A 57,671-nucleotide genomic window follows, 5' to 3' on the forward strand; every position below is an offset into this window, starting at 1 on the left:
AGTGACTATTGGTTTACTGTAGAATACAGAGAGCCAAGTACGGACGAAAAGAAATCGATACGTGCGCACTTTACTCTAAAGAGATAGATAAAGAGTAATACTTATTAAATAGAAAAAGCCTGAACGAAAGTTCAGGCTTTTTTATGTTTATGATATACTAGTTGACTTCACTAGTAAAGAATAACTTATACATAGAAGTATTATTAAAGCAAAAACGCCTGAACATAAGTTCAGGCGTTTTTTTGTAAGTATATTTTGAATGTAATTAGTTTACTTCAAACGTAATCTTTAAGTTAACTCTAAAGTCCGATACTTCTCCATCCTTAACGCTTGCGCTTTGATCTTGAACATATACTGAACGAATGTTTTTTACACTTTTAGAAGCATGCTTTACTGCTTTTTTAGTTGCATCTTCCCAACTTTTTTCAGAATTTGATAATACTTCAATAACTTTTAATACAGCCATAATTTTGAGTTTTAAATTAATATTGACTCTAAATTACAGGATTTTATAAAAATCGACAAATGGAGTTATTTAAAAAAGAGCTAAACCGATGAAAGGTTTATTTATAAGATTAACCGTTTATAGCTTCAACCGTATTTACTTTGCCTTTTAGCATTTCTTTTAACATGTTTTCTATACCATTTTTTAGTGTAAATGTAGAAGAAGGACACCCACTGCAAGCACCTTGTAATATTACTTTTACAGTTTTAGTAGCTTCATCATAAGAATCAAACTGAATATTTCCACCGTCACTAGCAACTGCAGGTTTAACATATTCTTCAAGAATATTAATGATTTCTTTAGAGATATCATCTAAGCTTTCAAAATGTGCTTCAACTTTTTCTGTAGATTTTTCTATTACCTCAGGTGCATTCGCTGAAATTATTTCTTTTCCATTCTCAATATATCCTCTAATAAATTCACGTAATTCATTTGTAATGTCATTCCATTCGGCAACATCATATTTTGTTACAGAAACATAGTTTTCATCTATAAAAACACCTTTAACAAAAGGAAAATGAAACAACTCTGTAGCTAAAGGAGAAGACTTTGCAGTATCTATAGAAGTAAACTCGAAAGCGGCATTTGCTATTTTTTTATTAGCAACAAACTTAATAACACCAGGATTTGGCGTGCTTTCAGCATAAACTGTAACTGGTGTCTTTTTAGGAGCAATGTCTTGATTAATAACTGCGTTTCCTTCATTTAAATAGTTTTCTATTTGTTCTGAAACTTCATTTTGTACATCCTGCCATTCAACAATATTAAATCGTTCGATAGCAACAAAATTACTAGTTATATAGACCTTTTTTACAAAAGGAAGATAGAATAATTGTTGTGCTAGAGGAGAAGCTTTAGCTTCATCTATGTTGTTAAATTCGAAGCTTTGGTGTTGTGTAATAAACTGATTTACTTCAAATTTTAATATAGTAGGATTCGATGTTTCTTGTGTAGTAACTTTAAAAGTATTCATTATGCAATATTTTTCTACAAAAATACTAAAAGAAAGAACAGATATCGATATATTTGATACTTAAAGATGGCTCTTATAACTGTAAAAATTTAGTTTTTTTGTTAAAACCTTTTTATATTGGTAGCTTTAACTTTTGAGAGCCTAAATATTACAAAGTAAATTTATATATTTGACAACAGTATAGTTTATTATACGAAAGAGTTATAATAGCGTAAGCTATACATTATTTAACCAACACCTACCTTGAAAAAAGAGATTATGAGATTACAAAGGTTATTAATACTGGCAGTTATAGTGTTTTTTAGTACCCAAATTGCTAAAGCACAAGAAGGGCTTCCTGTGTATTCAGATTACTTAACAGATAACTACTATTTAATTCACCCATCTATGGCTGGAGTTGCTAACTGTTCTAAGGTTAGAATTACTGGTCGTCAACAATGGTTTGGAGACGATGATGCTCCTGCATTATTAACAGCAAGTATAAACGGTAGAATTGGAGATTCACAATCTGGAATTGGTGGAATAGTATATTCTGATAAAAATGGATTTCACTCGCAAACAGGAGCCTATTTTACATATGCGCACCATATCATGTTTTCTAGAAATGAAATAGATTTAAATATGTTGTCTTTTGGTTTAAGTATGGGAGCAATTCAATACAAATTAGATGAGACATCGTTTTTGTTTGATGGTCCAGATCCAATTATTGCAGGAATCGAACAGTCAGCAACAAATTTTAATGTAGACTTTGGTTTTTCTTACCATTTATACGATTTTTATGCACATGCAACGGTAAAGAATCTTTTAAATAACGATGGAGTTAATTTTAACGAACAAGGTTTAAGTTATAATAACTTAAGAACTTATTTGGTATCTGTAGGTAATACATTTAGTAGCTATAATAACGATTGGAGTTTTGAACCTTCAGTAATGTTTATGTATAGAGATGCTACAGAAGAAGCTTCTTTTGATGTAAACCTTAAAGCTTATAAAACAATGGACTTTGGTAAAGTTTGGGGAGGAATCTCTTACAGAAGAAGTTTAGATGGAGCAGATTTTGTTGACGGTTCTGGAGTTAGTAGTCAAAAATTACAATATATAACACCTCTTTTAGGTGTTAATGTAAACGATTTCATGTTTGCTTATACATATAGTTACCAAGCTAATTCTGTAGTATTTAATAATGGTGGTTTTCACCAGTTAACATTAGGATATAACTTTGGTTGTTCTAAAGAACGTTATAGCTGTAATTGTCCTGCAATTAACTAAGCACATAATAAATACATATAAAAAAAGCCTCGATATATCGAGGCTTTTTTTATGCTTTTAGAGCAAAGAGATAGCTTACTTCCAAGAATATTTTTTAGCTTTAGCTTGAGACTTTATAGCTTTTATCATGGCATTTTCTAGTCCGTTATTATTGCCTTTATTTGCTTTCAAGATATAGTCTTTTCTTTTGCTGTTTAATTCTTGAATTTTTTCTTGTATAACTTCTCGCTCTTTCTTTTTGCTAGTAACATAGGCTTCAATTTCTGAAACACTTTTGCCTTTAAGTTCCTGAGGCAATTCATTTTTATCTAACCGATCATATTTAAAAGCTTTGTCTTTTGACGCGTCTACCAAATCCCAAGAGGAGTTCTTATATAAGTGAGAACTTTTACTAATTGTTCTACTTACTGCATTTGCGCTACTGTAACCTTCTGCATTATCATCTTGTTCTGCTTGTAACTGCATTTTTTGGATGCCTTGAAAACCATAAGCTATATATGTTTTGTTTAGCTTGTTGTTTTGTTTTAAAATAGCATCGTCGTATGGTGTAGCGACATGAATAGTTTCCTGGTTATGGTTAATTGCCATATAATCTCCATGCGCTAAATCTGCTCCATCTTTCCAATATCCAGAAATACCCTGATTATAATCTCCACAAAAAATAGTGTTAACTGTTACATCTTTATTATGTGCACGTTTCGATGCGTCTTTGTAGTTTACTTTGCCTTGTGTAAAAGGTTCGTTTCCAGCAATAAAAATAAACTTTAAATCATCTGGATTGTCTTTCCATTCTAATTGATCTAAAGCTGTATTTATTACGTAACCACAATATTCGTTACCACCTTTTGTGGTTAAAGAAAAGAGTTGTTTCGAGATTTCGTCTAAATCATTACTAAAAGCCAATACTTGCCTAATGTAACCTTCTTCAGCATTTAAATTATCGTTACCATACTCGTAGATAGCAATTTCTAGATTGGGTTTATTGTCTTTAGATTTTGCATAAGAGAGTTCGTTTACAATTTCCCAAAGTTGTGCTTTTGCTTGGTCTATTAAACCGTCCATACTATTACTTGTGTCAAGTAACAACGCAACCTTTATGTATTGTTTATCAGGTTTTAGATTGGTTAGTACTGTTGGTTCATTTGTTTCTATTTGTTCGTTTAAAACATAATTTTTTGTTTTCTTTTTGTTGTTAGCATTACAAGCTAAAAAGAAAAGGGCTGTTAAAGCTACTAAGCTAAATTTAACTGTTGTTTTCATAAGTTTATTTTTTTGTTTAAACATGGGCGATAGCATATAATATGTTAATTGTATTAATTTTCTAACTTTAATTCTTTTGCTATAAGTTCTCCGTCTTTAGATAAGACGAAATATTTATTCCTTATTACTTCTTTTACCTTTTCTATTGGTTTAGGTGTTTCGGGCTTTTCTCTATACTGTAGTTTTATTTCCATTCCTATTTGAATAACAGGTTCTACAATAGATGAGTTTATAACAATATCATACGCCTTAAAAGACAATGGGTCATAATAATACGAAGTCTGTTTTTTAGCTTTAATCACACCTTTGTTTTGTTTTAGTGCTTCTAAAGAAATGCTATTAAAAGCTTGATAGTTTTTGTAGAATTCTTTTGGAAAATGACAATATTTTATATCTGCCATTGTTGGCTTGTAATTTGTTAAATCGAAACCTAAATCGTTATAGAATTGTTTTTTTTCTTTTAATGTTTTTAAGATTTCAACTCTCAATTTAGTGTAAACAGCTTCTATGTTATTTATAAAATAATCGACTTTTACTAAATTGTAAATTTCATTTTTGGCGCACGTAGCTAAGATCTTTTCAAACTGATTAACCTTTGTGAATTTAATATGCAGGTTTTGTTGTAGTTCGAAACCTTTAGGAACTTCAGTATAAGTTTTGCTAAACAATTTCTTTTCAACAACAGTTTCGTAAACAGGAACAAAAGAAATCATATCTATAATAATATCATTGCTAACTATGCCTTGCATCGCTAAACTGTTCTTTACACTATTAACACGTTCGTTCATTAACTTGTTGGTAGCTTCTGCTGTTTCTCCAATTTGTACCAAATTAAAGACCGCTGTGTAAGAATCTGCCACAATATTATTAAGGGCTTTTATATCTATAGTAATTACCGGATTTGGCATTAAGTTTCGTTGCCTAAAAGTATTTAGGTTATTGCCATAGGTATTAGCATTGCCTAGAGATTCTGCATGTATAACATTTTGTCTAGAAATAGTAGTTGCATTGCCTTTTATTTGTGCAGATGAAAAAGAAAAACATAATAGCAGAACTAAGTAAATTGAGTGTTTCATTTGTTTTGTATTAATTAGAGTGTAAACTTATGTTCAACTTTTTTTTAATAAAAACAAGAATGAGTAAATACTACTTTATAATGAGTGAGCTACGTTTTTAGTTGAGTAAACAAGACCGTTTTTTCTTTGTATTGGTTCAATTTGGAGAACACTCATTTTATTATGCCAATTAAAGTGTGTAAGTTTATCTTTTGGTAATAATAATATGAAACATATTAAATTATATATAAGTAGCATTCTACTCTTTATTTGTTCGTATACAATGTATGCGCAACAATACGATAGTGTAAATAAAGAAGCAAATAATGTTGACGAAGTTTATTTTTACATTCGTGGTCTTGTTAAAGAAGAAGATACAAACGAAGCGATAAAAGATGTTAATATAGAAATAAATGGAGGCGCCTATACTGCATCTAATAGAGCGGGAGAGTTTAGAGTTCGTGCAAAAATTGGAGACGAACTTGTTATTAGCCATAAAGATTTTGAAACCGTTTATTATGTAGTAAAAAGTGACGAGCGCATTACATTAAATGTAAAGCCATTGGAGTCTGAATCTTACAATAAAAGATTGAAGAAAACGCAAAACAATTCCTTTAATAATCTAATAGATTCTGCATTAGTATATAAAAAGAAATCTGCCGATAAAAGTATTCAGTTTGTAACAGAAAGTTTAAAGAATAGTACATCTGCTAAGCAAAATGCAGAGGCTTTTGAGGTGCTTTCGGATATATATATGTATTGGAAACAATACGATTTAGCAGTTTCTAATTATAGAATAAGTCTTAATAGTTTTCAATCTAACGAAGTTAAGATTAGGCTAGCAATAGCCTATATGATGAATAATAATTATCAAGAAAGTGTTTCTGTTTATAAAGATATAAATAAGAAAGAATTATCCAATTACCAATTGGTTGAGTTGCACGAAGGGCTTGGTGATGTCTATTATAGAATGAAAGATTATAAAAAGTCTATTAGTTCTTATAACGAAGGATTAAGTGTTGCTCAAAAATATTTAATTACACCAAAAGTAACCGATTTAAATTCTAAAATAGCACAATCTTTTGATGCTAGCGGAAGTAAAGATAAAGCAAAAGAATATTACAATAACTCACTTAGTCTTGCCTCAAAAGAAAACAAGAAAAGAGCTGTCGAGGAGAAAATTAAATTTGCAGATTTTAATAATTCTAATCGCAATTTTGCTGATGAAATTCGGATGAGAGAAGAGGCTATTTTAGACATAAAAGATATTGAAACAGATTCTGTAATAGACATTGAAAGCGATTACACTATCCAAAAACAAAACTATAAAATTGGTAATGCATTGTATATGCAAAGAAACTACGCAGAAGCAATACCATACTTAGAAAAAAGTATTGTTGAAGCTGGAGAGCGTGAAGATTTTGTGGTAGAAAAAGATGCAAACCGTAAGCTGTCTGAAGTTTTTGAAGAATCTGGTGATTATGAAAATGCTAGAAAAACATACGATGAATACATTAAATCTGTAGAAGCTCTTTTAATTAAAAAAGAACAGCAAATTACTCAAGCAGCACGTTTTAATAAAAGTATTGCCGATAAACAGAATCGTATTACATCGTTAGAAAGCGATCGCGAACTGTCCGAAAGTAGATACCAATTAAACCAGGAACAAAATAAGAATCAGAAAATAATTATTTATTCACTTATTGGTGGATTATTACTATTGCTTTTTGCAGCTTATTTAATGTATAAATATATTAAGCAACAACGTTTAGCAAATAATCTATTAGCTTTAAAATCTTTAAGAAGCCAAATGAATCCTCACTTTATTTTTAATGCTTTAAACTCTGTTAATAGCTTTATTGCTACTAACGATGAGCGAACGGCAAATAAGTATTTAAGTGATTTTTCTAAGCTAATGCGAGCCGTTTTAGAAAATAGTGAGCAGGATTTTATTCCGTTAGAAAAAGAAGTTGAGCTATTGCAATTATATACTAAGCTTGAGCATTTTAGATTTCAAGACAAGTTTGAGTATAATATAACTGTAGATAAAGCTATAAATGTATCCGATTTTCAAATTCCACCAATGCTATTGCAGCCGTACATAGAAAATGCAGTTTGGCATGGGTTACGCTATAAAGAAGAAAAAGGGCAACTTGATATTTTAATAGTTAAAAAGAGTAAAGATGAAATTACAATTACCATTGCAGATAATGGAATAGGCCGCGAAAAATCTAAAGCACTTAAAACCAAAAACCAGCAGAAACAGAATTCTAAAGGCATGGGTAATATTAAAAAACGTGTCGCTATTTTAAACGAAATGTATAAAGATAAGGTGGATGTTTTTATAGATGAATTATATCAAGGTCAAGCCGAAGAAGATAAAGGGACTAAAGTTGTTGTGACTTTAAAACGAGATTAATTATTTTAAGAATTATGAAAAATATACTATTAGTATTTACTATTTGTTTTTTATTTTCATGTGAAAATGAAGCTGAAGATAATCGCTTAGATTGGATTCAGGAAATTGATAAAACTATTCTAGATTATAATAAAAACGCAAAAATTGAACAAGAAGGTTTTGTTGGTGTAGATAAGGATTATTCTATTTTGAAAATTTTTAAAAAGAATAATGATGGCTATCAAAAAAACATAATCAAAAGTAACGACTCAATAAACAATGTAGCCATCATTATGGAAATATATACACTCAACGGTGAAATAGTACTACAGAATTTTAATGGCCTATTTCCTTTACTTTACAAAGGAGCAAAGGAAGAAAGTGACCCTTGTTGTCAGTTATTTGAAAGATCTATCTATTATAAGAATAATCAACAAGGGAAAGCATATTTTAAGCAATTAAAAATAAAGAACAGTGAGAACGAAAATAAATTTAAAGATGATTTAGAAATTTTGCCAATGTTAGAAATAGATGATTTTAATGTATCAGACGAATATTTTCGAACCAAATCACAATTACACAAATTAAAAGCTCAATTGTAATGAAACTAAACTCAATAATAGTAGAAGACGAGCAAGTAAGCAGAGAGATACTTAAAAATTATCTAAAAAAATACTGCCCAAATGTAAATGTTGTTAGTGAAGCTTCAAATATAAATGAAGGCTTAGAACTTATTAGAAACAAAGATTTAGATTTAGTATTTTTAGATGTAGAAATGCCTTATGGTAATGCTTTCGATTTGTTAGATAAAGTAGGAGACAGAGATTTTGAAACTGTTTTTGTAACTGCATACAACAATTACGCATTAGATGCTTTAAACGCACATGCAAGTTACTATTTAATGAAACCTATTGATATAGACGAATTAATAAAAGCAGTAGATTACGTTGTAGAAATTAAAACAAAAGAAAACGCGCTACAAGATCAGGTTTTAGTTCCAAAAACTACTAATAATATAAATGGCAAAATTACCATTCCACAGCAAAATGGCTTTGAAGTAATAAGTACAGCAGATATTTTATTTTGTAAAGCAGATGATAATTATACAGAGATTTACCTAAATAACAACAAAAAGAAAGTAGTAAGTAAAACACTTAAATATTTTGAGGAAGCTTTACAGGATTCTAGTTTTGCAAGAGTACATAAAAGCTATTTGGTTAATGTAAACGAAGTGGTTAAATATGTAAAAGGTAAGGGAGGCAGCGTAATTTTAAGTAATGGAAAAGAAGTGATGGTATCTCCATCTAGAAAATCTGAATTACTTTCTTACTTTAAATAACAAATCCTTTTAAAAAAAAGGGATCTCATTAAAAGGATTAAAAAATATTAATTCGCTAGTAAATTAAACTGCTTCAAGTGAAGCAAGAAGTAATTAAAACAATAACACAATAGAGAGTCTCATAAATTATGAGATTCCTTTTTTCAAAGGAATAAAACTATGCCAATAATAAAACCAGTAAACGGAAAAAGTCCACAATTACCTGAAGATTGTTTCATAGCAGAAAACGCTACAATAGTAGGAGATGTACAAGTAGGAAAACAATGTAGTATCTGGTTTAATGCCGTTTTAAGAGGCGATGTTAATTATATAAAACTAGGTAACAAGGTTAATGTTCAAGATGGAGCAGTAGTACATTGTACTTATCAAAAATATCCAACAATTATTGGTGATAATGTGTCTATTGGGCATAATGCTATAGTGCATGGTTGTACTATAAAAGATAATGTGCTAATAGGCATGGGAAGTATTGTTATGGATAATTGTGTAGTGGAAAGTAATAGTATAGTTGCTGCTGGAGCAGTAGTTACTCAAAATACAATTATAGAATCTGGTAGTATCTATGCAGGAATTCCTGCAAAAAAAGTAAAGGATATAAGTAAAGAATTAGTTAGTGGAGAAATAAACCGTATTGCAGAGAATTACGTTAAGTATTCTTCATGGTATAAAGAATAATCCTATATAAATAAACAGTATAATTTAAGTTGTTAGTTTCTTAATTTCATTAATTAAAGCGTCAGTTGAGACAATGTTTTTAATTTGTTTAGCCGAAATTAAAACTGATAATTCATCTCTTGTCTTATATAAAATTATAGGATATTCATATTTAGTATCGGGATACGCTTTTGTAAATTCTTTAATATGAAAGAATTCCATTATTATATTAGAGTTTGTTCTAAATGCTTTCCAAGCTTTGTTTTCAGAAAAGGTATTAAAAGTAATAGCACATAAATCACAGTTGTATGTTTTGGGGCTAAATACTTTGTGAGCAATATCTAAAGCAGTATTTGTTATACCAGAATTTGCATTGTAAATAAAAAGAAGTGTCTTCATTTTAAAAATCTAAATAGTCAACATCAAAAGTAGGACCTAAAAGTGATTGCATTACTTTAGTGTTCTCTAAATTAGTATAAAACTCGTTTTTAGGTTTTAACAATTCAGTATTTAATAAATTGTGTTGTTCTAAAATGGATTGAGTTTGTTTAGCAACAGCTAGTCCCGAGTCTATAATTTTTACATCCTTAGGAAGTAATTTAATAAGCATAGGAACAAGATATGGGTAATGTGTGCAACCTAATACTAGGTAATCTATGTTGGCGTCTAACATAGGCTTTAAATAGCTTTTAAGCAATGCTTCCATTTCTATAGAAGTTAATTCGCCACTTTCAATTAATTGTACAATACCTTCTCCTATTTGTTCTACAATTGTAACACCGTTAGCATATAGATTTGAAGTATGATGAAACAGCGAACTAGATAATGTGCCTTTAGTAGCTAAAATACCAATGGCTTTCGTTTTTGTATTTAAAGCAGCAGGTTTAATGGCTGGTTCAATGCCAATAATTGGAATACTATATTTTTCTCTTAAAACACTAATAGCATTTGTTGTTGCTGTATTACAAGCGATAACAATAAGTTTACAGTTCTTTTTTATAAGAAACTCTGTATTTTTTATACTTAGCTCTAGAATTTTATCTTTCCCTTTTGGTCCATAGGGAGCATTAATACTATCGGCTAAATAAATAGAGTTCTCGTACGGTAGTAATGCGTGAATCTCCTTCCAAATAGAAGTGCCACCAACACCAGAATCGAATATGCCAATAGGTTGTTTAATCATAAGTTTTATTCACTGTATAAAAATACAAAAGCCGACTTAATAAGCCGGCTTTTTGCACTATTTGTTTTATTTAGGGTTTCTTAGAATCCTAATTCTTTCTTTACATCTGCAAATAAATCTTTACCTTCAGCCATGATTACTCCTGTTTGAGGAGAAGAATCTAATACATAGTCAAAACCTTGAGCTTTAGCTACTTTTAAAATAGCTGCTTTAGCTTTATCTGTAATAGGCTTTAAAAGCTCTAATTCCTTTTTTTGTAATTGCTGTTGTGCATTGGCAGCATATTGTTGAATAGACTGGTTATCTGTTTGTACCTCTAGGTAACGCTTCTCATTTTCTTCTTGAGTTTTTGTGTTAGCTTGAGCTTCAAAAAGATCTGTTTTAGTTTTTAAATCTTTTTTCATTGCTTCAATATCTGCTTGGTAAGTTTTACCAACACGTTCCATGTCCGCTTGAGCAGTTTTCATTGCAGGCATTGCCTTAATTAACTCAGTTGTATTAATGTGTGCAACTTTAGATTGAGCGTTTGTAAAACTTGTTGCTCCAATAAATAATGATGCTGCAATTAGTAATGTTTTAATTTTTTTCATTTTTAAAATAGTATTTGTGTGTGTTATAATTATTAAATTTAATCGTCTTGATTCTCGTCTTCTGGAGCACTGTCTTTATCTTCTTTTGCTTTCTTACGATCCTCTAAGGTTTTCTTCTTTTTTTCATCGAGCATTTTTTTTCTAGCTGCTCTATCTGCTAGTTTCTTTTGTCTTCGTGCTTCTAAAATTTCCTCTTTAGTTTTAGGAGCTTCTTCTGTATCTGTACTATTATCTTCTATGCTCTTTTCTTCGCTAGTCTTTTCTTCTGTATCTTCTTTATTGTTATTTCTAGCGTCTAATTTATCTTGTTTAGCTTTTTCTCTTGCTGCAACTGCTGCGGCTCTTTTATCGGCTATTTCTTTTTTTCTAGCTTCTACTAGAGCAGCTCTCTCTTCTTTTTTCTTATCTAAAGCTAATTGTCTAGCGTCTTTACTTTCGTCTATTTCTACAGTAACATCTTCGTCTTTAGCTTCTCTTTTTTCTTTGTTAGATTTTAATTGCTTTCTTTTCGAAGATCGAGTAATAGTTCTTAAAACTTGTTCGCTTATATCAAAACGATCTGCCGAATATAACATTACAACATCTGCCGACTTATCGAAAACAAAATCGTATTTTCTTGATTTTGCAATATCTTGAACAGCTTGAAAAATTTGATCTTGAACAGGCTGCATTAATTGTCTCTTCTGGATCATTAAATCACCATCTGGTCCAAATCTTTTTTGCTGATAATCTAATACTTCCTTTTCTTCAAAATTAATATCTTCTTCGCGTTCTTCAATTAATTCTTTAGTTAAAAGCGCTTTCTCGTTGTTTAAATCGTTACGCTTTTGTTCTATAGTTTTTAATTTTTTGTCAATTTCAACTTTCCACTTCTGAACCTTAGATTCTAACTGTGACGTTGCTGCAGAATATTCAGGTACGTTTTGTAAAATATATTCGGTGTCAATATATCCAATTCTTGCACCTTTTTGAGCGTTTGCTTGAAAAGATAGTATTGATACTATGGTCAATAAAAAAAGAACTTTAATTTTCATCTGGTTATATTTTAATATTTAATAACATAAATTCAAGCAAAACAGACAATTTTAATTTCGATACTGTCTTATTCTGAAGCATTCAGTTTTCAAAATAACGAATTTTAATTGTAAAAATTTTAATTCTTGTATCAAATCCTCAAAGTTATCATTGAAAATATCGTGCCAAAAATAAGAAAGTGTTAAAGTTTAAACATGAATAAAGGTCTTTTTTTATGCAAAAAAGACCTTTATGTTATTAAAATTGTTGTCCGATAATAAAATGTGTTTCCCAACCATTCTTTACTGTATTTCCTGGTAGTGGATCGAAACCATGACCAAAATCAATACCTAATAAACCAAAGGCAGGCATAAATATTCTAACTCCTAAACCAGCAGAACGTTGAACGTTAAAAGGGTTGTAGTCTTTAAAGTTATTATATGATGCTCCCGCATCTAAGAAACCTAATGCGTATATTTTTGCTGATTGTTTTAATGTAATTGGGTAGCGTAACTCTAAAGAGAATTTGTTAAAAATAGTTCCACCATCAGTATCTGATAATGCTTGGTTAGGGTATCCTCTTAAAGCAACTGCTTCTCTACCATCTAAACTATAACTTCCTAAACCATCACCTCCCAGAAAGAAACGTTCAAAAGGAATAATACCTCTATCTTGATTATAAGCACCTAAGAAACCAAATTCTAAACTAGATTTAAATACAAACTTATCTACTAATTTAGTATACCAATCTCCTTTAAATTTCACTTTGTAAAATTCTAACCATTTAAAACGTTCTTGATCTATTTCCGAAATTCTTTCCGATGCTGTTGTTCTATCTGTAATATCTAAAGTAGTATCATTTACCACATCTTCGTTAACTTCTCTTTCTTCTTTTAGAGCTTCGTAATCTGTACCGTTAAGTAATGAGTATGGTAAAGAGAATTTTGCTGTAGCAGAAAAACTTGATCCTCCTGTAGGGAATACAGGGTCGTTAAAGGTGTTGTTTCTACTTAACCCAATGGTGTAAGAAAGGTTGTTAGAAAAACCATCTCCAAAAGTGAATAAACCTGTATTGTAGTTTTTTAAGTTATAGTGTTGGAAACTTAAAGCTTGAGATAAAGTAAAGTAATCATCAGGAACAGATAATCTCTTAGCTAAACCAAATGTAAGACCTGTAATATTAAATCTACTGTCTTTATCTGCTTCTCCAGTAGATGCATCATATAAAAATTGTTGTGTGTGAGATACAGATGTTGAAAACTGTACTGGCTTTTTTCCTCCCATCCAAGGTTCAGAAAATTGAAAACTGTAAGTTCTGTAAAAACGACTTGCTTGTAAACGTAAAGCTAATTTTTGTCCATCTCCAGAAGGAATTGGTCTATAAGCATCTTTTTTAAATATATCTCTTAGAGAGAAGTTGTTAAAAGATAAACCTAAAGTACCAATAAAACCACCACCACCATAACCACCTTGTAGTTCAATTTGGCTAGATCCTGATTCTACAACTCCATATTCTATATCTACTGTTCCATCATCTGGATTTGCATTTTTAAATTGAGGATCAATTTGTTCTGCGTCAAAAAATCCTAACTGACTTAATTCACGAACTGTACGTACAACTTTTGCTTTACTGTATAATTCACCTGGACGAGTTCTTATTTCTCTGTAAATAACATGATCGTTTGTTTTTTCGTTACCAACAACAGAAATTTTATTAAAGTAAGTTGGTTTTCCTTCAGAAATTCTAATCTCCATGTCTATTACATTACCATCTGCACTTACTTCTACTGGATTTATAGTAGAAAATAAATAACCATGATCTTGGTAAAGGTTTGTAATGTCATCTGCATCTGGACTAGTATTATCTGCAATACGTTTTTCTAATAAAACACCATTATAAGTATCTCCTTTTTCAATTCTTAATTGGCGTCTTAAAAAATCGTCTGTATAAACAGTGTTACCAATAAATGTAATATCTCCAAAGGTATATTTTTCTCCCTCTTCAACTTTAATGTTTAAGGTTACTGTTTTTGGATCGTTTACCAATAAAGTATCTGATATTATACGAGCATCTCTGTACCCACTTTCTTTATATTTATCTACAACACTATTTAAATCGTCTTTAAAGTCTGCTTCAATATATTTAGAACGCTTTAATAAGCGCAACATTTTTTTCTGTTTAGTGTTTTTCATGGCTTTTCTAAGCTTCTTATCGCTTAAAACAGTATTGCCATCAAAATTAATTTTGTCTATTTTAACTTTTTCACCTCTGTCTACAGTTAATACCATATTTACTCTAGCATTGTCTAAAGAGTCTACAACTGGAATGGTATTAATGTTTACTTTGGTATTTAAAAAACCTGCTTTTTTGTTTTTATTCTGAATATAGTTTTTTGTAGTAGTTATAAGGTTTTCGGTTACTTTAACACCTTGTTGAAGCTTTGCTTCTTTAATTAAAGTTTCCTTTTTACTCTTTTTTACACCATTAATTTTCAACTCGTTTAGAGCAGGTAAATCTGATAATCTAATCTCTAGGTATGCAGCATTTCCTTCAACTTTAGATAGGTATACTTCAATATCGCTAAATAAATTAGATGTCCATAATTTTTTTATAGCATTACTTATTTCTTCACCAGGAACTTGTATCTCATCTCCTTTTTTTAATTTAGAATAAGTAATAATGGTTTGTTCACTAAAGGTTGTGTTACCAACAACTTTAATGTCTGCTATTGTATACTTTTCACTATTCTCGTAAGAAAGCTGTTGCGCTTGAGTAAAAAAACTAGATAGTGCAAATAGTATTGCTAATGTGTATTGTAAAAATGTTTTCAATTGTATGATTTTAACTAATTTGTTCACTTGTTTTTCCAAAGCGTCTTTCTCTATTTTGATATTCTATAACAGCATCACAAAGGTGTTGCTGTGTGAAATCTGGCCATAATACTTTTGTAAAATATAGCTCTGCATAAGCTATCTGCCAAAGTAAAAAATTACTAATGCGTTGTTCTCCACTTGTTCTAATAAGTAGGTCTACATCTGGTAAATTTTGCGTGTAAAGATGCTCATTAATAATCGATTCGTCAATATTTTCTGAAGAAATTATATTATTTTTAACTTTATTGCTTATTTCCTTAACCGCATTTAACAATTCATCACGAGAGCCATAGCTTAAAGCTAAGGTTAATGTCATGTGGTTATTGTTCTTTGTGTTTTCTATTACTTCGCTAAGTTCTTTGAATACTTTTTTGGGTAAACTATTAAGATTACCAATAGCATTAAGTTTTATGTTGTTTTCTTGAAGTGTTTTAATTTCTTTCTTTAAAGCAGAGACTAAAAGCTTCATTAAAGTATCAACTTCTAGTTTAGGTCTATTCCAGTTTTCTGTAGAGAAAGCATATAAGGTTAGGTTTTTTATACCTAATTGAGCACTAGCCTCAACAGTTTCTCGAACTGATTTAGTGCCATTTTCGTGACCAATGGCGCGAAGAAATCCTTTTTGTTTAGCCCAACGACCATTGCCATCCATAATTATGGCAACATGTTTAGGTAGTTTACTTGTATTTATTTTGCTTGTATCCAAATTATCCTCCTGGGCAAAAACATGGGTTTCTACCAAATGTGTAAGTTAGTGTAATACCTGTAAAGGTGTACCAGTCATTATTATTTAAATTTCCAAAGCTTCTACTTTCTATAGCTTCTTTTGCGTCTGGAACGCTTCCGTCTAATTCATCAGAAAAGGTGTAACGCGCTCCAATTTCGAAAGCTAAAATAAAATCTGAAGAAACCGCTACTTTATATCCTAAAACCATAGGAATACCAAAAGCATAGCTTGTAGTGTCTTCGTCTACGGTTGTTCCGTCTGAGTTGAAAAAGAAATTATCGTGCTTAGCGATACTGATTCCTGAATATAAGTAGGGCGTTGAAGCAGATCCTCCATTATGTAAATCGAAATCAAAAAAGGTAAATTCCATTCCTGCTGAAAGCTCTAAAATACTAGCATTAAACTCGAAGTCTCTTATTTGTCTGCTTGGATCGTCAGATTTGCTGTCAATACCTTCTAAGTCTGTGAATATTAAAGAAAACCTGTAAGAATGCCTTTTGCTTCTATTCCACTTATATAATGCTCCGAAAGCTAATTGCTTAGGTGCTATATAGTTTGTTGCACCAACATCTCCAATAAAGTTACTGCCACCAACGAATATACCAAATTCGTTAATTTGAGCGCTACTTATTTGTATGCTAAAGAATGCTATTGTTAAAAGCGTTAAATACCTCATAAATCTTCAAAGTTTGCAAATATAATAAATAAGATTAGCCTATTGTAATTTCAGCTAAATAGTTACTGTTTAAAACAGTATTTACTTAAATTTATTGTAAAAAGGAATGATTTGTATGCTATAATAGTAAAAAAGAGAAGATTAATTTCTCTTATCTTCTCCCCAAAGTAGTTTTTTTCGCAAAGTTGCTAGAAAACTTTCAGAGTTTAACTCAATCATATTAATAGTAAAAGGTGCTTTTTTTATGGTAATTATAGTGTCGTTAGATAAGGTTGCAATTCTAGAATCTAAGGAAACAAGATAATTATCTTCTCTACCACTTACTTTTAGCTCTATTGTAAAGGAGTCTTCAATAACTAGAGGTCTTGCACTTAAATTATGAGGCGCTATTGGTGTTAGTACAAAACTGGTGGTGTCTGGAGTAATTACTGGTCCTGCACAACTTAAAGAGTAACCTGTAGATCCTGTAGGTGTAGCAATTATTAATCCATCGCTCCAGTACGAAGTTAAAAACTCTCCGTTTAATTTAGTTTCAACTGTAATCATAGAAGTTGTGTTTTTTCTACTTACAGCAATTTCATTTAAAGCAAAGTTTAAGTCTTTTATGTCACTATTTTCAGGAGAAGTTTCAATAGATAGTAAGGTGCGTTTGCTTAAAGAGTATTTTTTATTATAAATATCTTGAATAGCTTCTTTTATGTCTTCTGGTTGAATGGTTGCTAAAAAACCAAGTCTTCCTGTGTTTATACCAATTATTGGAATATTTAAATTTTTTACAAAAGTAATAGCTCTTAAAATAGTACCATCTCCACCAATACTTACAAGTAAATCGAAGCTTTTGTCTAAAGCTTTAAAAGTTTTAAAAACGGAAGGTTTAGAAAGTTCGTCTTTAATATCGTTGTAGAACTCGTGTTCTAAAAATAGAGAGGCATTTAAATTTAAAAGTTCTTTTGTTAGTGTTTTTAAAGAGTCTTTAGACTGCTTTTTGGGATACTGGCTATATATGGCAACCTTCATAATTATATATTTAGGTATCTGTTTAAGTAGTCTGAACGTTCTTTAAGTCCTATTAAATAGCTGTCGTCTTCATGTCCAGAAACTATATTATAACTGTAGCGTCTAAACGTTTGCATGATTTCATTTAAATTAGCGTTGCCAATTTTTAAAGTAATCTGTGCGATATCATTTTCGAATTTAGATATAAAAGAGCCTAATAGCTTACCGTTGTTAGATTCTACAATCTGGCTAACTTCACTAAAAGAATAATCTGCAACTCCTTTTTCTATAATTAATACTGCTCCAGCTTCAGAAAAGAAAGGTGTTTGGTTAAAAAGAGTAATAATGTCATTTAGTTCATAATAACCTAAATACACATTGTTATTACTTAAAACAGGCATAATATTAGACGAGTTTTGTGCAAATGCCTCAAGTACATCCAGCCAGTTAGTGTCTTCTCTTACAAAAAAACCTTCGCCCGAATAACGATAGTCTTCAATAGGTTTTTCGCTATCAAAACAATGAGCATCGTTTTCAGAAATACAACCTAAGTAAACACCATCGGCATTTACAATAGGAATATGTGAATACGTTAACTGGTTAAAAAGCAGCTGAATCTCTTTAACTTTATCCGTGTTTGCTAATGGTTTAATATCGTTTATTATGTAATCTAGAAGATTCATAGTGTGTCTTTCAATTTTATGCAAATTAATTAAAAATAAGAACAATCTCGTGTATCTACTTTGTATTTTTGTACTAATTAATTCATATTTAAAATGACAAAATTAAGCGTAAACATAAATAAAATAGCAACATTAAGAAACTCTAGAGGTGGAGATACGCCCAATGTTGTGCAGTTTGCAAAAGATGTTCAGCGTTTTGGAGCAGAAGGTGTAACCATACATCCAAGACCAGACGAGAGACATATTCGTTACCAAGATGCTTACGATTTAAAACCAATTGTACACACAGAGTATAATATAGAAGGAAATCCTATCACTAAGTTTGTAGATATGGTTCTTGAAATTAAGCCAACGCAGGTAACATTAGTTCCAGATAGTATTGATGCATTAACAAGTAATGCGGGTTGGGATACTATTAAGCATAAAGATTTTTTAGTTGAAGTTATTGCTGAATTTAAAAGGAATAACATTCGTACATCTATTTTTGTAGATCCAGATACAAAGCAAATTGAAGGCGCTAAAGAAACAGGAGCCGATAGAATAGAGTTATATACAGAAGGTTTTGCAGATCAATACCATTTAGGAAATAAAGAAGCAATAAAACCTTATGCAGAATGCGCAGAGATTGCAAATAAAATAGGATTAGGAGTAAATGCTGGTCATGATTTGTCTTTGGATAATATTCAGTTTTTTAAACAAAACATTCCAGAATTATTAGAGGTTTCTATTGGTCATGCTTTAATTTCTGAAAGCTTATACTTAGGTATAGAAAATGTAGTTAATATGTATTTGAATAAATTAAAATAATGCAATTACACTCAAACATAATAGGAGAAGGCAAACCATTTATTATCCTTCATGGCTTTTTAGGCATGAGCGATAACTGGAAAACATTAGGAAAGGAATTTGCAAAAGCAGGGTTTCAGGTTCATCTAATAGATCAACGTAATCATGGAAGGAGTTTTCATAGCGATAACTTTAATTACGATCTTTTATCTCAAGATTTAAAAGAGTATTGCGACACGCATAATTTAAAAGATATTGTTTTGCTTGGTCATTCTATGGGTGGAAAAACGGCAATGTTATTTGCATCGCAATTTCCCGATTATGTTACCAAATTGTTAATCGCAGATATTTCGCCACGTTTTTATCCTATTCATCACGATGCTATCCTAGAAGGTTTAGCAAGTTTAGACTTTAATACTTTAAAAACTAGAGGAGCGGCAGAAGAGCAATTGTCTAATTATGTTAGCGATCATGGAACAAGACTATTTCTTTTAAAAAATCTATATTGGGTAGAGAAAGGAATTCTAGGTTTAAGAATAAATTTAGATGTTTTAACCGAAAACGTTAGTGAAGTAGGCGAAGCATTACCAATGCATTCTAAATTTGAAGGTGATACCTTGTTTTTAAAAGGAGATAAAAGTGAATACATAGCAGCGCAAGACGAAGCGATAATAAAAGCACATTTTCCAAATGCTAAAATAGAAACCATTGCAAATGCTGGGCATTGGTTGCATGCAGAAAATCCTAAAGATTTTTATAATGCAGTAATTAATTTTGTAAATTAAGAAACATTTAAAAACAAAAATTATGAACTTAATAATAAGACTTCTTTTAAATGCTATCGCTGTATTTGTGTTAGCTAACGTATTAAGTGGTGTGCAAGTAGATGGTTATGTTTCTGCAATAATTGTTGCAGTTGTGTTATCTATTTTAAATCTATTAGTTAAACCATTGTTGGTAATATTAACTTTACCAATAACTATAATTACATTAGGATTGTTTCTAATTGTAATAAATGCGCTAATTATTCTCTTGGCCGATAAATTAATTGATGGTTTTGCCGTAGTTAATTTCTGGTGGGCAATTTTATTTAGTGTGTTATTATCAATATTGCAATCGTTGCTTCAATCGTTTATGAAAACCGATAAGAAAAAAAAATAGACAGCAATCAGTTATAGTGTATTCTTGGGCAATGAGTTTCGGGTCTTAATGTAAGTTATATAGCATTCTTTACGATTATATTTCGTCTGAAATTCAACATATTAAAAACTTTGATGGAGTGTAAAAAATCAGTACTTTTGCACTCCATTTTTGGTTACATTAAACTTGTTTAAGCTTTTAGTAAAGGTGAAAACGAGTAATTTTAAAATCAATTAAACTTTCTTTTTAAGTTGTATAGCATCGCTGTGTAAGTGTAAAAGGTGTAGAGTTGTTTTTAAAAGATGATGTTTAACCAATTTCAGAAGTTTAAACTAGTTTATAAAATAGATTATTCAAAATGAATATTACAAGAGAAAATAAAGATGCATTAAATGCTGTAGTAACAGTGGTAATCGAGAAAGAGGATTACACAGCTAAAGTTGAAAAAATCTTAGTAGATTACAGAAAAACAGCAAACATTCCTGGATTTAGAAAAGGTCAAGTACCAATGGGAATGGTGAAAAAACAATACGGTAAAGCTGTATTAGTTGATGAGGTTAATAAATTAATTCAAGAAGGATTAAATAAATATTTAGCTGAAGAAAAGTTAGATGTTTTAGGTCAGCCATTACCAAAAGCTCAAGATGAGATTAATTGGGATTCTGATAGTTTTTCTTTTGATTTTGAATTAGGTCTTGCGCCAGAATTTGAAGTTGATTTAGAAGGGAAAAAAGATATTACACATTATAATATTGTTGCAGACGATAAATTAATCGATGGTCAAGTAGAAAACATCCAAAAACAATATGGAACATTAGCTCCTTTAGAAGAAGTTGCTAAAGACAGTGAAATTACTGGAGTTTATAAAAACGAAGCTGAAGAAATAGAAAACACTGTAACTTTAACTTTAGATAAATTTAAAGGTAAATCAACAGAAAAGAAGTTTGTAGGAGCTAAAGTAGGAGATGTTATTACATTAAAAACAAAAGGACTTTACGAAGATGATCACGAATTAATGCATGCTTTAAAATTAGAGCATGATAAAGCGCATGATTTAGATATTGAAGTTGCTTTTGAAATCACTGAAGTAAATAAACGTGAGCCAGCAGATTTAGACCAAGAGTTATTTGATAAATTATTTGGTAAAGATGGTGTAAAATCTGTTTCAGAATTAAAAGAGAAGATTAAAGAAGATGCTGAAAAGCAATTCATACAACAATCAGATCAGAAATTCTTAAACGACGTTACTGAAGATTTAGTAGCAAATACTAAATTCGATTTACCAGCAGAGTTTTTAACTAAATGGATGCAATCTGCAGGTGAAAAGCCTATGGATGCAGCTACTGCTAAAGAAGAATACCAGAAGTCTGAAAAAAGCTTACGTTACCAACTTATCGAAGCTAAGTTAATGCAAGCTAACGACATTAAAGTAGATTTCGAAGATGTAAAGGAAAGTGCTAAGTCAATGATTAAAGTGCAAATGGCACAGTTTGGTCAAATGAATCCTAGTGATAAAGAACTTGACGATATTGCTGCAAGAGTATTATCTAACCAAGAAGAAGTTAAGCGTTTAAGCGAGCAAGTTGTAAGCCAAAAACTATTAAATCTTTACAAAGAAAAAGCTAACGTAAAAACAAAAGAATTAACTTACGATAAGTTTGTTAAGGAAGTTTATGGCGATAAATAAGTCAAGCTTATTTTTTAAAGAATAATCATTATATTTAGGCGTTGAATTATTATAGATTCAACGCCTATTTTCTTAGCGTTAAATTCGACTTAAAAAGTTTGTTAACTGCTGATTTAACTATACATTTATAACTTCTTGAAGAAATTTGAGAACTTAATTAAAATATCAAATTCAAAAAACAAATATGGATTACGGAAAAGAATTCGAGAAATTTGCCATAAAAGATCAAGGAATTAGCAGCACATATTACGATAAAATTGTGAGTAGTATGATGCCTCAAAACATGACGCCTTATATTATAGAAGAGCGCCAATTAAATATATCTCAATTAGATGTATTTTCAAGATTAATGATGGATCGTATCCTTTTCTTAGGAACAGGGATTAACGATAATATTGCAAATATTATTCAAGCACAACTTTTATTTTTAGAAAGTGTAGACGCAAATAAAGACATTCAAATGTATATTAACTCTCCTGGAGGAAGTGTATATGCTGGATTAGGTATTTACGATACTATGCAGTTTATTAAGCCAGATGTGGCAACTATTTGTACAGGAATGGCAGCTTCTATGGGAGCCGTTTTATTGTGTGCAGGAGCAAAAGGGAAGCGTAGTGGTTTAACACATTCTCGTGTAATGATTCACCAACCTTTAGGTGGAGCGCAAGGTCAAGCTAGTGATATAGAAATTACAGCTCGCGAAATTTTAATTTTAAAAGAAGAACTTTATAAAATTATAAGTAAACATTCTGGTCAAGATTACGACAAAGTGTACGAAGATAGTGATCGTGATTATTGGATGAAATCTGATAAAGCTAAAGAGTACGGAATGATTGACGAGATTTTAGCTCGTAATTAAATAGTGGATAAGAATTAAGTTAAGTTAGAACGATAAAAGTGAAAACTTTTAACTTTTAGCTTTCAACTTTCAACTTAAAAAAAATGGCAAAGGAAGAATTAGAATGTTCGTTTTGTGGTAGGAAAAAGCCAGAAACAAGTTTATTAATCGCAGGTTTAGATGCACATATTTGTGATCGCTGTATAGAGCAAGCGCACGGTATTGTTATTGAAGAATCTAAAGAGAGTGATAGCTCAGACTTGTCTGCAGAACTTATGTTGCGTAAGCCGCAGCAAATAAAAACGTTCTTAGACGAGTATATTATAGGTCAAGAGACTACTAAAAAAGTGATGTCTGTAGCTGTTTATAACCATTATAAACGTTTGTTACAACCACCAACAAATGATGATATCGAAATTCAAAAATCGAATATCATTATGGTTGGAGAAACTGGAACAGGTAAAACATTAATGGCAAAAACAATTGCTAAAATGCTTAACGTGCCTTTAGCTATTGTAGATGCAACAGTATTAACAGAGGCTGGTTATGTAGGTGAAGATGTAGAAAGTATACTAACACGTTTGTTACAAGCGGCAGATTATAGTTTAGAGAAAGCAGAAAAAGGTATTGTTTTTATAGATGAAATCGATAAAATTGCTCGTAAAAGTGATAATCCTTCAATAACTAGAGATGTTTCTGGAGAAGGTGTACAACAAGCGTTGCTTAAGTTATTAGAAGGTACAGTTGTAAATGTACCGCCTAAAGGAGGACGTAAGCATCCAGATCAAAAATTTATTGAAGTAAACACAGAAAACATCTTATTCATTGCTGGTGGAGCTTTCGATGGTATAAATCGTGTAATCTCTAAAAGATTAAACATGCAAGCTGTTGGTTACAGTGCTTCAATTAGTGACGATGTTGTAGATAATGATAATTTACTGCAATACATTATTCCTAAAGATTTAAAAGACTTTGGGTTAATACCAGAAATTATAGGACGATTACCTGTATTAACATACATGGATCCTTTAGATGCTGCAACACTAAGAGCTATTTTAACAGAGCCTAAAAATGCTATTATTAAGCAATACAAAAAACTATTCTCTATGGATGAGATTGAGTTTAGTATTACAGATGGTGCTTTAGATTTTATAGTTGGTAAAGCTATAGAATACAAATTAGGAGCCAGAGGATTACGTTCTTTATGCGAAGAGATCTTAACAGATGCAATGTTCGAATTACCTGGAAGTGACACTAAGAAAATTAATGTTACTAAGGTTTATGCCGAACAAAAAATATCTAAGAATACTATTAAGAAGCTAAAGGCGGTTTCTTAAATTAAATAGCATACTATAAATTGAAGCCTACCTTATTATAAGGTAGGCTTTTTTATTACCCATAAAATGAAATTAATAAACTTAAAGAATCCCGATACAGAGAGGCTTGTGTTTGTTACTACAAGCATGGATGATGTTGCACTTGTTTTTCAATCAAGGTCTAACCCAATTGTTAGAAAATATATTATGCAACCTTTGTACACAAAGGAAGAGGAAGCGATAAATCATATCAAAAAACTAATAAGTTATTTAAAGGAGGATAAATCGATTAGTTGGACTTTAATAGATAAGACTTTAAATAAAAAAATAGGAGGTATCTGTTTGTGGAATTTCTCTAAAGATAGAAAAACAGCTGAGGTTGGTTACGATCTATTGCCAGAGTATTTTAGAAAAGGTTACATGTCTGAAGCTTTAAAAGCGGTTATTGATCTTGGTTTTAAAGATCTTAATTTAGATAGAATTGAAGCTTATACCCATATAGAAAATGAAAGCTCTAAGAAATTGTTAGTAGCCTGTGGATTTGTACATCAGTCGGAAAGAAAAGATCCAGGATTTCCAAAGAACAGTATATATGCTTTAGATAAATAAAAAACCACTCGTAAAAAAGTTAGGAGTGGTTTTCTTGAATCTGAATTAACTAATTAACATAGATTCAACTAGGATAGAATTGATTAATAGCATTGTGAATTTAATGATAATTATTTGAATATCATAATATTAAATAATTTATTTTAACAGTTTTGCTTTAGTAGTTCGTCTATATAGTCTCTAGTGTTAGATAATCGAGGTACTTTATGTTGTCCACCAAGTTTATTGTTGTCTTTTAGCCAATCGTAAAATAATTTTGTTCTTGCTACAGTAATGTTTGGTTTGTTTAAGGTCATGTTATTGTAACGTTTAGCTTCATAATCTGAATTTAGAGATTTTAGAGCATTGTCAAACAATTCATTAAAATAGTCAATGTCTTTAGGTGGTGTTTTAAACTCTATAAGCCACTGGTGAGCACCTTTTTCTTTGCCTTTCATAAATATTGGTGCAGCAGTATAATCTACAATTTCACTTTTTGTTTTCTTGCAGGCTTTTTTTAAGGCATCTTCTGCATTTTCAATAATAAGCTCTTCTCCAAAAACATTAATGTGATGTTTTGTTCTTCCAGAAACCTTTATTCTATAGGGTGTAATAGATGTAAAACGAATAGTGTCACCTATTTTATAACGCCATAATCCGGCATTTGTAGTAATTATTACTGCGTAATTTTTGCCTTTCTCTACTTCGCTTAACGGAATAACATGCTCTTCTGGTGTGCCATGAGTATCCATAGGAATAAACTCATAAAAAATACCGTAATCTAGCATTAGTAGTAATTCGCTAGAATGGTTTAAATCTTGAATAGCAAAAAAGCCTTCAGAAGCATTATAAATTTCATAATACTTAAAATCCTTCTTTGGTAAAATGTTTTTATATTGTTGTACGTATGGATTAAAACTAACACCTCCATGAAAGTAAACTTCCAAGTTTGGCCAAATGTCAAACAAAGAATCTTTTTCAGTTTTATCTAATACATTATTAAGTAAAACAAGCATCCAGGATGGTACGCCGGCTAAACTAGTAACGTTTTCATTTATAGTTTCATTTACTATGGCAGCCATTTTAGTTTCCCAATCACTCATTAAAGAAACTTTGTTGCTAGGTGTGCTACTAAACTCTGCCCAAAAAGGCATGTTGTCTATTAAAATAGCACTTAAATCGCCAAAGGCTGTGCCGTTTTCTTTATATAATTCTTTACTACCACCTAGTCTTAAGCTTTTTCCTGTAAAGAGTTGGGAGTCTTCGTTATTATTTAAATACATGCACAGTAAATCTTTACTTGCAGCATAATGGCAGTTTTCTAAAGAATCCTGACTTACAGGTATAAACTTACTTTTTGCGCTAGTAGTGCCGCTAGATTTAGCGAACCATTTTATAGGTGAAGGCCAAAAAATATTGTGTTCTCCTAATCGAGAGCGTTCAAATAGATCTTGATAGCCTTCGTAGTTTTTTACTGGAACTCTACTAGCAAACTCGGCATAGGTTTTAATAGAAGCATAGTCGTACTGCTTACCAATCTCTGTGTCTTTAGCTGTTTCAATTAAGTTAAATAGCAGTTCTTCTTGTACTTCATTTGGATATTTTAAGAACAAATCAATTTGGTGAAACCGTTTCTTTAAAAACCATGAAGCGATAGAATTTACTAAAGGAATTGGCATATATTTATAGTATATTTAGAGACTAAAAATAACACTTTTTTTTATGACTTACCAAGGCGTGCTAACAAAAATGGCAACAGAGTTTTCTAGCCCAATTCAATATTATTTAGTTTTCGAAAACGATTTCATTAATATGAATCAATTACTAAATAAAACCTTGAAATTTCAATTTGTTAAACACCAATGTTTAAACTGTAGTTTAGATAAGCCTATTTTTAGACAAGGCTTTTGTAAAAGTTGCTTTTTCGATATGCCTCAAGCTGGAGATTGGATTATGCGACCAGAGTTAAGTACTGCACATTTAGATCAAGAAGATCGTGATTTAGAATACGAAAAGAAGGTACAGCTAAAACCGCATATTGTTTATTTAGCAAATTCAAGTAATGTAAAGGTTGGTGTTACAAGAAAAACACAAGTTCCAACACGTTGGATAGATCAAGGTGCACACGAAGCTATAGCCATTGTAGAGGTGCCTAATCGTTATCTTGCAGGTATTACAGAGGTTGCTTTAAAAGATTATGTAGCAGATAAAACCAACTGGAGAACCATGCTTAAAAACGATGTGGTAGATGAAAGTTTAGTAGAGTGGAAAAATAAGTTAAAACAATACATTCCTGCTGAAGCTCAAGAATATTACATAGAAAATAACGATGAAACGCAAATGGATTTTCCTGTGCTATCATATCCTGTGAAACCCAAAAGTTTGAATATTGAAAAAGTAGGTAGTTATGAAGGTGTGTTAAAAGGAATAAAAGGGCAGTATCTTATTTTTGAAGATGATACCGTTTGTAATATTCGAGGAAATGAAGGGAAGGTAGTGAGTATTGAAATTGTTTAAAGGTTTTAATAATGGTCTTTAATGATGAGTTTAATAGCATTGTAAAAAAGAGTAGAAGTTTGGCTATTCAATATCAAAGTAGGTTTATTTTTTCATATCATTTTCTTTTAGCATTAGAGTGTTCAAATAGTATTACAAGTGAAATAATAAGAACTAATAATTGGAATTTAAAACCAATAAAAAAAGCACTTATTAAAGATGAAGCAGTAGGAAAACTTGATAAATATTTTTTGTTAAAAGAATTTGAAAGGGCTATAAAGTATTCAAGCTTTTATGCTTGGATTTATTATGAACAAGAAATTAAACCAGAGCATGTTGTCTTTGCTATGTTGGCCGATAAAAATAGCTTAGCAGGAAAACACCTTAGAGACATAGGTATTACCTATGATTCTTTTAAAAAAGATTATCACAATTTATATAAAACCAATACAAAATCAGTTTTTGAGGCTTTAGGAAAGAGTTCATTCTTAGTGAGAATTGGTTTTCCTGGATTTATAAAAAAGTGATGATTGTGGATGTTATTAACAATGCACTTTGAATATTTTCAATCAAAAAAACCTCGCATTCATAGAATGCAAGGTTTATATATTATAAAAGAAAAAGTATTTACTATACGTTTTCTGCGTCTCTTAATCCTTGGATATAAGATGCTTTTTGAATTTGACGACGACGTGTTACAGAAGGCTTAGTGAAGTGTTGTCCTTCTCTTAAGTTCTGCATTACTTTAATGTTACGGTGCTTTCTTTTGTAACGTTTTAAAGCTCTTTCTATATTTTCTCCGTCTTTAATTTCTATTCTTAACATATCTTTATATTATGTGTATTCTTAAATTTCAGGTTGCAAATATAAGTTTATCTTTTAATTTAAACAATAGACTTATAAAGTTTTTGCAATTTATTTTGATTATTATTTATTCTTAATTAATTGTGTCCTTTTTCTTGTTCTTTTTCCCGAACAATCCACCTAAAACATCCTTTACTACATTTGTTGGATTTTTTGTTGAATCTGTTGGTGTGCTTGAGTTGTTTCCATTAGGGAAAATATCTTTAATCACATTTATAACAGGAGAACTATTTTGTGTTTGAGTACTATCGCTTGCTGTTTGATTGCTACTGTTAAGGCCTAATAAATCTTTAATTTTATCTTTTCCGTTATTAAGTAGCTTTTGTTTTTCAATTTCTATTAGCTGCGTCGTTAAATTTTTAACTCCACTAGTTAAATCGGTTTGTACTTTTGGGCTAGTAAACGATCCTGTTAAATTAGCAGTTATTGGGATGCTAATTTTGTTAACCTCGCTATCGTTTATTTTTCCAACAAGTCTATTTACTTCACTTCCTAAGTACTTAGCAGGTACATTAAAAACAACATTGTAATCCATAGATTTGTCGAAACCATGGTTTCCACCTACTGTAATGCCAATATCTTTGTAGTTTAAATTAAAAGGTGAGATACTTACACGGCCGTTTTCAAATTTTAAAGCTGTTTTTAAGTCTTTTAAGTCTAGCTTGTCGAAATCTATAAAACTTAATTTACTGGTTAATGCATCAAATAGTGCAGCATTTTTTGGTTCTACTTTGGTAGTTAGTAATTCTGCTAAAGCGCCACCAGAAATAGAACTCATTAGAGGAGTAAAGTCATCTCCTAAAGTTCCGCTTAGTGTAATAGCACTATTTAGTTTTCCTTGTAATACTTTTGCAATTGGAGCTAAATTTTGAAGCATATCTAAATCTCTAAAAGATTGTGATATATCAAAATTGCTCATACCTAAATCCATCTTAAAAGTTGGCGTTTTAGTTTTAGTATCAACTAAGCCTGTCATGTTAAGGTTTCCGCCTAATAAATCAGATGTTACGTTTTGTAAATTAGCCGTTTCGTCTTTAATTAATAGTTTTCCTTTTACGTTTGTAAGTGTTAAGTTATCGTAAACTACAGTTTTAGCATCTGCAGTAATGGTGCAATCTAAAAATGCTGGAATTTTAAGGGCGTCGTTAGGCTCTGCGCTTTGGTTTACGGGTCTATCGCTTCCGCCTTCAACCATGAAATCACTAATTAAAAAATTATTAGATGCGACATTAAAATCACCTTTTAGTTTTTTGTCACTTAATAAAAAGCCTAATAAGTTGTTTATGGTTCCTGTTGCGTTTAAATCTGTTTTTCCAGTAGAGGCTTTAAAGTTTTCTAAAGTTATAGTGCTTGGCTTAAAACTAACATTAGCTTCAGTAATATTTAATGGGTTAACAATATCTGCAGAAGAAAACACGAAATCGTTAACACTAATATTTCCATTGTTTTTAATGCGGTCGTAGGCATTGGTTTCAATGGCATTCATATCGAAACTAGTATTTAGTTTTGCTTTAATAATACCGCTTAATTCGTTTTCTAAAGTTATTGGGTACGCTTTAGTGATGTTTGCTAAATTTAAAACGCCATCAATATTAGCACTTACAAGCATGTTTTTAGTAAGGTTTTTTATAACTGCTGAAGATTTAAATTCGTCTTCATCAATTTTAAAATTTAATGTTTTTAGATCTACAAAAGTATCATCTACATTTCCAGTTGTATTTTTTATTGCAGCATTAATGCTAATGTTTTCTACACGTTTTGGTAAATCTGGATATTTAAACGATGCATTATTAGAGGCTATATTAATGTCTAAAGTTGGTATTGTTTTTTCTGTTACCAAACCTTTAATCTTACCGTTAACCTTGAAGTTTCCGCTAGTTTCAACATCACTAATATTCTGAGAGTATGTTTTAGGAATAACCGCTAAGAAGTCTTTAAAACTTGACCCAGGATTCTCAAAAGTAATATCAATATCTTGTCCGCCTTCTATTAATTGCACGTATCCTGAAAACTCTAAAGGAAGGTCGTTTATTAAACCTTTGTTTTCTTTAAAAGTGTATTTACTGTTTTCTAAATCAAGATCTATTAAAGCATCTAATTTAATACGGTTATTACTAAGGTATTCGGTGCTATCAAGACTTAAAGTAACGTTAGCTTCACTTTTAGTGTTTAATTCTGAAACACTTTCTGAAAATATTCCGCTTCCAGAATGGTCTAATTCTGTTACATGTAATATCGTATTCGATCCTTCATCTAAATAAGTTAGTGCGCTTTTAGTAATCACATAATCCTCAATGCTTAAAGAAAAACCTTCACTTTTGTCTGTGCTAGTATTTGTGTTTTCTGTTTCTTTTGCAATGTCGTAATTGGCATCTCCAAATTTGTTTACTTTTAGATTAACAAGTGCTTCATTTACATAAATTGAATTAATAACAATTGGTCCTTCGTCTGCCTTTTTAAAAAGTTCTTTTACAGACATGTCAAAAGAAAGCGATTTTACACTACCTAGTGTTTCGTCTTTAAAAGGTTCTAAATTGGTGATTTTAAGATTATCCACAGTAACATTGGCTTGCGGAAAACTGCTTATAAAACTTAGGCTAACATCTGCAAATTCAACATTTGCATTTACGCTGTTATTAACAAAATTACGAACCATATCTTTTATCTGATTTTGAAAGATAAAAGGAGCAACTAATAAAAGTATAACTATAACTAATAGTGAGATACCTGTAATTTTTAATATTTTCTTCATGTTTGTTCCCGGGTTTTGGGATAGATTTAGTTTTGTTAAGTATAGTATTTACGTATAATCTAATGATTTAGATTTGTTATCAAAGATTTTAATAAAAGTTTAGCATTAATTATAGAAGGTCTATTTCTTCATTAATTTTTAAATTAAAGGTTTTTCTAAAAATAAAAACGCCCAAATATAAAAAAGGAGTATCTATAAAAGCGACTAAAACTTTAAATAGAAAGCCACTTATTAGTAAACCTTTAAAGTTGTTCCAGTCAATAATGCCAAAAGAGCACAGTAAAAACAATACAGAAAAAGTGTCTATAAATTGCGAAAACCAGGTGGAGAAATTATTTCGAAGCCACAAATGTTTACCTTTTGTTAAGCGTTTCCAGAAATGATAAATTTGAATGTCTATAAACTGCGCAAATAAATAAGCTGTCATACTTGCAAAAACGGCAATTGAAGATGCTCCAAATACTTTGTGAAATGTTTCGTTATTAATAGGAGAGTTGTTAAGTGCAGGAACTGCATCTGCTGCAAAAACTATTAATAATGAAAAAAATGAAGCAAAGATACCAGCGATAACCACATCGTTTGCACGTTTCTTTCCGTAGATTTCACTTATTAAATCGGTAATTAGAAAAGTGATAGGATAAGGTAGAATGCCAACAGAGATTTCGAAAAGACTAAAACCTAATATTTTAATATCTAAAGGATACCAATAAAAAAACTTCTGAAAAATTAAATTAGAAACCACTAAAGAGGTAATAAACAAAGCGCCTAGGAATAGGTAGGTACGTTGGGCTTTAAGTTTGTTTTTTAATGTCATAATACTTTTAAATTTTTCACACAGAGCCGTTTGCTTAGTATTGTGGAAACTTAAACTAAATTCGTTAATAAATAGTTTAAGTAAATATAAAGGAAACCATTTACTTTTAGTTATTTTGCCTTCTCGATTAAAAATGGATTCACAGAAAGTTTACATATCTATAGGAAGTAATAAGGGCGACAAATTTAAGAATTTGCAAGCAGCTGTGGATGCTATCCATTTAAAAGTAGGAACAGTAAAAATCATCTCAAAAATTTTTAAAACACCTGCTTTAGGTTTTGATGGTGACGATTTTTTTAATGCTTGTTTGTTGGTTGATAGTTATTTAAAACCTAGTAAAATTCTTAAGGAATTATTACTAATAGAAACGGATTTAGGTAGAGTTAGAACCAAAAAGGAAGGCTACGAGTCTAGAGTTATAGATTTAGATATATTATTTATAGACGAAGTAATAATCGATACAAAGTCTCTTAAAGTACCACATCCAGAGTTGCACAACCGTAGGTTTGTTTTAGAGCCTTTATATAACATAGCTTCTAAGGTTAAGCATCCAGTTTTAGAAAAAGAAATTTCTGTTTTACTAACAGAATGTAAAGACGAAAGTGTTTTAGAACCAATTAATATTTGGTTAAAAAACCCAAGTAAACAATACGATTTTTCGAAGTACAATTACATTGCTATTGAGGGAAACATTGGTGCAGGAAAAACAAGTTTGGTTACAAAAATAGCTCAAGATTACAATGCAAAATTAATTTTAGAACGTTTTGCAGATAATCCTTTTTTGCCTAAGTTTTATAAAGATGCCCAGCGTTACGCTTTTACTCTAGAAATGTCTTTTCTTGCTGATCGCTACCAGCAAATAAATGATGACTTATCGCAGTTAGATTTGTTTAAAGATTTTATAGTAAGTGACTACGATATTTTTAAGTCATTAATTTTTTCTAAAATAACATTAAATCAAGACGAGTTTAAGTTGTACAGAAAGTTGTTTTATCTAATGTATAAAGATATTGCAAAACCAGAACTTTATGTTTATCTCTATCAAAACACAGAAAGACTTAAGGCTAATATAAAAAAACGCGGTAGAAAGTACGAGCAGAATATAGATAGCGAGTATCTTGATAAAATTAATTCTGGTTATTTAGATTTTCTAAAAAATCAAACAGAGCTCAATGTTAAAATTATAGATATTTCTGATCGCGATTTTGTAAAAAATCGTGAGGATTATTTATATGTTTTAGACGCTATTTGTAAGTAGATTTTAACGATTTTTATAGGTTATTTTTATAATTAAAAAAGTTGATATACCGTTGTTACAATATGTCCTTTGTTGTTATCTGTAATGTAATCATCTAACTTAATCTCGCTTTTAACTTTTAGATTAAAAGGAGTTTCTAATAAATTAACACCGCTATTTTGTTTTAACCTTATGCCTTGGCCAGAGATAATGTCTTTGTTTGGTATAAAGTTCTCCATAGGTAGATGCTCTGTTAGTATTACATATTTGTACGCCTCTATTTTTTTTGTAATCTTGAGTATTTCGGCGTTGGATAAGTGTTGTAGTACCTGTCTAATTATAAGGCAATCTGCAGGAGGAAGGTTGTCTTTAGAAATGTCTAAACAATCAAATTCCAAGTTGCTTTCTTGAAATGTTTTTTTATTTCTATCAATTAGTTTTTCAACTATATCTATGGCGATGTATTTTTTAGCCGATGTTACAAGGTGTTTTCCAATATTAAAATCACCACAACCTAAGTCGCAAACAATCAAAGGTTCTTTAGTTTTAAAAAAAGCTTTTAAAGCCTCTATGTATGGGTCTGTAATTTTTGAATCGTGAGAACCTGTTCCAGAAAAAAAATCATGTTCTTTTCCTCCCCAAAGTTTCATGTCATAAATCTGATCCATCACACGTTTAGTCTCCCAAGGCTTTTTTTGTTTTTTAGCCACCTGTATTTATGTTGTTTTTAATTTAGAAAACAAATCCCAAACCACAACACCACAACTAACAGAGATATTAAGAGAGTGTTTAGTCCCAAATTGAGGAATCTCAATTACAGTATCGCTACTAGAAACTATATCTTGAGCAACTCCTTTAACTTCATTACCAAAAACTAATGCGTAAGTTGTATTGGCTTCAACTTTAAAGTCGTTTAACATAGTAGCATTTTCGGCTTGTTCTATGGCGCAAATTTTCACGTTATCAGTCTTTAGCTTTTCAATAACAGAAGATGTCTTTTCGGCATATTCCCAATCTACGGTATCTGTACTGCCTAGTGCTGTTTTGTGTATGTCTTTATGCGGTGGTGTTGCAGTTATGCCACAGAGGTAGATTTTTTCAATTAAAAAAGCATCACTTGTTCTAAAAACAGAACCAATATTATTTAAACTTCTAATATTATCTAAAATAATGATAATAGGTGTTTTGTTCGCTTCTTTAAAGTCGTTAACACTTAGTCTGTCAAGTTCGCTGTTTTTTAATTTGCGCATAAAATCAATCTTTCATTTCGAGGAGGATGCTTTATAAGTAATCTCTTCAATTCAATTGTGAATAATTATAAATAACTAAAGTAAAATTGATTTCAAAAAAAATCAATATTTAGTTACATTGCAAACTTACTTAAAAACTAAATTCCTTTGGCAGCAAAAACAAAAAAAGTAACACCTTTAATGAAGCAGTATAATGCTATAAAAGCAAAATACCCAGATGCTTTATTGTTATTTCGAGTAGGAGATTTTTATGAAACTTTTGGAACCGATGCTATAAAGGCAGCTGGTATTTTGGGTATTACTTTAACAAAAAGAGGTGCAGGAAGCGAAAGCGAAATAGAGCTTGCTGGTTTTCCTCACCATTCTATAAATACATATCTACCAAAGCTTGTAAAAGCTGGAGAGCGTGTTGCTATTTGCGATCAGTTGGAAGATCCCAAACAAACAAAAAACATTGTAAAGCGTGGCGTTACAGAACTAGTTACTCCTGGAGTAGCTTTTAACGATGAGGTTTTACAGTCTAAAACGAATAATTTTTTATGTTCTGTTTACTTCGGAAAAACCACAATTGGAGTAGCGTTTTTAGATATTTCTACGGGCGAGTTCCTAACAAGTCAAGGTAATCAAGAGTATATAGACAAATTGCTTCAGAATTTTAATCCAAGCGAAGTGCTGGTGTCTAAACAAAAGCGATTGTATTTTAATGATAGTTTTGGCAGCGACTTTCATACTTTTAATTTAGAAGATTGGGTATACCAAACAGATTATGCTAATGAAACTTTATTAAAACACTTTAATACAAAATCACTAAAAGGTTTCGGAATAGAAGATTTAAGCGAAGGTATTATTGCTTCGGGTTCTATACTTCATTATTTAGCCGAAACACAACATAATAAATTGCAGCATATAACTTCTGTATCTAGAATAGCAGAAGATGAGTATGTTTGGATGGATCGTTTTACTATTAGAAATTTAGAACTTTACAATTCAACAAATAATAATGCAGTAACCTTACTTAATGTTATCGATAAAACGAGTTCTGCAATGGGAGGGCGTTTATTAAAACGTTGGTTAGCATTACCATTAAAGAATGTTGAAAAAATAAAACAACGTCACGAAGTGGTTTCGTTTTTAAAGGGAAACCAAAATGTGCATCAAAAAATTCAAGATCATATTAAAAGCATTGGAGATATTGAAAGATTAATTTCCAAAGTCGCAACAGGTAAAGTGAGTCCTAGAGAAGTTATGCAGCTTAAAAATTCTTTAGAAGCTATTACTCCAATAAAGGAGTTGTCGTCTAAAAGTGAAAATGAATCTTTAAAAATTATTGGAGACACGCTACAAAGTTGTGATGTCCTTCGCTCTAAAATTAAGCTAACACTTAATGAAGAGGCGCCTGTAAATGTTTTAAAAGGAAATACTATCGCAGAAGGATTTTCTACCGAATTAGATGAGCTTAGAGGTTTATCTACTTCAGGTAAGAATTATCTAGATCAAATGCTTAAAAGAGAAAGCGAGCGTACAGGAATTACATCTCTTAAAATAGCATCCAATAATGTGTTTGGTTATTATATAGAGGTAAGAAATACGCATAAGGATAAAGTTCCAGAAGAATGGATTAGAAAACAAACTTTAGTAAATGCCGAGCGTTATATTACCGAAGAGTTAAAAGAATACGAAGGTAAAATCCTTGGAGCAGAAGAGCGAATACTAGCAATCGAACAACAATTGTTTTCAGAGTTAGTAACTTGGATGCATCAATATATTAAACCTGTGCAGCAAAATGCACATTTAATTGGGCAGTTAGATTGCTTGTGTGGTTTTGCTCAATTAGCAAAAGATAATAAATATGTATATCCAACAATAGACGATTCTCACGATTTAGAAATAAAAGAAGGTCGTCATCCAGTAATTGAAAAACAATTGCCTATTGGTGATGCATATATTGCTAACGATGTGTTTTTAGATAGAACAGCACAACAAATAATAATGATTACTGGACCAAACATGTCTGGTAAATCGGCAATATTACGTCAAACAGCACTTATAGTTCTATTGGCTCAAATAGGAAGTTTTGTGCCAGCTAAAAGCGCTAGAATAGGTTTAGTCGATAAAATTTTCACAAGAGTAGGAGCAAGCGATAATATATCTATGGGAGAATCTACTTTTATGGTAGAGATGAACGAGACAGCTTCTATTCTTAATAACATATCAGAAAGTAGCTTAGTCTTATTAGATGAGATAGGAAGAGGAACAAGTACCTACGATGGTATTTCGATAGCTTGGGCAATTAGCGAGTATTTACACGAGCACCCAACAAAAGCCAAAACCTTGTTTGCAACACATTATCATGAGCTTAATGAAATGACTGAGACATTTACACGTATCAAGAATTTTAATGTCTCTGTTAAGGAGTTAAAAGACAATGTTCTTTTCTTAAGAAAACTTGTTGAAGGAGGAAGTGAGCACAGTTTTGGAATTCATGTAGCTAAATTAGCAGGAATGCCTCAACAGGTTTTACATCGTGCTAATGCTATTTTAAAGAAATTAGAGCGTTCACATTCTAGCGAAGAACTAACAGATAATGTGAAATCGATAAAAGATGAGATGCAATTAAGTTTTTTTAATTTAGATGACCCATTATTACTTCAAATTAAAGATGAGATATTATTAACTGATATTGATACACTTACGCCTGTTGAAGCGCTCATGAAACTAAACGAGATTAAAAGAATGTTGGTTAAAACTCAAAAAAAATAAAAATATTTGCGAAAAAGCTTTGGAGTTTCCAAAAAAGTCTTAAATTTGCAACCGCAATAGCAATATTGTTTGTTCATATAAAGACTGCGAAAGTAGCTCAGGGGTAGAGCATCACCTTGCCAAGGTGGGGGTCGCGAGTTCAAATCTCGTCTTTCGCTCTGAGATATTTTTATTAAAATAATTCCAATGCTGAAGTGGTGGAATTGGTAGACACGTTGGACTTAAAATCCAATGTCCATTAGGACGTACGGGTTCAAGTCCCGTCTTCAGTACTAAGCCTTTACAAGATTCTTGTAAAGGCTTTTTTTATGCTATTTTTTTAAGAATTAATTAAGAATGATATGGTTTTAGGTTTTATTCTAAATCTCAGTAATTAAAAAAGGCTTTACATTTTTGTGAAGCCTTTTTTAATTACTGCAAAAAACATTTATGATTTAGATAGAGTATTAAATATTTAGTAATCTTATGTAATTGGATTTTATAATAACTATCTAGGAGCTTATATAGAATAGTAAATTCTTCAAAGAAAATATTACCAAATGTTGTCCAAATTGACTATCAGTTATTTAACATAATATCATAGCGTTTAGTATATTGCTTTTACCTAATTAACCAGACCTAAACCTTTGGAAGTAATTGCAAAAGCGTGATTCAGGCGTTTTTTTTATAAAATTTATATCGAAAAACGACCATCTATAAAAATATTGAAAGGCACTTTGTAAAAGAGTTGTTATCATTTACAAAGGAAAAAAGTCAATTTTTCTATTTGCTACGTTGGACGTTCTTATCTCAATATTTTTAGTTTGAAGTTTAATTTTCTTTGGGGCGCAATTATTTAGTTTAGAGCTCCTTTTTGTTTGTGCGCTTAAATTTCATCATAAATATTAGATATGGTAATGAGTCAATTAAGTAGCGATCTACATCTTATTTATCCAATAGTATTGATATTAATTACTAATCTTACATCTATTTCTTATGCTATTTTTGCGACACATCCAGAATTGGTTCACGGAAAAAAGGAAGCAAATAATTTAATGTTTTATGGGAACTTTCATGATATGGAGGAAGAGGAATATGTAAACAATATTACCGGTTTAATGCATGAAGGAGATGAGTTATATAAAACCATTGCAAAAGATACTTTCCATTTAGGTAAAACCATAGACCGTAAATTTAAATTACTTCGTAAGTCGTTTAATATTTTTTTAATAGGTATAATTCTATCCGTGATAGCATTTGTAGCTTGCCATGCTTTATTTGGAGGATTAATATAAAGCATTGTAAAAGTGCTGTTGCTGTAAAGTGATTTTTGCTTTTCGGTTATTTATAAAACAAAAAAATCGCCTAAATAAAATTAGGCGATTTTTTTTATGATAATAAGTTTTATCTAAAACTTATAGTTTATCAGCTTATTTTTTAAGAGCGTCAGCAGCGTTTTTAACACCGTCTTTAGTTGCATCAACAGCTTTTTTAGCACCATCTTCTACTTTGTCAGCAGCCTCTTTAGCTCCTTCTTTAACAGCGTTTGCGCCATCTTTTATAGCTTCACCAGTTGCATCAACAGCATTTCCAGCAGCATCTACAGCATCACTAGCAACATCACCAGCAGCGTCAGCAGCATCTCCAACAGCTTCTCCAGCGTTTTCAAGTGCATCTCCTGTTGCATCAACAGCATCTCCAACAACATCTCCAGTTGATTCAGCAGCATTTTCTACAGCATCTCCTACAGAATCAGCTCCTTCTTTAACTTCTCTACAAGAAGTAAACGTTGCGCTTAATGCTAATAATAAAGCTGCGCTTGATAATAATTTTTTCATTTTTTTAGTGTTTAAATTAAATTAGGTTGTGAAATTACTATTTTGAAAGTTAATTTTAACATTTTGTTGGCATGTTTTTTAATACTTTCTTGATAAAAAGCAGTAATCTTAGTTTAAATACGTAAAAAGTTAAGTATTTGGATCACCGAACCTTTGTTTTTTTTAATAAAGTTAAAATTATTCAACCCAAATTGGCTTCTTATTTCTTCATCATTAACAAATAAATTTAAAGTTTCTGTAAGTTCACTTTGGTTAAATATAGAAATCATACCATTATTGTCAATCATGTTTTGTGCTTCAGGAAATTTTTTGTGGTTTTTTCCTATTATTATTGGTACACCAAAAACAGCAGCTTCTAGTGTGTTATGTAAGCCTGTTGTTCCCATTGCTCCTCCAATGTATGCAATATCAGCATAGTTATAGATTTTGGTTAATAAGCCAATAGTATCTAGTATTAGAACTTGATAGTCGCTAAGTGTTTTTCCTTCTTTATCAGTAAACAATACGCAGTTCTTAGAAATACTGTTTTTTAAACCTTCAATTTGAGTTGCTTTTATATTATGCGGCGCAATTATAAATTTAACATCCTTATTAGCTTCAGTATTAATATAATTTACAATTAGTTTCTCGTCGTCAGGCCAAGAGCTTCCTATAACAACACATAGGCTGTCACCTTTAAATTCTGTAATAAAATCTAAGGTGTTGTTTTGCTTTAATTGATTAAAAACTCTATCAAATCGTGTATCTCCAGAAACCGTAGCATTTGTATAACCTATTTTTTCTAATAGCGTTTTCGAAGCTTCATTTTGCGTAAAAATATGATTAAAAGCAAATAATGCATCCTTTGTATGCTTACCATACCACTTAAAAAAAGATTGATTTTTTCTAAAGCTAGCCGATATTAATACTGCTTTAAATCGTCTTTTCTTTAATTCATTTAAAATATTAGGCCATATTTCGTATTTAACAAAAATGGTTAACTCCGGATGTACTATATTTAAAAAGCGTTTCGCATGCACTTTGCTGTCTAAAGGAAGGTAAACCACAACATCTGCAAAAGGTGCATTTTTTCTTATTTCAAAACCAGAAGGAGAGAAAAAAGACAAAACAATTTTATGGTTAGGGTAGTCTTTTCGTAACTCTGTAAACACTGGTAAGCCTTGTTCATACTCACCTAAAGATGCGCAATGAAACCATAGCGTTTTGTCATTAGCATTAATGCTAGACTTTAACTTAGTAAAAGTTTCTGCCCGACCTTGAACACCAAGTTTTATTTTAGTGTTAAAATTTGCAATAATTTTTAATGCAAAACTGGCTAAGTAAATTCCGAAAGAGTACAATAAATTCAACTTTAAAAATGCTTTGTGCTAAAATACATAATTCATTGTTTAGCATTTGCGAATTTTGTAAATTCGTTTTATGAAAAAAATACAAATGGTTGACCTAAAAGGTCAATATGCCGAAATAAAAAAAGAGGTTAACGACTCTATACAAGAAGTTTTAGAGACTACAGCCTTTGTAAATGGACCGCAGGTTCACGCATTTCAAAAAAACTTAGAAGATTATTTGGGTGTTAAACACGTTATACCATGTGCTAACGGTACAGATGCTTTGCAAATTGCAATGATGGGATTAGGTTTAAAACCAGGAGACGAGGTTATTACTGCCGATTTTACTTTCGCTGCAACAGTTGAGGTTATCGCACTTTTAAACTTAACACCGGTTTTAGTAGATGTTAATCCAGACGATTTTAACATAGATATAGAAGCTGTTAAAAAAGCAATTACGCCAAAAACTAAAGCAATTGTACCAGTACATTTATTTGGACAATGTGCAAATATGGAAGCGTTAATGGCATTGGCCAAAGAGCATAACTTATATGTAATAGAAGATAATGCTCAAGCTATTGGTGCAAAATACACAAATAGTAAAGGAGAAAAAGCCATGTCTGGAACTATAGGGCATGTGGCTTCAACGTCATTCTTCCCATCTAAAAACTTAGGTTGTTATGGAGATGGAGGTGCTATTTTTACTAATGACGATGACTTAGCGCATACACTTCGTGGTATCGTAAATCACGGAATGTACAAACGTTATCACCACGATGTTGTTGGTGTAAACTCGCGTTTAGATTCTATTCAAGCAGCAGTTTTAAATGCTAAATTACCGCATTTAGACAAGTATAATAATGCACGTAGAGATGCAGCAAGAGCTTATACTAAGGCATTTGCAAATCATCCAAATATTATAACACCTAAAATGGTAAGCGAGTGTGATAGTATGTGCGATACATGCGACTGTCATGTATTCCATCAATACACACTTAAAATTGTAAATGCAGATAGAGATGCGTTGGTTCAACACTTAAACGATAATCAAATACCATGTGGTGTGTATTATCCAATTCCATTGCACAAGCAAAAAGCATACGTAGACGAGCGTTATAACGAAGCAGATTTTACTGTAACAAACCAACTGGTTAAAGAAGTTATTTCGTTACCAATGCATACAGAATTAGACAGTGAGCAAATTAGTTTTATAACAAAAACCGTAATCGATTTTATAGATAATAATTAAATTATTTTGGGCGAGACTTTTGGCTTTTAAGAGCCAAAAGTCAGGCTGTCCACTATATCTTTTTTGCTGAAAAAGCAAAAAAGGATGCCGTTTCCATCCTTCTCGCAAAACTAAAATCAGTAATAAAATAATAGTTTAAGTTTTTAAAAATGTTAAAGATATTAGTAACAGGAGGACTAGGCTATATTGGTTCGCATACAGTAGTTGCTTTACAAGAGGCAGGCTTTAAAGTTGTGGTTATAGATAATCTTTCTAACTCTTCAATAAAAGTGTTAGATGGTATTTTGGCAATTACTGGTCAAGTTCCAGAATTCGAGAATTTAGACTTAAGAGATAAACTTAAAACGCAACAATTTTTAAGACAACACAACGATATTTCTGGAGTCATCCATTTTGCAGCAAGTAAGGCAGTAGGAGAGAGTGTTGGTAATCCATTGCTTTATTACGAGAATAACGTAAACACCTTAATATATTTACTTCAAGAGCTAAATAAAAAGAAGAGCGCTAATTTTATTTTTAGTTCATCTTGCACAGTTTATGGTCAAGCAGATGTAATGCCAATTACAGAAGAGTCACCAATAAAACTAGCCGAATCTCCATACGGTAACACCAAACAAATAGGAGAGTCCATTATTAAAGATACTTGTAAATCTAATTCTAATTTTAATGCTATCGCTTTGCGTTATTTTAATCCTATTGGTGCACATACATCTTCAAAAATAGGAGAGTTGCCCATTGGAGTGCCACAAAATTTAGTACCATATATTACAGAAACAGGAGTAGGGATACGAGAGCAATTGTCTGTGTTTGGTGATACTTATCCAACTTTAGATGGTACATGTATTAGAGATTATATACATGTTGTAGATGTTGCAAATGCTCATGTAATAGCACTTCAGCGACTATTAAAGAATAAGCATCAAGATAATTTCGAAGCGTTTAATTTAGGTACAGGTACAGGAAGTTCCGTGTTAGAAGTTATTCAGTCTTTTGAGCGTGTTTCAAATAAAAAACTAAACTATAAAATAGTGGATAAACGCGAAGGTGATGTTGTTTCTGCTTATGCAGATACTAATAAAGCAAATTCAGTTTTAGGTTGGAGTGCAAAATATTCTTTAGACGAAGCAATGGATTCTGCATGGAAATGGCAGCAAACGTTATAATTTGCATTATCATATTCTAAAGATTCTGTAAAATTTCTAAGGGTCTACTAATATATGTAGAGCTCTATTGTTAATTTAATATTAATATACTGATTAACAAATGCTTAATACTCTTAGTTTGTTTTTGGATTAAAATCTTGGTTTCTTTGTATTTAATGAAATAGATATTATGAAACTGATACAAGTAGAAAGAGTAACAAAACAAGAAAACAGATTCGCTCCAAAAATGGGACGATTAAACGCTAAGGTAACTTACATTAAAAAGAAGTTTCTAGGAATTACCGTTAAGACTTTACACAAATACAGAGAAACGTACTACGGTGAAGTTAAAGATTGTGAAGATTGTGTTTTAGCTAAATAAAATTAAAAACCTCGATAATTATATCGAGGTTTTTTTATGCTTTTTATTTGTAAAGTTTCCTAAAATAAGTAGGCCCATTCCAACCATTACAGATACATCTGCAAGGTTAAAAATTCCAGTTCTAAACACGCCTCCTAAATCTATATGCCAGAAATCTGTTACCTGTCCGTAAAGTACGCGATCGTATAGATTGGCCATTCCGCCACCAATAATGCAACAGAATCCTATAAGAGAAAATTTATCTAATGTTTTGTCTCTAAAAATATGAAAGAGTACCAATGTTAATACAACTATTGGTAAAACGTTTAGTAATATTATTTTCAATATTGGGTTAAAATCACTTCCTAGGCCTAGAAAGGCACCTTTGTTTTCTACATTATGTAATGTAAAGTAATCTCCAATAATTTCAGCTTTACTACCCGCAAGAACATTTGTTCTTACCCAAAATTTAGAAACTTGATCTAAAGCGATATTAAATATAATAATTAAAACAATAAGTAACGTTCTATTTTTTTTCATGTAGTCTATATCTATTTTTTATCAAAGGTCACACGTTGTTCGTTATTAATCATTCTCTTGAGTAATACAATTTTTAACATGCTCGCTCTAAAATTAAGAAGCGTTTTCTATTGTTGCAGAAGCAGTTTGTGCTTCTCTATTTATTTTTTTAACTAAACCTTGTAACACTTTTCCTGGTCCAACTTCAGTAAATAAAGATGCACCATCTGCAATCATTTGTTCTACAGATTGTGTCCAACGTACAGGAGCTGTTAATTGAGATATTAAATTAGCTTTAATTTCAGCTTCATTAATTACTGCACTTGCTGTTACGTTTTGGTAAATAGGGCAGTTAGGTTTAGAGAAAGTTGTGTTTTCTATTGCTGCAGCAAGTTCTTCGCGAGCAGGCTCCATCATTGGAGAGTGAAATGCGCCACCAACAGGTAGTACTAAAGCACGTCTTGCTCCAGCTGCTTTCATGTTCTCGCAAGCTCTATTTATAGCTTCAATTTCTCCAGAAATTACTAATTGTCCTGGACAGTTATAGTTTGCAGCAACAACAATACCTTCAGTGTCATTACATATTTTTTCTACAATACTATCTTCTAAGCCTAAAACAGCGGCCATTGTACTTGGTTGTATTTCGCAAGCTTTTTGCATCGCTAAAGCACGTTGCGATACTAGACGTAAACCATCTTCAAAAGTTAAAGCACCATTGGCTACTAATGCAGAGAATTCTCCAAGAGAATGTCCTGCAACCATATCAGGCTTAAAACTTTCTCCTAAAGTTTTTGCTAAAATTACCGAGTGTAAAAAGATAGCCGGTTGTGTAACTTTAGTCTCTTTTAAAGCTTCAGCAGTACCTTCAAACATAATGTCTGTAATATGAAATCCTAAAATTTCATTAGCATCTTCAAATAAGTGCTGTGCTTCTGGTGAGTTTTCGTATAAATCTAAGCCCATTCCTGAGAATTGAGCGCCTTGACCTGGAAATATATATGCTTTCATTTGTTTAATTTTGAATCGCAAAAATAGGAATAAATTCTGATAAAGTCCTCAGTCTTCAGTTTTCAGTCAGCAGTATTAAATATGAGATTTACAATCCAACAATGGCGGCTTCAGCACAACGCTCGCCATCCATTGCAGCACTAATAATACCACCTGCATAGCCACCACCTTCTCCACATGGGAACAAGTTTGAAATTTCTGGATGCTCTAATGTTTCATTTCTTGGGATATTTACCGGAGATGAGGTTCTAGACTCTACGCCAATAACATTTGCTTCTTCGGTGTAATAGCCATTCATTTTTCTGCCAAAAGCTTCAAAACCTTTTCTTAATCTACTTCCTATTAATTTTGGTAATAAAGAGTGCATTGGCGCACTATTTAAACCAGGTTGGTAAGAAGTGTCATTTAATGAACTAGATAGATTTCCTTGTACAAAATCTGTTAAACGTTGTGCAGGAGCAGCTTGTGTTCTACCTCCAGAAGTAAAAGCAATACGCTCTAAATTCTTTTGGTATTCTAATCCTTTTAAGGCTCCAAATTTCTCGTATTTAGCAATGTCTTTATCAACATTAATTTCTACTACAATTCCCGAGTTAGCATACTTGTTGTTACGTCGCGATGGTGACATACCATTAACTACTACTTCTCCATTTGCAGTTGCAGCGGGTACAATAAATCCACCTGGACACATGCAAAATGAATAAACACCACGATCTTTTACTTGTTGCACTAAGCTATAAGCTGCGGGAGGAAGTAATTCGTTACGTTCTCCAGAACAGTGGTATTGAATAGAATCTATAATATGCTGTGGGTGTTCTACACGAACTCCCATAGCAAAAGATTTTGCTTTTAATGCAATTTTCTTTTCATCTAATAAATAGAAAATATCTCTAGCTGAATGTCCTGTAGCAAGAATAACGCGGTCGGTAGACATCTCGTTTTCATTATTAAGGACTATAGATTCTATTTTTTTATTTTTAATATTAAAATCGGTAACACGCGTTTCAAAATGCACCTCTCCACCATAATTAATAATATTCTCACGAATATTCTGAATGATTTTTGGTAGTTTATTAGTTCCAATATGTGGATGAGCATCTACAAGAATTTCATCTGCAGCACCATGAAATACTAAGTTTTCGAAAATTTTTCTAACATCACCACGTTTTAAACTTCTTGTGTATAGTTTACCATCACTATAAGTTCCGGCACCACCTTCACCAAAACAATAATTGGAATCTTCGTTTACAAAATGATCTTGGTTTATGGCTTTTAAATCACGTCTGCGATCTTGTACATTTTTACCACGTTCTAAAACAATAGGTTTAAAACCTAATTCTATACAACGTAAGGCAGCGTACATTCCAGCAGGACCAAAACCAATAATATGTACAGGTTTTGCTTTAGAAACATCTTTGTAATGAAATTGATAATCAGACTTTTCTGGTAGAACTTCTTTTATATAAACAGATAATTTATAATTAAGAATAATTTTAGGCTTTCTAGCGTCTATAGATTTACGCAATACTTTTATTCCAGTAATATCTTCTCTTGGAATACTTAAATATTGAGCCGATTTAATTAGCAATATATCGCTACGTTCTTCGTCTTTTAATGTTAAGCGAAGCTGAATGTCTTTTACCATATTGCAAAATTAGGAAAAAATGATGGATTATTATTTTATGATTGCTATTGTTGAAAGAATTACTCACCAAAGCAATTAAAAGTTTGGTGTTTTAAATAGAGTCGAAAATTTTTTTAAATTTTTCTGGCAACTCATCCTTTATTATTAATTTTTCCTGAGTGAAAGGGTGAGTAAACTTCAAAGAGTAAGCATGTAAATATAAGCCTTTACCATTTAGTACTAGATGCTCAATCTTATAGTCTTTGTCTCCTAAAATAGGATTACCTATGCTTGTTAGGTGTTTTCTTAATTGATGTTTTCTACCAGTTTTAGGTTTTAGTTTTACTAAATTAAGAATATCAAATCGCTCTGAAGGGACACTAGCTTTTACTTTGTATAAAGATATAGAAGGCTTGTTGTCAATATCTGTAGTTATTTCGCCTTTAGATTCCATTTTGCCTATAGTAACAGCAAAGTAAGATTTCTTAATTTTTTTGTCTTCAAATAATTTATTTAAAGCACGAATACTACTGTTTGTCTTTCCTATTAATAGCAAGCCAGTTGTAGGGTAATCTAATCTATGTACAGGCTGTGGTATCGTTCTATCAAGAAGGTTGCTAGGTTTTAAATTTTGAATTAAAGCATTTGCTACAGTTTTAAAACTATTGCCGCTTACTAATATTCCTGCAGGTTTATGAATAATGGCTAAATAATCGTCTTCATATAAAACGTTTAATTTTAAAATAAGTTTAGTTCTAGGATTGTTAATTTCTGGAATTGTTAAACAAATAGTTTCTCCGCCTGATATAAAAGTAGCAGAGGTTGCAATAATACCATTAACGGTAATGTATTGTTTTTTTAAAGCTTTTTTTAAAGCAGATTTTGTGAAAACTAAATTAAAAATACCAACACCATACTCTTGAAGTCGAATTTGCTTTGTGAGTTTTGGGACAATGTGAGTCTTAGTTTGCATTTAGCTTTCGCATATTTGGAGTGTTCTTTTTTGTACAGTAATATTGTAAAAAAAATATTAAGAAAAATACTAATAGACAATAGTTGTCAGCTCATTATTTGGTATTAAGGAATATTACAGTAAAATAAAAGAACAATTATAGTTCTTCAGTCATTCCTTCATTCAATTCACCAATATACCCAAGGACTTCTTCTTTACCAATGTCTTTAGAACTAGAAGTTATAAAATGTCTAGGCATTTCTTCCCAAGTTTCAAGCATAACGTTTCTGTAGTCTTCAACGTGTCTCTCGATAGCTTTAGGTTTTAATTTATCGGCTTTAGTAAAAATGATGCAAAAAGGAATACCGGCTTCTCCTAAATACTGCATAAATTCTAAATCTATTGGCTGTGGTTTGTGTCTAATGTCGACTAAAGTAAAAGCGCAAACTAACTGTTCGCGTTCCTGAAAATATTTAGTAATAAATTTCTGAAATACTTTTTTAGTACTCTTAGAGACTTTAGCATAACCATAACCAGGTAAATCTACTAAGTACCAATCTTTATTTATAAGAAAGTGGTTTATAAGTTGTGTTTTACCAGGTCTTCCAGAGGTTTTTGCAAGACTCTTTCTGCTGGTAAGCATATTAATAAGTGACGATTTTCCAACGTTACTTCTACCAATAAAGGCATACTCTGGTAGCATATCTTTTGGGCATTTTGCCACATCAGAATTACTTAATACAAATTCAGCAGACTTAATTTTCATTGTGATATTGTCTTCGTGAAAACGAAAACCTGTTTAAAGTTAATAGTAAATGCAAAAGTAAGCACAATACATTAAGTAGCCAAAAGCTATAAGCTAATAACTAAAGCTATTAAAAAGAGCGCTCTTTTAGCCAATCTCCTAAAATTTGATTAAATTCTGTTGGATGTTCCATCATAGCGGCATGGCCACATTTGTCTATCCAAAATAAATCAGAATCTGGAAGTAATTTATTAAACTCGTCTGCAACTTCTGGAGGTGTAACAGCATCATTTCTTCCCCAAATAATACAAGTAGGTGTATTCATTTTTGGTAAATCTTTTGCCATATTGTGTCTAATAGCACTTTTTGCAATAGTAAGTGTTTTAATAAGTTTAATTCTGTCATTTACAGTTTCATAAACTTCATCAACTATTTCTTTTGTTGCAACAGCAGGATCATAAAAAACATCTTGTGCTTTTTTCTTAATCACTTCGTAGTCACTACGTTTTGGGTAGCTTCCGCCCATTGCACTTTCGTACAATCCAGAACTTCCTGTAATAACTAATGCTTTTACTTTTTCAGGATTCATTTTTGTAAAATAAAGTCCTATGTGTCCACCAAGCGAATTTCCTAAAAGAATAACTTGATCAAACTTTTTAAAATTTATAAACTCACCTAAGTATTTAGAAAATGCTTTAACATTAGTTTTTAAAAGTGGCATAGTATACACAGGTAATTGTGGGATAATCACCTTGTAACCCTCTTTGCTAAAGCGGTTTATAACTGCGTCAAAATTACTTAATCCACCCATAAGGCCATGTAGAACAATTATTGGTGTGCCTTCTCCAGCTTCAATGTAATTAAATTTTCCTTCAGTAATAAGTGTATGCGACATTCGTTTTTTTAGTCAATCTGTTAAAGCAAATATAGTTATTTCAAATAAATAATTGATGTATTATTTAGATACTTCAAAAAACTAGACCAGTACCTGTGTAAAGCATTGTTCATTACTTATTTTATTGTTTTTTAAAACGCTGAAAGCTATGTGTTTAAAGGTTTTTTTGCTTTTTTTAATAGTGTTAAAGGTGTGCTTGTGTCAATTATTTATTAACAATGTGGTAAAATGTGGTAAAATGTGGTAAAATTTTCAATATATTTGACTCTTATACGTTTACATATAAAAAAAACACATTGAACTCATTAATAGGAACATACGAATGCAAAGCGGATGCCAAAGGAAGGCTAATGCTTCCTGCTGCGCTTAAAAAGCAGTTGTCTCCTGTGTTGCAAAATGGTTTTGTGTTAAAAAGAGCAGTTTTTCAACCTTGCTTGGAATTGTATCCAATGGCAGAATGGGAGGTGTTAATGCAGAAGGTAAATAAGCTTAATCGCTTCAAGAAAAAGAATAACGATTTCATCCGTAGGTTTACTGCTGGTGTGAAAATGATAGAAGTAGATGCTAGTGGAAGATTGTTAATCCCTAAGGATTTAACTGTGTTTGCTGGTATCTCTAAAAATGTTGTAGTGTCTTCGGCAATTAATATTGTGGAGATCTGGGATAAGGATAAGTACGAACAAGCCATTGACGATGCAGCTGATGATTTTGCAGATTTAGCTGAAGAAGTAATGGGACAAGATGAAGAAGATAATGGAATATCATAATCCGGTATTATTAAAAGAAACAGTAGATGGTTTAAATATTAAGCCAGACGGCGTTTATGTAGATGTCACTTTTGGTGGTGGTGGGCATAGTCGAGAAATATTAAGTCGTTTAGGAGAAAACGGAAAGTTGTTTGCTTTCGATCAAGATGCAGATGCGTTAGAGAATAAAATTGATGATCCAAGATTTATTCTTATTCATGAAAATTTTAGATTCATAAAACGTTTTTTAAGGTTTCATGGTGTTAAAGCGGTGGATGGTGTTCTTGCAGATTTTGGTGTATCGTCTCATCAGTTTGATGTTGCGGAACGTGGATTTTCAACACGATTTGAAGCTGAGTTGGATATGAGAATGAATCAAAAAAGTCAGCTATCAGCCTATCATGTTATTAATGAGTACGACGAAGATCAAATTAAGCAAGTGTTATTGCAATATGGTGAGTTGCGTGCAGCTCCAGCAATGGCAAAGTTAATTGTTGAGTTTCGTAAAAATGAAGTGATAAAAACAAGCGATCAGCTTAAAAGTGTGATGAAGCAATTTTTATCTCCAAAACATGAAAATAAAATTTTAGCACAAATATATCAAGCTATTAGAATTGAAGTAAACCAAGAGATTGAAGCTTTAAAAGAGTTTTTGGCGCAAACACCAGAGATTTTGAAGCCTAATGGAAGGTTGAGTTTAATAAGTTACCATTCTTTAGAGGATAGATTGGTGAAACGTTTTATAAGAAACGGATTGTTTGAGGGTGAACCAGAAAGAGATGTCTTCGGTAATTTTGAAGTGCCTCTTAAAAAAGTTGGAAAACTAATTATTCCTTCGGCTGAAGAAATTAAAATAAACAGCAGATCTAGAAGTGCAAAGCTTCGTATTGCTGAAAAAGTATAACTGAATTGTCATTTCGAGTGATTTGTGAAGTATGAGCAAATTGTATCGAGAAATATTTTTAAAAAAAAAATCACTGCTTTCGCGGAAACTGAAGATGAAAAAAAACATCTATAGCATATTAAGAGGAACGTTTCTAGTAAGTGACGACTCTTTTAAGAATTGGAGAATGATTCTCTTTATTTCTGTGTTGGCTATAGTAATGATTGCAAGTTCTCATAGTGCAGATAAAAAAGTATATGAAATTGCACGACTAGGTAATGAAGCAAAAGAGTTGCGATCTGCTTTTATAGAAGGCAGAGGGAGATTGATGGAGTTGAAAAAAGAATCTGTTGTCTCGGTAAAAATGAAAGAAAAAGGCTTGAAAACTTCAGAAGTTCAGCCTCAAAAAATAAAAGTTAAACCTCAAAATAAAGAATAGTTCAGTCTTGGCAGTAAACGAAGCGAACATATTAAACCGATTGTATTTTGTAGCTGGATGTATGTTCATCTTCGGGCTTGCTGTTGTTGTTAAATTATTAACGATACAGTATATTCATGGTGATAAATATCGTGAGTTGGCAGATAGTAGAACTATTGAGGATAAGCCAATTCCTGCCAATAGAGGTAATGTATATTCTGTAAACGGAAACTTGCTGGCAACATCAATTCCTAAATACGACATTAGAATAGATACAAAAACTCCAAAGAAAAAAATATGGCAAGAGCAAATTGGCCCATTATGCGATTCGTTGTCTAAATATTCAGGAAGATCTTCAAGTTATTATAGAGAGAATTTAAGAAAAGCGCGAGCTAAAAAAAACAGATATTATTTGTTAGCGCGTGACATTGGGTATTCAGACTATATAAGGTTACGCGATTTTCCATTATTAAAATTAGGTGCTTTTAAAGGAGGTTTAATTGTTGAGCAAACAACAAAGCGGGAGCATCCAATGGGAGGGATATCTATGAGAACCATAGGTTACGAGAGAACAGACGAAGATGGTAATATAACTCGAGCAGGATTAGATGGTGCTTTTGGTGAAAAATATTTAAAGGGTGTGGATGGGCATCGTATGAAGCAAAAAATAGGAAAAGGACAATGGAAGCCTATTAAAGATTCTAACGAAGTTGAGCCGCAAGATGGTTACGATATTTATACTACCATTAATGTTAATATTCAAGATATTGCACACCATTCTTTATTAGAGCAATTAGAAAAATACGATGCAGAACACGGTTGTGTTGTGGTAATGGAAGTTAAGACTGGTGAGATTAGAGCGATTTCAAATTTAGGAAAATCTAAGTCTGGAAAATATTACGAAAAAAGAAATTATGCAGTTTGGGAGTCTCACGAGCCTGGTTCTACTTTTAAATTGATGGCTGTAATGGCTGCTTTGGAGGATAAGGTGATTGATACCTCTACAATTATTGATACAAAAAGTGGATATAAAACATTTTATGGAAGAGGGATAACAGATACGCGTGGTTACGGTAAAATTTCTGTAGGTACAGCGTTCGAGAAATCTTCTAATATTGGTATGGCTACTATAATAGACGATAATTATTCTAAAAACCCAAGTAAGTTTATTAATAGATTAAAACAGTGGAAGCTTCATGAGAATTTAAACCTGCCTATTGTTGGAGAGGGAGATCCTGTAATACCTAAGCCAGGAGATAAAATATGGAGTAGAAATGCATTGCCGTCTATGGCTTATGGTTATAATATGCAATTAACGCCATTGCAAACCTTAACGTTTTATAATGCGGTTGCGAATGATGGTGAGATGTTAAAGCCTCGTTTTTTACGTCAAGTAAAAGAGTTGGATAGAGAGATTGAAAGTTTTGATAAGGAAATTCGAGTAAAGAAGATTGCTTCAGACGAAACAATAAAGAAAGCTCAAAAGCTTTTAGAGAATGTTGTAGATCGTGGAACAGGAAAAGGAATGTATTCAAAGTACTTTTCTATGGCAGGTAAAACAGGTACTGCAAGAACGGATTATGGTGATTTTGAAAAGTGGAAAAAGGATAGGAAATATGTGTCGTCTTTTGCAGGATATTTTCCTGTAGAGAACCCAAAATATTCTTGTATTGTGGTTATTCATAAGCCAAGTATTAAAATAGGTTTGTATGGTGCAGATGTTGCTGGTCCGGTTTTCAAGCGTATCGCTCAAAAGATTTTTACAGACACGCCAATAATTGATGAGATTGAATCTCTTGAGGTGGAAAATGCGGCTATAGATAAAGAGTTTCAAAACTTTTACGATATAGCAAATACATATTTAACAATCATGCCAAGTGTAATTGGTCTTCCTGTAATGGATGCTATGGCATTGTGTGAGAATTTAGGATTAAAAGTGAAAATGAGTGGTAATGGAGTTGTGAAATCGCAATCTATTCCAAAAGGACAAAAAGTAAAGAAAAATCAAACTATAGTTTTAGAATTATCGTGAATTTATTAATAGACATATTATATAAGGTTACTATCAATAGTGTTGTTGGGTCAACAGGTGTATCTATAGGTAATATCCATTTTAACTCAAAAAGTACTGCCGTAAACGATTTGTTTGTTGCAATAAAAGGTAGTGTTGTAGATGGACATAATTATATAGAAAATGCGGTAGAGCAAGGTGCTATTGCAGTAGTTTGCGAGCAGTTGCCTCAGGCTTTGAAAGATGGCGTAACTTATGTTGTTGTAGAAGATTCTAGTTCGGCATTGGCTGTCATGGCTTCTAATTATTATGGTAATCCATCATCAAATTTAAAATTAGTTGGTGTTACTGGAACTAATGGGAAAACAACAATTGCAACTTTGTTGTTTCAGCTCTTTAAAAAGGCTGGTTATAAGGTAGGCTTGTTATCTACAGTTGTTATTAAAGTGGATGATAAAGATTATAAGGCTACACATACAACGCCAGATTCTCTAACGATTAATCGTTATTTAAAAGAGATGAATAATGAAGGTGTAGAGTTCTGTTTTATGGAGGTGAGTTCTCATGGTATTCATCAAAAAAGAACAGAAGGGTTAGAGTTTTCGGGTGGAATTTTCACCAATCTTACTCATGATCATTTAGATTATCACGACACGTTTGCTGAGTATCGAGATGTTAAAAAAACGTTTTTCGATAACCTTGGAAAAAATGCTTTTGCACTTACAAATGCAGATGATAAAAATGGAGTTGTAATGCTTCAAAATACTAAGGCGAAACAATATAAATACGGATTAAAAAATTACGCAGATTATAAAGCACAAATTCTTGAAAATTCCTTTAGCGGAATGTTGTTGAAAATTAACAATAGTGAGGTTTGGACAAAGCTAATAGGTGGTTTTAATGCTTCAAATGTTTTAGCTATTTACGCTACTGCGGAATTATTAGGACTTGAAAAAACAGAGATTCTTCGATTAATAAGCTTGTTAGAAAGTGTAAGTGGAAGATTTCAATATTTAATTTCTGAAGGTAAAATAACTGCGATAGTAGATTATGCGCATACACCTGATGCTTTAAAAAATGTATTAGAAACTATAAATAGTATTCGTACTAAAAATGAAGAATTAATTACTGTTGTTGGTTGCGGTGGTGATAGAGATAAAACAAAGCGACCAAAAATGGGAAACATTGCTTCGGCTTTAAGTACTAAAGCTGTTTTTACAAGCGATAATCCTAGAACTGAAGTGCCAGAAACTATAATAGAAGATGTGGAGAAAGGTGTAGAGCCTCAAAACTTCAAGAAAATATTATCTATTGTAGATAGAAAACAGGCTATTAAAACAGCATGTCAATTGGCTAATGAAGGAGATATTATACTAATTGCAGGAAAGGGTCATGAAACCTATCAAGAGGTTAATGGTGAGCGTAGTGATTTTGATGATTTTAAAATTGTAAAAGAATTATTAAAGCAAATGCAGAAGTAGTTTGTTGTATGGTCTAGGCCTTAAATTAAAAAGAAATAAAAAATAAACAATGTTATATTACCTATTCGAATATTTAGAAAAACAATTTCAATTAACAGGAGCGAGTGTGTTTCAGTTTATCACGTTTCGTGCTGCCTTGGCAATTATTATGTCGTTGTTGTTTTCTACAATTTTTGGAAAGAGAATCATTCGTTTGCTGCAAAAAATGCAAGTAGGAGAATCGGTTAGAGATCTAGGTTTAGAAGGTCAGGTTGAAAAAGCGGGTACGCCAACAATGGGAGGATTAATTATTATTTTTTCAACGTTAATCCCTGTATTGTTATTAGCGAAACTAGAAAATATCTATGTGATAATGCTTATTGTAACCACTATTTGGATGGGATTAGTTGGTTTTACAGACGATTATATAAAAGTATTTAAAAAAGACAAAGGTGGATTAAGCGGTAAGTTTAAAGTATTAGGTCAAGTAGGTTTAGGGATTTTTGTTGGATCAATAATGTATTTTCATCCAGGTGTAACCATTAAGACTGAAAAAATAAACCCAGTTAATAGTACCGAGTTGATTACTCAAAATTCAGTTAAAGAATTTAATCCAGAAGAACAGTCTCTTAAAACAACAATACCTTTTGTAAAAGATAATGAATTCGACTACACAAGTATAGTAACATTGTTTGGAGAAGATTATGCAAAGTATGCATGGTTGGTGTTTATTCCTATTGTAATTTTTATTGTAACAGCAGTTTCTAATGGTGCAAATTTAACCGATGGTATCGATGGCTTAGCTGCAGGTAGTTCGGCTATAATAGTATTTACACTAGCTATTTTCGCCTTCATTTCTGGTAATATTGTGTTTTCAGATTATCTCAATGTCATGTTTATTCCTAGGCTTGGAGAGCTTGTGGTGTTTATCGCAGCTTTTGTAGGAGCATTAATTGGGTTTCTTTGGTACAATACATATCCAGCTCAAGTGTTTATGGGTGATACGGGTAGTTTAACTATTGGTGGGATTATAGCGGTAATAGCAATTGCGGTTAGAAAAGAGTTGTTAATTCCATTGTTATGTGGAATCTTTTTTGCTGAATCATTATCGGTAATTCTACAGGTAAGTTGGTTTAAGTATACAAAGAAAAAATATGGTGAGGGTCGACGCATTTTTAAAATGTCGCCTTTACATCATCATTATCAAAAAGGAGGATATCACGAAAGTAAAATAGTAACACGTTTTTGGATTGTTGGAATATTTCTAGCCATTTTAACGATAGTTACGCTTAAGCTGAGATAAAAGATTACTATTTCTGTTAAGTTAGGAATCTGTAATAAACGAATAAAGTAAATAAATTTCTGCTTTTGCAGGAGTGAGAAGAAAGAAAAATTGAAAAAACAAAGATTAGCAATATTAGGAGCAGGAGAAAGTGGAGTTGGTACTGCACTTTTAGCAAAAGCGAAAGGTTATGCTGTTTTTGTTTCAGATAAAGGAATAATAAAAGAAAAGTACAAAGAAGTTCTTATATATAATGAGATTGAGTGGGAAGAACAACAGCATACAGAGTCTAAGATTTTAAATGCAGATGTTGTAATGAAAAGTCCTGGGATTCCTGATAAGGTAGCGTTAATTCAAAAACTTATTAGTAACAAAATTCCAGTTGTTTCAGAAATTGAGTTTGCTTCTAAATATACAAATGCAACCATTGTTGGAATTACCGGAAGTAACGGTAAAACAACAACGGCATCGCTAGCACATCATATTCTAAAACAAGAATTAAATGTAGGTTTAGCGGGTAATATTGGTGATAGTTTTGCAAAACAAATTTTAGAAGATGATTTTGAAAACTACGTGTTAGAAATTAGTAGTTTTCAATTAGATGGAATCGTAGATTTTAGACCAAACATTGCTGTGCTTACTAATATTACACCAGATCATTTAAATCGGTACGATTATAAATTTGAAAATTATATCGATTCAAAATTCAGAATAACACTAAATCAAACTAAAGAAGATTATTTGATTTATGATGCTGATGATGAAGTGATAAATAAATGGTTAAACGAGAATACTATTCAGTCTACATTGTTGCCTTTTTCATTGGTTAAAACAATTGAAAATGGTGCGTATTTGGACAATGAAAATATAATAATAACAATAGATAACAATCAAATAATTATGCCAACAAAAAATATAGCTTTAGAAGGAAAACATAATACTAAAAATGCAATGGCTGCATCTACTGTAGCTCATTTATTAAAAATAAGAAAGCAAACTATTCGTGAGAGTTTAGAGAATTTTCATGGTGTTGAACACCGTTTGGAGCAGGTGCTTAAGATTAACAAAGTGCAGTACATAAACGATTCTAAGGCTACAAATGTAAATGCTACTTATTATGCATTAGAAAGCATGGGTGCGCCAACAGTTTGGATTGTTGGTGGTGTGGATAAAGGAAACGATTATTCAGGATTGTTTCCATTTATAAACGAAAAAGTAAAGGCTATTATTTGTTTAGGCATAGACAATGAAAAGCTAGTTGAAAGCTTTGGGAATATGGTTGATGTTATTGTTGAGACGCAATTTATGAGTGAGGCAGTTAAAATTGCCTATAAATTAGCAGAGGCAGGTGATAATGTATTGTTGTCTCCGGCTTGTGCAAGTTTCGATTTGTTTGAAAACTATGAAGATAGAGGAAGGCAATTTAAAGATGCAGTAAGAAATCTATAATTAGAAATTGTATTTAGAGAGATTTTTTTTGTATACAATCTCTTGATTTTAAATAAGCTATAAATAAGAGTGAAAAATAAATTAATTATAACGCCTAAAAGCGTTGTGATAACGTATAATTAAAAGACGAAGTGCAGCAAGTATTTAAAAACATAAAAGGGGATCGATTAATTTGGGCTATAGCTGCTTTGCTGGCTATATTCTCATTTCTTCCTGTGTATAGTGCTGCTAGTAATTTGGTTAATATTGGAGGGAATTCTAATACATTTTCATATTTTATAAAGCATTTTATGCATTTATTTTTAGGTTTCTCAATAATGTATGGAGTGCATAAGGTGCCTTATCGTTATTTCCGAGGATTGTCTATGGTTATGATTCCAATTGTTTTGGTCTTGTTAGTTGTAACAATACTTCAGGGTACTACAATTGAAGGCGCAAATGCTAGTAGGTGGATTCATATTCCATTTGTAAATATGTCTTTTCAAACGTCAACATTAGCATCTGTAGTGTTAATGGTTTATGTGGCAAGATATATGTCTAAGGTTAAAAATGAAGAAGTGTCTTTTAAGGATTCTATTTTACCGCTTTGGGTGCCTGTGTTTTTAGTTTTAATATTAATTTTGCCTTCAAATTTTTCAACTACAGCATTAATGTTTTTAATGGTTGTAGTGTTGGTCTTTTTGGGAGGTTATCCAATTAGGTATTTAGCTGTTATATTGGGTACTGGAGTTTTGTCTTTGGTATTGTTTATTTTAATAGCTAAAGCGTTTCCAGATGCAATGCCTAACCGTATTGATACTTGGATGAGTAGGATTGAGAGCTTCTCTGATGATGGAGATACGGAAGCGGATTATCAAATTGAAAAAGCTAAAATTGCAATAGCATCAGGAGAATTAACAGGTGTTGGACCAGGAAAAAGTACACAAAAAAACTTTTTACCTCAATCATCGTCAGATTTTATTTTCGCAATTATTATTGAAGAATATGGGTTGATTGGAGGTTTGTTTTTAATGGTATTGTATATGTGGTTGTTATTTAGAATTGTAATAGTGGCACAA

55 protein-coding genes and 2 tRNA genes (1 of these 57 running past the window's edge) are annotated in these 57,671 nt (G+C 31.5%); 30 read left to right on the forward strand and 27 right to left on the reverse strand.

Annotated features, from left to right (window positions below; translation table 11 throughout):
* Nucleotides 1–265: 265 nt before the first annotated feature.
* Nucleotides 266–466, reverse strand: coding sequence for a dodecin family protein (locus Q0935_RS14830; protein ID WP_100998018.1), 201 nt, complete (start codon nucleotides 464–466; stop codon nucleotides 266–268).
* 109 nt (nucleotides 467–575) lie between these two features.
* Entirely contained in the window at nucleotides 576–1,478 is a 903-nt protein-coding gene (locus Q0935_RS14835) for a NifU family protein (protein ID WP_299254952.1), read from the reverse strand.
* Between the two features lie 258 nt (nucleotides 1,479–1,736).
* Between Q0935_RS14835 and Q0935_RS14840 the strand changes: the two genes are divergently transcribed.
* Nucleotides 1,737–2,747: a type IX secretion system membrane protein PorP/SprF gene (locus tag Q0935_RS14840; RefSeq protein WP_299254949.1), complete on the forward strand. Its 1,011-nt coding sequence runs from the start codon at nucleotides 1,737–1,739 to the stop codon at nucleotides 2,745–2,747.
* A gap of 75 nt (nucleotides 2,748–2,822) precedes the next feature.
* Here the strand turns inward: Q0935_RS14840 and Q0935_RS14845 are convergent, their stop codons facing one another.
* Nucleotides 2,823–4,007: a VWA domain-containing protein gene (locus Q0935_RS14845; protein WP_299387902.1), complete on the reverse strand. Its 1,185-nt coding sequence runs from the start codon at nucleotides 4,005–4,007 to the stop codon at nucleotides 2,823–2,825.
* Between the two features lie 53 nt (nucleotides 4,008–4,060).
* On the reverse strand, nucleotides 4,061–5,083 hold the full coding sequence (locus Q0935_RS14850) for an SIMPL domain-containing protein (RefSeq protein ID WP_299387905.1): 1,023 nt from the start codon (nucleotides 5,081–5,083) through the stop codon (nucleotides 4,061–4,063).
* Nucleotides 5,084–5,288: 205 nt separating this feature from the next.
* Between Q0935_RS14850 and Q0935_RS14855 the strand changes: the two genes are divergently transcribed.
* The 4 genes from Q0935_RS14855 to Q0935_RS14870 all read left to right on the forward strand — a co-directional run bounded on the left by Q0935_RS14855 (nucleotide 5,289) and on the right by Q0935_RS14870 (nucleotide 9,474).
* Nucleotides 5,289–7,481, forward strand: a complete 2,193-nt coding sequence (locus Q0935_RS14855; protein WP_299387910.1) for a histidine kinase — start codon at nucleotides 5,289–5,291, stop codon at nucleotides 7,479–7,481.
* Between the two features lie 14 nt (nucleotides 7,482–7,495).
* Nucleotides 7,496–8,062, forward strand: coding sequence for a hypothetical protein (locus Q0935_RS14860; RefSeq protein ID WP_299387914.1), 567 nt, complete (start codon nucleotides 7,496–7,498; stop codon nucleotides 8,060–8,062).
* Nucleotides 8,062–8,799 (forward strand): LytTR family DNA-binding domain-containing protein, encoded by a 738-nt coding sequence (locus tag Q0935_RS14865; RefSeq protein WP_299387917.1) that lies wholly within the window; start codon nucleotides 8,062–8,064, stop codon nucleotides 8,797–8,799. Before Q0935_RS14860 ends, Q0935_RS14865 begins: the two co-directional genes overlap by 1 nt.
* Nucleotides 8,800–8,958: 159 nt before the next feature.
* Complete coding sequence (locus Q0935_RS14870; RefSeq protein WP_299387922.1) at nucleotides 8,959–9,474, forward strand: gamma carbonic anhydrase family protein; 516 nt, start codon at nucleotides 8,959–8,961, stop codon at nucleotides 9,472–9,474.
* Nucleotides 9,475–9,498: 24 nt separating this feature from the next.
* On the opposite strand, the gene Q0935_RS14875 is transcribed toward Q0935_RS14870, so the two are convergent.
* From Q0935_RS14875 to Q0935_RS14915, 9 genes are all read right to left on the reverse strand, one after another.
* Nucleotides 9,499–9,852: a GTPase gene (locus Q0935_RS14875; protein WP_299387925.1), complete on the reverse strand. Its 354-nt coding sequence runs from the start codon at nucleotides 9,850–9,852 to the stop codon at nucleotides 9,499–9,501.
* A gap of 1 nt (nucleotide 9,853) precedes the next feature.
* The gene (murI, locus tag Q0935_RS14880) at nucleotides 9,854–10,636 is read right to left on the reverse strand and encodes a glutamate racemase (protein ID WP_299387928.1); all 783 of its coding nucleotides are present in this window, start codon (nucleotides 10,634–10,636) and stop codon (nucleotides 9,854–9,856) included.
* 80 nt (nucleotides 10,637–10,716) lie between these two features.
* The gene (locus Q0935_RS14885; protein ID WP_299387931.1) at nucleotides 10,717–11,226 is read right to left on the reverse strand and encodes an OmpH family outer membrane protein; all 510 of its coding nucleotides are present in this window, start codon (nucleotides 11,224–11,226) and stop codon (nucleotides 10,717–10,719) included.
* A 38-nt stretch (nucleotides 11,227–11,264) separates the two neighbouring features.
* Nucleotides 11,265–12,260, reverse strand: coding sequence for an OmpH family outer membrane protein (locus Q0935_RS14890; RefSeq protein WP_299387934.1), 996 nt, complete (start codon nucleotides 12,258–12,260; stop codon nucleotides 11,265–11,267).
* Nucleotides 12,261–12,498: 238 nt separating this feature from the next.
* Nucleotides 12,499–15,072 carry an outer membrane protein assembly factor BamA gene (gene bamA / locus Q0935_RS14895; RefSeq protein ID WP_299254918.1) on the reverse strand — a complete coding sequence of 858 codons (2,574 nt, stop codon included), beginning with the start codon at nucleotides 15,070–15,072 and terminating at the stop codon, nucleotides 12,499–12,501.
* A 10-nt stretch (nucleotides 15,073–15,082) separates the two neighbouring features.
* Complete coding sequence (locus Q0935_RS14900; protein WP_299387937.1) at nucleotides 15,083–15,820, reverse strand: isoprenyl transferase; 738 nt, start codon at nucleotides 15,818–15,820, stop codon at nucleotides 15,083–15,085.
* Nucleotide 15,821: 1 nt separating this feature from the next.
* Nucleotides 15,822–16,517 (reverse strand): DUF6089 family protein, encoded by a 696-nt coding sequence (locus tag Q0935_RS14905; protein WP_299387940.1) that lies wholly within the window; start codon nucleotides 16,515–16,517, stop codon nucleotides 15,822–15,824.
* Nucleotides 16,518–16,658: 141 nt separating this feature from the next.
* A complete protein-coding gene (locus Q0935_RS14910) occupies nucleotides 16,659–17,534 on the reverse strand; it encodes an NAD kinase (protein WP_299254911.1) in 876 nt (291 codons plus the stop codon).
* 2 nt (nucleotides 17,535–17,536) lie between these two features.
* Entirely contained in the window at nucleotides 17,537–18,196 is a 660-nt protein-coding gene (locus Q0935_RS14915; RefSeq protein ID WP_299254908.1) for an acetoin utilization protein acuB, read from the reverse strand.
* 93 nt (nucleotides 18,197–18,289) lie between these two features.
* On the opposite strand from Q0935_RS14915, the gene Q0935_RS14920 reads away from it, so the two are divergent.
* The 7 genes from Q0935_RS14920 to Q0935_RS14950 all read left to right on the forward strand — a co-directional run bounded on the left by Q0935_RS14920 (nucleotide 18,290) and on the right by Q0935_RS14950 (nucleotide 24,572).
* The gene (locus tag Q0935_RS14920) at nucleotides 18,290–19,003 is read left to right on the forward strand and encodes a pyridoxine 5'-phosphate synthase (protein ID WP_299387944.1); all 714 of its coding nucleotides are present in this window, start codon (nucleotides 18,290–18,292) and stop codon (nucleotides 19,001–19,003) included.
* Complete coding sequence (locus Q0935_RS14925; protein ID WP_299387947.1) at nucleotides 19,003–19,767, forward strand: alpha/beta fold hydrolase; 765 nt, start codon at nucleotides 19,003–19,005, stop codon at nucleotides 19,765–19,767. The genes Q0935_RS14920 and Q0935_RS14925 overlap by 1 nt, the downstream gene beginning before the upstream one ends.
* 22 nt (nucleotides 19,768–19,789) lie before the next feature.
* Nucleotides 19,790–20,143 (forward strand): phage holin family protein, encoded by a 354-nt coding sequence (locus Q0935_RS14930; RefSeq protein ID WP_299387951.1) that lies wholly within the window; start codon nucleotides 19,790–19,792, stop codon nucleotides 20,141–20,143.
* Nucleotides 20,144–20,480: 337 nt separating this feature from the next.
* On the forward strand, nucleotides 20,481–21,809 hold the full coding sequence (tig, locus tag Q0935_RS14935; protein WP_299387955.1) for a trigger factor: 1,329 nt from the start codon (nucleotides 20,481–20,483) through the stop codon (nucleotides 21,807–21,809).
* Nucleotides 21,810–21,993: 184 nt separating this feature from the next.
* On the forward strand, nucleotides 21,994–22,668 hold the full coding sequence (clpP, locus tag Q0935_RS14940) for an ATP-dependent Clp endopeptidase proteolytic subunit ClpP (protein ID WP_299254896.1): 675 nt from the start codon (nucleotides 21,994–21,996) through the stop codon (nucleotides 22,666–22,668).
* Nucleotides 22,669–22,751: 83 nt separating this feature from the next.
* The gene (clpX, locus tag Q0935_RS14945; protein ID WP_299254893.1) at nucleotides 22,752–23,984 is read left to right on the forward strand and encodes an ATP-dependent Clp protease ATP-binding subunit ClpX; all 1,233 of its coding nucleotides are present in this window, start codon (nucleotides 22,752–22,754) and stop codon (nucleotides 23,982–23,984) included.
* Nucleotides 23,985–24,050: 66 nt separating this feature from the next.
* Entirely contained in the window at nucleotides 24,051–24,572 is a 522-nt protein-coding gene (locus tag Q0935_RS14950) for a GNAT family N-acetyltransferase (protein ID WP_299387960.1), read from the forward strand.
* A 143-nt stretch (nucleotides 24,573–24,715) separates the two neighbouring features.
* Here Q0935_RS14950 and Q0935_RS14955 read toward each other — a convergent pair whose 3' ends face one another.
* Nucleotides 24,716–26,230 (reverse strand): GH3 auxin-responsive promoter family protein, encoded by a 1,515-nt coding sequence (locus Q0935_RS14955; RefSeq protein ID WP_299387963.1) that lies wholly within the window; start codon nucleotides 26,228–26,230, stop codon nucleotides 24,716–24,718.
* Between the two features lie 43 nt (nucleotides 26,231–26,273).
* Here Q0935_RS14955 and Q0935_RS14960 point away from each other — a divergent pair, with 43 nt between their 5' ends.
* Together Q0935_RS14960 and Q0935_RS14965 are read left to right on the forward strand one after the other, a co-directional pair.
* On the forward strand, nucleotides 26,274–27,068 hold the full coding sequence (locus Q0935_RS14960; RefSeq protein WP_299387966.1) for a DUF2797 domain-containing protein: 795 nt from the start codon (nucleotides 26,274–26,276) through the stop codon (nucleotides 27,066–27,068).
* An 11-nt stretch (nucleotides 27,069–27,079) separates the two neighbouring features.
* The gene (locus Q0935_RS14965) at nucleotides 27,080–27,574 is read left to right on the forward strand and encodes a Clp protease N-terminal domain-containing protein (protein WP_299387970.1); all 495 of its coding nucleotides are present in this window, start codon (nucleotides 27,080–27,082) and stop codon (nucleotides 27,572–27,574) included.
* Nucleotides 27,575–27,677: 103 nt separating this feature from the next.
* Here the strand turns inward: Q0935_RS14965 and rpsU are convergent, their stop codons facing one another.
* From rpsU to Q0935_RS14980, 3 genes are all read right to left on the reverse strand, one after another.
* Entirely contained in the window at nucleotides 27,678–27,872 is a 195-nt protein-coding gene (gene rpsU / locus Q0935_RS14970) for a 30S ribosomal protein S21 (protein ID WP_055435594.1), read from the reverse strand.
* A 112-nt stretch (nucleotides 27,873–27,984) separates the two neighbouring features.
* The gene (locus Q0935_RS14975) at nucleotides 27,985–30,663 is read right to left on the reverse strand and encodes an AsmA-like C-terminal region-containing protein (RefSeq protein ID WP_299387974.1); all 2,679 of its coding nucleotides are present in this window, start codon (nucleotides 30,661–30,663) and stop codon (nucleotides 27,985–27,987) included.
* Nucleotides 30,664–30,772: 109 nt separating this feature from the next.
* Nucleotides 30,773–31,477 carry a queuosine precursor transporter gene (locus Q0935_RS14980; protein ID WP_299387978.1) on the reverse strand — a complete coding sequence of 235 codons (705 nt, stop codon included), beginning with the start codon at nucleotides 31,475–31,477 and terminating at the stop codon, nucleotides 30,773–30,775.
* A 133-nt stretch (nucleotides 31,478–31,610) separates the two neighbouring features.
* Between Q0935_RS14980 and folK the strand changes: the two genes are divergently transcribed.
* Nucleotides 31,611–32,735, forward strand: coding sequence for a 2-amino-4-hydroxy-6-hydroxymethyldihydropteridine diphosphokinase (gene folK / locus Q0935_RS14985; RefSeq protein ID WP_299387981.1), 1,125 nt, complete (start codon nucleotides 31,611–31,613; stop codon nucleotides 32,733–32,735).
* 32 nt (nucleotides 32,736–32,767) lie between these two features.
* Here folK and Q0935_RS14990 read toward each other — a convergent pair whose 3' ends face one another.
* Nucleotides 32,768–33,424 carry a class I SAM-dependent methyltransferase gene (locus Q0935_RS14990; RefSeq protein ID WP_299387984.1) on the reverse strand — a complete coding sequence of 219 codons (657 nt, stop codon included), beginning with the start codon at nucleotides 33,422–33,424 and terminating at the stop codon, nucleotides 32,768–32,770.
* A 6-nt stretch (nucleotides 33,425–33,430) separates the two neighbouring features.
* Nucleotides 33,431–33,964: an RNA methyltransferase gene (locus Q0935_RS14995; RefSeq protein ID WP_299387988.1), complete on the reverse strand. Its 534-nt coding sequence runs from the start codon at nucleotides 33,962–33,964 to the stop codon at nucleotides 33,431–33,433.
* Between the two features lie 147 nt (nucleotides 33,965–34,111).
* On the opposite strand from Q0935_RS14995, the gene mutS reads away from it, so the two are divergent.
* The 4 genes from mutS (at nucleotide 34,112) to Q0935_RS15015 (ending at nucleotide 37,998) form a co-directional block, all read left to right on the forward strand.
* Entirely contained in the window at nucleotides 34,112–36,724 is a 2,613-nt protein-coding gene (gene mutS / locus Q0935_RS15000) for a DNA mismatch repair protein MutS (RefSeq protein ID WP_299387990.1), read from the forward strand.
* Between the two features lie 86 nt (nucleotides 36,725–36,810).
* A tRNA-Gly gene (locus Q0935_RS15005) sits at nucleotides 36,811–36,882 on the forward strand.
* Nucleotides 36,883–36,912: 30 nt separating this feature from the next.
* Nucleotides 36,913–36,996, forward strand: a tRNA-Leu gene (locus tag Q0935_RS15010).
* A 624-nt stretch (nucleotides 36,997–37,620) separates the two neighbouring features.
* The gene (locus Q0935_RS15015; protein ID WP_299387994.1) at nucleotides 37,621–37,998 is read left to right on the forward strand and encodes a Pycsar system effector family protein; all 378 of its coding nucleotides are present in this window, start codon (nucleotides 37,621–37,623) and stop codon (nucleotides 37,996–37,998) included.
* Nucleotides 37,999–38,133: 135 nt separating this feature from the next.
* Here the strand turns inward: Q0935_RS15015 and Q0935_RS15020 are convergent, their stop codons facing one another.
* Both Q0935_RS15020 and Q0935_RS15025 read right to left on the reverse strand, forming a co-directional pair.
* On the reverse strand, nucleotides 38,134–38,541 hold the full coding sequence (locus Q0935_RS15020) for a hypothetical protein (protein WP_299254860.1): 408 nt from the start codon (nucleotides 38,539–38,541) through the stop codon (nucleotides 38,134–38,136).
* Between the two features lie 113 nt (nucleotides 38,542–38,654).
* Complete coding sequence (locus tag Q0935_RS15025) at nucleotides 38,655–39,890, reverse strand: glycosyltransferase N-terminal domain-containing protein (protein ID WP_299387997.1); 1,236 nt, start codon at nucleotides 39,888–39,890, stop codon at nucleotides 38,655–38,657.
* A 70-nt stretch (nucleotides 39,891–39,960) separates the two neighbouring features.
* Here Q0935_RS15025 and Q0935_RS15030 point away from each other — a divergent pair, with 70 nt between their 5' ends.
* The 3 genes from Q0935_RS15030 to Q0935_RS15040 all read left to right on the forward strand — a co-directional run bounded on the left by Q0935_RS15030 (nucleotide 39,961) and on the right by Q0935_RS15040 (nucleotide 42,642).
* Complete coding sequence (locus tag Q0935_RS15030; protein WP_299254854.1) at nucleotides 39,961–41,118, forward strand: DegT/DnrJ/EryC1/StrS aminotransferase family protein; 1,158 nt, start codon at nucleotides 39,961–39,963, stop codon at nucleotides 41,116–41,118.
* Between the two features lie 149 nt (nucleotides 41,119–41,267).
* Nucleotides 41,268–42,281: a UDP-glucose 4-epimerase GalE gene (gene galE, locus Q0935_RS15035; protein ID WP_299388000.1), complete on the forward strand. Its 1,014-nt coding sequence runs from the start codon at nucleotides 41,268–41,270 to the stop codon at nucleotides 42,279–42,281.
* 169 nt (nucleotides 42,282–42,450) lie between these two features.
* A complete protein-coding gene (locus Q0935_RS15040) occupies nucleotides 42,451–42,642 on the forward strand; it encodes a hypothetical protein (protein ID WP_299388004.1) in 192 nt (63 codons plus the stop codon).
* Between the two features lie 18 nt (nucleotides 42,643–42,660).
* Here Q0935_RS15040 and lspA read toward each other — a convergent pair whose 3' ends face one another.
* From lspA to Q0935_RS15070, 6 genes are all read right to left on the reverse strand, one after another.
* Nucleotides 42,661–43,161, reverse strand: a complete 501-nt coding sequence (lspA, locus tag Q0935_RS15045) for a signal peptidase II (RefSeq protein ID WP_299254847.1) — start codon at nucleotides 43,159–43,161, stop codon at nucleotides 42,661–42,663.
* Between the two features lie 93 nt (nucleotides 43,162–43,254).
* Nucleotides 43,255–44,148: an ACP S-malonyltransferase gene (gene fabD / locus Q0935_RS15050; protein WP_299254844.1), complete on the reverse strand. Its 894-nt coding sequence runs from the start codon at nucleotides 44,146–44,148 to the stop codon at nucleotides 43,255–43,257.
* A gap of 88 nt (nucleotides 44,149–44,236) precedes the next feature.
* Complete coding sequence (locus Q0935_RS15055; protein ID WP_299254841.1) at nucleotides 44,237–45,793, reverse strand: NAD(P)/FAD-dependent oxidoreductase; 1,557 nt, start codon at nucleotides 45,791–45,793, stop codon at nucleotides 44,237–44,239.
* 91 nt (nucleotides 45,794–45,884) lie between these two features.
* Nucleotides 45,885–46,745: an RluA family pseudouridine synthase gene (locus Q0935_RS15060; RefSeq protein WP_299254838.1), complete on the reverse strand. Its 861-nt coding sequence runs from the start codon at nucleotides 46,743–46,745 to the stop codon at nucleotides 45,885–45,887.
* Between the two features lie 136 nt (nucleotides 46,746–46,881).
* Nucleotides 46,882–47,490, reverse strand: coding sequence for a ribosome biogenesis GTP-binding protein YihA/YsxC (gene yihA / locus Q0935_RS15065; RefSeq protein WP_299254835.1), 609 nt, complete (start codon nucleotides 47,488–47,490; stop codon nucleotides 46,882–46,884).
* A gap of 109 nt (nucleotides 47,491–47,599) precedes the next feature.
* Nucleotides 47,600–48,364, reverse strand: a complete 765-nt coding sequence (locus tag Q0935_RS15070; RefSeq protein ID WP_299254833.1) for an alpha/beta hydrolase — start codon at nucleotides 48,362–48,364, stop codon at nucleotides 47,600–47,602.
* A 296-nt stretch (nucleotides 48,365–48,660) separates the two neighbouring features.
* Between Q0935_RS15070 and mraZ the strand changes: the two genes are divergently transcribed.
* The 8 genes from mraZ to Q0935_RS15110 all read left to right on the forward strand — a co-directional run.
* A complete protein-coding gene (mraZ, locus tag Q0935_RS15075; protein ID WP_299254830.1) occupies nucleotides 48,661–49,131 on the forward strand; it encodes a division/cell wall cluster transcriptional repressor MraZ in 471 nt (156 codons plus the stop codon).
* Nucleotides 49,106–50,014: a 16S rRNA (cytosine(1402)-N(4))-methyltransferase RsmH gene (gene rsmH / locus Q0935_RS15080; protein WP_299388009.1), complete on the forward strand. Its 909-nt coding sequence runs from the start codon at nucleotides 49,106–49,108 to the stop codon at nucleotides 50,012–50,014. Before mraZ ends, rsmH begins: the two co-directional genes overlap by 26 nt.
* A 94-nt stretch (nucleotides 50,015–50,108) precedes the next feature.
* On the forward strand, nucleotides 50,109–50,432 hold the full coding sequence (locus Q0935_RS15085; RefSeq protein ID WP_299388012.1) for an FtsL-like putative cell division protein: 324 nt from the start codon (nucleotides 50,109–50,111) through the stop codon (nucleotides 50,430–50,432).
* 61 nt (nucleotides 50,433–50,493) lie between these two features.
* Nucleotides 50,494–52,443, forward strand: coding sequence for a penicillin-binding protein (locus tag Q0935_RS15090; protein WP_299388063.1), 1,950 nt, complete (start codon nucleotides 50,494–50,496; stop codon nucleotides 52,441–52,443).
* The gene (locus Q0935_RS15095) at nucleotides 52,440–53,903 is read left to right on the forward strand and encodes a UDP-N-acetylmuramoyl-L-alanyl-D-glutamate--2,6-diaminopimelate ligase (RefSeq protein WP_299388015.1); all 1,464 of its coding nucleotides are present in this window, start codon (nucleotides 52,440–52,442) and stop codon (nucleotides 53,901–53,903) included. Before Q0935_RS15090 ends, Q0935_RS15095 begins: the two co-directional genes overlap by 4 nt.
* 49 nt (nucleotides 53,904–53,952) lie before the next feature.
* On the forward strand, nucleotides 53,953–55,185 hold the full coding sequence (gene mraY / locus Q0935_RS15100; RefSeq protein ID WP_299388019.1) for a phospho-N-acetylmuramoyl-pentapeptide-transferase: 1,233 nt from the start codon (nucleotides 53,953–53,955) through the stop codon (nucleotides 55,183–55,185).
* Between the two features lie 90 nt (nucleotides 55,186–55,275).
* Nucleotides 55,276–56,613: a UDP-N-acetylmuramoyl-L-alanine--D-glutamate ligase gene (gene murD, locus Q0935_RS15105; protein ID WP_299388022.1), complete on the forward strand. Its 1,338-nt coding sequence runs from the start codon at nucleotides 55,276–55,278 to the stop codon at nucleotides 56,611–56,613.
* A 131-nt stretch (nucleotides 56,614–56,744) separates the two neighbouring features.
* Nucleotides 56,745–57,671 carry the 5' portion of an FtsW/RodA/SpoVE family cell cycle protein gene (locus Q0935_RS15110; RefSeq protein ID WP_299388025.1) on the forward strand. It continues 276 nt past the right edge of the window, so 927 of the gene's 1,203 nt are visible here — the first part of the coding sequence; the start codon lies at nucleotides 56,745–56,747; its stop codon lies off the right edge, out of view.

The organism is uncultured Lacinutrix sp. (assembly GCF_947500605.1).
Lineage (GTDB): Bacteria > Bacteroidota > Bacteroidia > Flavobacteriales > Flavobacteriaceae > Lacinutrix.

Bases quoted from the DNA above. Each gene is read 5' to 3' on its own strand.
- Q0935_RS14995 (WP_299387988.1), bottom strand. From the start codon at position 33,964: ATGCGCAAATTAAAAAACAGCGAACTTGACAGACTAAGTGTTAACGAC.
- Q0935_RS14960 (WP_299387966.1), top strand. From the start codon at position 26,274: ATGACTTACCAAGGCGTGCTAACAAAAATGGCAACAGAGTTTTCTAGC.
- murI (WP_299387928.1), bottom strand. From the start codon at position 10,636: ATGATTAAACAACCTATTGGCATATTCGATTCTGGTGTTGGTGGCACT.
- Q0935_RS14980 (WP_299387978.1), bottom strand. From the start codon at position 31,477: ATGACATTAAAAAACAAACTTAAAGCCCAACGTACCTACCTATTCCTA.
- Q0935_RS14955 (WP_299387963.1), bottom strand. From the start codon at position 26,230: ATGCCAATTCCTTTAGTAAATTCTATCGCTTCATGGTTTTTAAAGAAA.
- Q0935_RS14885 (WP_299387931.1), bottom strand. From the start codon at position 11,226: ATGAAAAAAATTAAAACATTACTAATTGCAGCATCATTATTTATTGGA.
- Q0935_RS14830 (WP_100998018.1), bottom strand. From the start codon at position 466: ATGGCTGTATTAAAAGTTATTGAAGTATTATCAAATTCTGAAAAAAGT.
- Q0935_RS14870 (WP_299387922.1), top strand. From the start codon at position 8,959: ATGCCAATAATAAAACCAGTAAACGGAAAAAGTCCACAATTACCTGAA.
- Q0935_RS15055 (WP_299254841.1), bottom strand. From the start codon at position 45,793: ATGGTAAAAGACATTCAGCTTCGCTTAACATTAAAAGACGAAGAACGT.
- Q0935_RS14920 (WP_299387944.1), top strand. From the start codon at position 18,290: ATGACAAAATTAAGCGTAAACATAAATAAAATAGCAACATTAAGAAAC.
- Q0935_RS14915 (WP_299254908.1), bottom strand. From the start codon at position 18,196: ATGAATCTTCTAGATTACATAATAAACGATATTAAACCATTAGCAAAC.
- mraY (WP_299388019.1), top strand. From the start codon at position 53,953: ATGTTATATTACCTATTCGAATATTTAGAAAAACAATTTCAATTAACA.
- Q0935_RS14865 (WP_299387917.1), top strand. From the start codon at position 8,062: ATGAAACTAAACTCAATAATAGTAGAAGACGAGCAAGTAAGCAGAGAG.
- galE (WP_299388000.1), top strand. From the start codon at position 41,268: ATGTTAAAGATATTAGTAACAGGAGGACTAGGCTATATTGGTTCGCAT.
- Q0935_RS14950 (WP_299387960.1), top strand. From the start codon at position 24,051: ATGAAATTAATAAACTTAAAGAATCCCGATACAGAGAGGCTTGTGTTT.
- Q0935_RS14905 (WP_299387940.1), bottom strand. From the start codon at position 16,517: ATGAGGTATTTAACGCTTTTAACAATAGCATTCTTTAGCATACAAATA.
- Q0935_RS14845 (WP_299387902.1), bottom strand. From the start codon at position 4,007: ATGAAAACAACAGTTAAATTTAGCTTAGTAGCTTTAACAGCCCTTTTC.
- Q0935_RS14860 (WP_299387914.1), top strand. From the start codon at position 7,496: ATGAAAAATATACTATTAGTATTTACTATTTGTTTTTTATTTTCATGT.
- Q0935_RS15090 (WP_299388063.1), top strand. From the start codon at position 50,494: ATGTTCATCTTCGGGCTTGCTGTTGTTGTTAAATTATTAACGATACAG.
- clpX (WP_299254893.1), top strand. From the start codon at position 22,752: ATGGCAAAGGAAGAATTAGAATGTTCGTTTTGTGGTAGGAAAAAGCCA.
- Q0935_RS14840 (WP_299254949.1), top strand. From the start codon at position 1,737: ATGAGATTACAAAGGTTATTAATACTGGCAGTTATAGTGTTTTTTAGT.
- rsmH (WP_299388009.1), top strand. From the start codon at position 49,106: ATGAAGAAGATAATGGAATATCATAATCCGGTATTATTAAAAGAAACA.
- Q0935_RS14910 (WP_299254911.1), bottom strand. From the start codon at position 17,534: ATGAAGGTTGCCATATATAGCCAGTATCCCAAAAAGCAGTCTAAAGAC.
- Q0935_RS15060 (WP_299254838.1), bottom strand. From the start codon at position 46,745: ATGCAAACTAAGACTCACATTGTCCCAAAACTCACAAAGCAAATTCGA.
- fabD (WP_299254844.1), bottom strand. From the start codon at position 44,148: ATGAAAGCATATATATTTCCAGGTCAAGGCGCTCAATTCTCAGGAATG.
- lspA (WP_299254847.1), bottom strand. From the start codon at position 43,161: ATGAAAAAAAATAGAACGTTACTTATTGTTTTAATTATTATATTTAAT.
- Q0935_RS15040 (WP_299388004.1), top strand. From the start codon at position 42,451: ATGAAACTGATACAAGTAGAAAGAGTAACAAAACAAGAAAACAGATTC.
- Q0935_RS14975 (WP_299387974.1), bottom strand. From the start codon at position 30,663: ATGAAGAAAATATTAAAAATTACAGGTATCTCACTATTAGTTATAGTT.
- Q0935_RS15085 (WP_299388012.1), top strand. From the start codon at position 50,109: ATGAAAAAAAACATCTATAGCATATTAAGAGGAACGTTTCTAGTAAGT.
- clpP (WP_299254896.1), top strand. From the start codon at position 21,994: ATGGATTACGGAAAAGAATTCGAGAAATTTGCCATAAAAGATCAAGGA.
- Q0935_RS15070 (WP_299254833.1), bottom strand. From the start codon at position 48,364: ATGTCGCATACACTTATTACTGAAGGAAAATTTAATTACATTGAAGCT.
- Q0935_RS14875 (WP_299387925.1), bottom strand. From the start codon at position 9,852: ATGAAGACACTTCTTTTTATTTACAATGCAAATTCTGGTATAACAAAT.
- Q0935_RS15020 (WP_299254860.1), bottom strand. From the start codon at position 38,541: ATGAAAAAATTATTATCAAGCGCAGCTTTATTATTAGCATTAAGCGCA.
- Q0935_RS14930 (WP_299387951.1), top strand. From the start codon at position 19,790: ATGAACTTAATAATAAGACTTCTTTTAAATGCTATCGCTGTATTTGTG.
- Q0935_RS14855 (WP_299387910.1), top strand. From the start codon at position 5,289: ATGAAACATATTAAATTATATATAAGTAGCATTCTACTCTTTATTTGT.
- rpsU (WP_055435594.1), bottom strand. From the start codon at position 27,872: ATGTTAAGAATAGAAATTAAAGACGGAGAAAATATAGAAAGAGCTTTA.
- folK (WP_299387981.1), top strand. From the start codon at position 31,611: ATGGATTCACAGAAAGTTTACATATCTATAGGAAGTAATAAGGGCGAC.
- Q0935_RS14965 (WP_299387970.1), top strand. From the start codon at position 27,080: ATGGTCTTTAATGATGAGTTTAATAGCATTGTAAAAAAGAGTAGAAGT.
- Q0935_RS14925 (WP_299387947.1), top strand. From the start codon at position 19,003: ATGCAATTACACTCAAACATAATAGGAGAAGGCAAACCATTTATTATC.
- Q0935_RS14850 (WP_299387905.1), bottom strand. From the start codon at position 5,083: ATGAAACACTCAATTTACTTAGTTCTGCTATTATGTTTTTCTTTTTCA.
- Q0935_RS15015 (WP_299387994.1), top strand. From the start codon at position 37,621: ATGAGTCAATTAAGTAGCGATCTACATCTTATTTATCCAATAGTATTG.
- Q0935_RS15030 (WP_299254854.1), top strand. From the start codon at position 39,961: ATGAAAAAAATACAAATGGTTGACCTAAAAGGTCAATATGCCGAAATA.
- tig (WP_299387955.1), top strand. From the start codon at position 20,481: ATGAATATTACAAGAGAAAATAAAGATGCATTAAATGCTGTAGTAACA.
- Q0935_RS14835 (WP_299254952.1), bottom strand. From the start codon at position 1,478: ATGAATACTTTTAAAGTTACTACACAAGAAACATCGAATCCTACTATA.
- Q0935_RS14890 (WP_299387934.1), bottom strand. From the start codon at position 12,260: ATGAAAATTAAAGTTCTTTTTTTATTGACCATAGTATCAATACTATCT.
- yihA (WP_299254835.1), bottom strand. From the start codon at position 47,490: ATGAAAATTAAGTCTGCTGAATTTGTATTAAGTAATTCTGATGTGGCA.